Origin of the sequence: Stieleria maiorica, assembly GCF_008035925.1 — a bacterium.
In the GTDB taxonomy this organism is placed as follows: Bacteria; Planctomycetota; Planctomycetia; order Pirellulales; family Pirellulaceae; genus Stieleria; species Stieleria maiorica.
Genome location: NZ_CP036264.1, coordinates 8982135 through 9039805, shown reverse-complemented (window position 1 = coordinate 9039805; position 57671 = coordinate 8982135). Strand labels below are relative to the sequence as shown.

The 57671-nt window shown below is 59.7% G+C and carries 34 protein-coding genes (2 of these 34 cut by a window edge); 15 read left to right on the top strand and 19 right to left on the bottom strand.

Annotated features, from left to right (window positions below; genetic code table 11):
* Both Mal15_RS30635 and Mal15_RS30630 read left to right on the top strand, forming a co-directional pair.
* Nucleotides 1-1769, top strand: the 3' portion of a protein-coding gene (locus Mal15_RS30635) for an FtsK/SpoIIIE domain-containing protein (protein ID WP_147871238.1). The gene continues 2149 nt to the left of window position 1, outside the view; only the last 1769 of its 3918 coding nucleotides appear in the window; its start codon lies beyond the left edge, outside the window; its stop codon occupies nucleotides 1767-1769.
* Nucleotides 1770-1963: 194 nt separating this feature from the next.
* The gene (locus tag Mal15_RS30630; protein ID WP_147871237.1) at nucleotides 1964-2296 is read left to right on the top strand and encodes a histidine triad nucleotide-binding protein; all 333 of its coding nucleotides are present in this window, start codon (nucleotides 1964-1966) and stop codon (nucleotides 2294-2296) included.
* 223 nt (nucleotides 2297-2519) lie between these two features.
* On the opposite strand, the gene Mal15_RS30625 is transcribed toward Mal15_RS30630, so the two are convergent.
* Entirely contained in the window at nucleotides 2520-3101 is a 582-nt protein-coding gene (locus Mal15_RS30625; protein ID WP_147871236.1) for a hypothetical protein, read from the bottom strand.
* A 100-nt stretch (nucleotides 3102-3201) separates the two neighbouring features.
* Between Mal15_RS30625 and thrC the strand changes: the two genes are divergently transcribed.
* The gene (thrC, locus tag Mal15_RS30620; protein ID WP_147871235.1) at nucleotides 3202-4569 is read left to right on the top strand and encodes a threonine synthase; all 1368 of its coding nucleotides are present in this window, start codon (nucleotides 3202-3204) and stop codon (nucleotides 4567-4569) included.
* Nucleotides 4570-4843: 274 nt separating this feature from the next.
* On the opposite strand, the gene Mal15_RS30615 is transcribed toward thrC, so the two are convergent.
* The 5 genes from Mal15_RS30615 to Mal15_RS30595 form a co-directional block, all read right to left on the bottom strand.
* Entirely contained in the window at nucleotides 4844-5305 is a 462-nt protein-coding gene (locus tag Mal15_RS30615) for a hypothetical protein (RefSeq protein WP_147871234.1), read from the bottom strand.
* Between the two features lie 244 nt (nucleotides 5306-5549).
* Nucleotides 5550-5918, bottom strand: coding sequence for a SpoIIAA family protein (locus tag Mal15_RS30610; protein ID WP_147871233.1), 369 nt, complete (start codon nucleotides 5916-5918; stop codon nucleotides 5550-5552).
* Between the two features lie 255 nt (nucleotides 5919-6173).
* Entirely contained in the window at nucleotides 6174-6695 is a 522-nt protein-coding gene (locus Mal15_RS30605) for a hypothetical protein (protein ID WP_147871232.1), read from the bottom strand.
* A 113-nt stretch (nucleotides 6696-6808) separates the two neighbouring features.
* On the bottom strand, nucleotides 6809-7432 hold the full coding sequence (locus tag Mal15_RS30600; RefSeq protein WP_147871231.1) for a DUF1559 family PulG-like putative transporter: 624 nt from the start codon (nucleotides 7430-7432) through the stop codon (nucleotides 6809-6811).
* 704 nt (nucleotides 7433-8136) lie between these two features.
* On the bottom strand, nucleotides 8137-9570 hold the full coding sequence (locus tag Mal15_RS30595; protein ID WP_147866711.1) for an IS4 family transposase: 1434 nt from the start codon (nucleotides 9568-9570) through the stop codon (nucleotides 8137-8139).
* 720 nt (nucleotides 9571-10290) lie between these two features.
* On the opposite strand from Mal15_RS30595, the gene Mal15_RS30590 reads away from it, so the two are divergent.
* Nucleotides 10291-11778: a sulfatase family protein gene (locus Mal15_RS30590; protein ID WP_147871230.1), complete on the top strand. Its 1488-nt coding sequence runs from the start codon at nucleotides 10291-10293 to the stop codon at nucleotides 11776-11778.
* A gap of 10 nt (nucleotides 11779-11788) precedes the next feature.
* On the opposite strand, the gene Mal15_RS30585 is transcribed toward Mal15_RS30590, so the two are convergent.
* Entirely contained in the window at nucleotides 11789-12385 is a 597-nt protein-coding gene (locus Mal15_RS30585) for a TetR/AcrR family transcriptional regulator (protein ID WP_167547152.1), read from the bottom strand.
* 302 nt (nucleotides 12386-12687) lie between these two features.
* Here Mal15_RS30585 and Mal15_RS30580 point away from each other — a divergent pair, with 302 nt between their 5' ends.
* Together Mal15_RS30580 and Mal15_RS30575 are read left to right on the top strand one after the other, a co-directional pair.
* The gene (locus tag Mal15_RS30580) at nucleotides 12688-14430 is read left to right on the top strand and encodes an efflux RND transporter periplasmic adaptor subunit (protein WP_147871228.1); all 1743 of its coding nucleotides are present in this window, start codon (nucleotides 12688-12690) and stop codon (nucleotides 14428-14430) included.
* Nucleotides 14427-17780, top strand: coding sequence for an efflux RND transporter permease subunit (locus Mal15_RS30575; protein ID WP_147871227.1), 3354 nt, complete (start codon nucleotides 14427-14429; stop codon nucleotides 17778-17780). The genes Mal15_RS30580 and Mal15_RS30575 overlap by 4 nt, the downstream gene beginning before the upstream one ends.
* Nucleotides 17781-17903: 123 nt before the next feature.
* On the opposite strand, the gene Mal15_RS30570 is transcribed toward Mal15_RS30575, so the two are convergent.
* Genes Mal15_RS30570 through Mal15_RS30555 form a run of 4 tightly spaced genes read right to left on the bottom strand, consistent with a single transcriptional unit; the run spans nucleotide 17904 to nucleotide 28059 of the window.
* The gene (locus Mal15_RS30570) at nucleotides 17904-23036 is read right to left on the bottom strand and encodes an esterase-like activity of phytase family protein (RefSeq protein ID WP_147871226.1); all 5133 of its coding nucleotides are present in this window, start codon (nucleotides 23034-23036) and stop codon (nucleotides 17904-17906) included.
* Between the two features lie 26 nt (nucleotides 23037-23062).
* On the bottom strand, nucleotides 23063-24295 hold the full coding sequence (locus Mal15_RS30565; RefSeq protein WP_233903126.1) for a hypothetical protein: 1233 nt from the start codon (nucleotides 24293-24295) through the stop codon (nucleotides 23063-23065).
* Nucleotides 24292-25659 (bottom strand): DUF1552 domain-containing protein, encoded by a 1368-nt coding sequence (locus tag Mal15_RS30560; RefSeq protein WP_147871224.1) that lies wholly within the window; start codon nucleotides 25657-25659, stop codon nucleotides 24292-24294. Before Mal15_RS30560 ends, Mal15_RS30565 begins: the two co-directional genes overlap by 4 nt.
* 9 nt (nucleotides 25660-25668) lie before the next feature.
* Nucleotides 25669-28059, bottom strand: a complete 2391-nt coding sequence (locus Mal15_RS30555; RefSeq protein WP_233903125.1) for a DUF1592 domain-containing protein — start codon at nucleotides 28057-28059, stop codon at nucleotides 25669-25671.
* A 40-nt stretch (nucleotides 28060-28099) separates the two neighbouring features.
* Between Mal15_RS30555 and Mal15_RS34305 the strand changes: the two genes are divergently transcribed.
* The 3 genes from Mal15_RS34305 to Mal15_RS30545 all read left to right on the top strand — a co-directional run bounded on the left by Mal15_RS34305 (nucleotide 28100) and on the right by Mal15_RS30545 (nucleotide 32849).
* Complete coding sequence (locus tag Mal15_RS34305; protein ID WP_167546535.1) at nucleotides 28100-28417, top strand: hypothetical protein; 318 nt, start codon at nucleotides 28100-28102, stop codon at nucleotides 28415-28417.
* 128 nt (nucleotides 28418-28545) lie between these two features.
* Nucleotides 28546-29976, top strand: coding sequence for an isoaspartyl peptidase/L-asparaginase (locus Mal15_RS30550; protein WP_233903124.1), 1431 nt, complete (start codon nucleotides 28546-28548; stop codon nucleotides 29974-29976).
* A 200-nt stretch (nucleotides 29977-30176) separates the two neighbouring features.
* Nucleotides 30177-32849, top strand: coding sequence for a spermidine synthase (locus Mal15_RS30545; RefSeq protein WP_147871222.1), 2673 nt, complete (start codon nucleotides 30177-30179; stop codon nucleotides 32847-32849).
* Between the two features lie 332 nt (nucleotides 32850-33181).
* Here the strand turns inward: Mal15_RS30545 and fusA are convergent, their stop codons facing one another.
* Complete coding sequence (gene fusA / locus Mal15_RS30540; RefSeq protein WP_147871221.1) at nucleotides 33182-35230, bottom strand: elongation factor G; 2049 nt, start codon at nucleotides 35228-35230, stop codon at nucleotides 33182-33184.
* 330 nt (nucleotides 35231-35560) lie between these two features.
* Nucleotides 35561-36529, bottom strand: a complete 969-nt coding sequence (locus Mal15_RS30535; RefSeq protein WP_147871220.1) for a 3-keto-disaccharide hydrolase — start codon at nucleotides 36527-36529, stop codon at nucleotides 35561-35563.
* Nucleotides 36530-36775: 246 nt separating this feature from the next.
* Between Mal15_RS30535 and hypF the strand changes: the two genes are divergently transcribed.
* The 4 genes from hypF to hypE all read left to right on the top strand — a co-directional run bounded on the left by hypF (nucleotide 36776) and on the right by hypE (nucleotide 41685).
* Nucleotides 36776-39124, top strand: a complete 2349-nt coding sequence (hypF, locus tag Mal15_RS30530) for a carbamoyltransferase HypF (RefSeq protein ID WP_167547151.1) — start codon at nucleotides 36776-36778, stop codon at nucleotides 39122-39124.
* 67 nt (nucleotides 39125-39191) lie between these two features.
* Nucleotides 39192-39434 (top strand): HypC/HybG/HupF family hydrogenase formation chaperone, encoded by a 243-nt coding sequence (locus Mal15_RS30525; RefSeq protein WP_147871218.1) that lies wholly within the window; start codon nucleotides 39192-39194, stop codon nucleotides 39432-39434.
* Complete coding sequence (hypD, locus tag Mal15_RS30520; protein ID WP_147871217.1) at nucleotides 39431-40573, top strand: hydrogenase formation protein HypD; 1143 nt, start codon at nucleotides 39431-39433, stop codon at nucleotides 40571-40573. The genes Mal15_RS30525 and hypD overlap by 4 nt, the downstream gene beginning before the upstream one ends.
* Nucleotides 40573-41685: a hydrogenase expression/formation protein HypE gene (gene hypE / locus Mal15_RS30515; protein ID WP_147871216.1), complete on the top strand. Its 1113-nt coding sequence runs from the start codon at nucleotides 40573-40575 to the stop codon at nucleotides 41683-41685. The genes hypD and hypE overlap by 1 nt, the downstream gene beginning before the upstream one ends.
* Before the next feature lie 240 nt (nucleotides 41686-41925).
* Here the strand turns inward: hypE and Mal15_RS30510 are convergent, their stop codons facing one another.
* The 3 genes from Mal15_RS30510 to Mal15_RS30500 form a co-directional block, all read right to left on the bottom strand.
* A complete protein-coding gene (locus tag Mal15_RS30510; protein ID WP_147871215.1) occupies nucleotides 41926-43323 on the bottom strand; it encodes a DUF1501 domain-containing protein in 1398 nt (465 codons plus the stop codon).
* Between the two features lie 2 nt (nucleotides 43324-43325).
* Entirely contained in the window at nucleotides 43326-46049 is a 2724-nt protein-coding gene (locus Mal15_RS30505) for a PSD1 and planctomycete cytochrome C domain-containing protein (protein WP_233903123.1), read from the bottom strand.
* A gap of 103 nt (nucleotides 46050-46152) precedes the next feature.
* A complete protein-coding gene (locus Mal15_RS30500) occupies nucleotides 46153-47022 on the bottom strand; it encodes an alpha/beta hydrolase (RefSeq protein WP_147871214.1) in 870 nt (289 codons plus the stop codon).
* 107 nt (nucleotides 47023-47129) lie between these two features.
* Between Mal15_RS30500 and Mal15_RS30495 the strand changes: the two genes are divergently transcribed.
* On the top strand, nucleotides 47130-50081 hold the full coding sequence (locus Mal15_RS30495; protein ID WP_147871213.1) for a PSD1 and planctomycete cytochrome C domain-containing protein: 2952 nt from the start codon (nucleotides 47130-47132) through the stop codon (nucleotides 50079-50081).
* A gap of 9 nt (nucleotides 50082-50090) precedes the next feature.
* On the top strand, nucleotides 50091-51566 hold the full coding sequence (locus Mal15_RS30490; RefSeq protein WP_147871212.1) for a DUF1501 domain-containing protein: 1476 nt from the start codon (nucleotides 50091-50093) through the stop codon (nucleotides 51564-51566).
* Nucleotides 51567-51740: 174 nt separating this feature from the next.
* Here Mal15_RS30490 and Mal15_RS30485 read toward each other — a convergent pair whose 3' ends face one another.
* From Mal15_RS30485 to Mal15_RS30475, 3 genes are all read right to left on the bottom strand, one after another.
* Nucleotides 51741-53885, bottom strand: coding sequence for a sodium:solute symporter family protein (locus tag Mal15_RS30485; RefSeq protein ID WP_147871211.1), 2145 nt, complete (start codon nucleotides 53883-53885; stop codon nucleotides 51741-51743).
* Nucleotides 53886-54342: 457 nt separating this feature from the next.
* The gene (locus tag Mal15_RS30480; RefSeq protein ID WP_147871210.1) at nucleotides 54343-56367 is read right to left on the bottom strand and encodes a protein kinase domain-containing protein; all 2025 of its coding nucleotides are present in this window, start codon (nucleotides 56365-56367) and stop codon (nucleotides 54343-54345) included.
* A gap of 542 nt (nucleotides 56368-56909) precedes the next feature.
* On the bottom strand, nucleotides 56910-57671 hold the end of the coding sequence (locus tag Mal15_RS30475; RefSeq protein WP_147871209.1) for a Gfo/Idh/MocA family protein. The gene runs 786 nt beyond the window's last position; 762 of the gene's 1548 nt are visible here — the last part of the coding sequence; its start codon lies beyond the right edge, outside the window; it ends in the stop codon at nucleotides 56910-56912.

The window sequence follows — 57671 nt, the reverse complement described above, 5'->3', positions numbered from 1 at the left end:
ACGTCGCCGCCGATCTGCGCGGCGAACTGACCGATCAGATCGGCACCGCCGCGACCATGTCGGCCCGAGTCGAGATCCCGCTGGAGTCGATCTTGCCGGCCCAAGGCGGCAAGGCGCGGACCGACGATGGAATCGACATCACCATCGGCAGCCAGGGTGGGCAGCGGACGCTCGGCCTGGAGCTGGGCGAAGGCGTCCGCCAGCACGTCTTGATCGCCGGTAAAACCGGTTCGGGAAAAAGCACCCTGCTGCACTCGATCATCACCTCGGGTGCGCATCACTACACGCCGGATCAATTGCAGTTCTACCTGCTGGACTTCAAAAAGGGCGTGGAGTTCAAAACGTACGCCGATAGCAGATTGCCACACGCCCGCGTGATCGGCATCGAGAGCGAACGGGAATTCGGCCGCAGCGTGTTGCAGCGACTGGACCAGGAACTGCAACAGCGCGGTGAACTGTTTCGATCGCAGTCGACACAAGAATTGTCGGACTATCGCGCGGTCAGCGGCAAACCGATGCCGAGGATCATTCTGGTGATCGATGAATTCCAAGAGCTGTTCATTCGGGACGACCGGGTCGCGGCGGACTGCTCGATGCTGTTGGACCGTTTGGTTCGCCAGGGCCGCTCGTTCGGAATCCACGTCGTCCTGAGCAGCCAATCGCTGGCGGGGGCCTATTCGTTGCCGCGTGCGACGCTGGGGCAGATGGCCGTTCGGATCGCGATGCAATGCAGCGAATCGGACGCCGCGTTGATCTTGTCCGATGACAACACCGCCGCACGGCTGATCACACGTCCCGGCGAAGCGATTTACAACGATGCGGGCGGATTGATTGAAGGCAATCAACCGTTCCAAGTCGCTTGGCTGAGCAGCGATCAACACCGCGAGTTTTTGACCAAGATCGCAACGCGGGACAAGGCGTTCACCGAAACGTTGCCCCCACCGGTCATCTTCGAAGGCAATCGCCCTTGCAAATGGTCGGCCCCGCTGGCCGCCGCTGCGATCGGCGACCGAGCCCGGGCGGGCGAAGAATTGCACGGGTTGTTGGGCGAAGCGGTCGAGATCGGTCCGCCGGTGGCGATCGAATTGTCTCGCAACGCGGGCCGCAACGCGGTCATGATTACGCCGCCGGAAGCTCGCGGGGGATTGCTCTCGTCGGTCCTTTCTGGATTCGCAAAATCCAACCGCGATCTGGAAGTGATTTACTTCAACGGTAACCGTTCCAACGAAACCCCGTCCTTGTATCCTTGGTTGCAACGCGGCGGGTTCAACGTTCGGCAGGTGAAGCCACGCGACAGCGCGCCGGAGATGGGCAAGCTGGCCGAGTTGGTGAAGGAACGCGGCGACGAGGCGGAGGGAGTTCACCCGATCATCGTCGTGATCGATCCGCTGGATCGGTTTCGCGACTTTCGCCATGAAGATGCCTTCAGTTTTTCGCTCGACGCGACGCAAGGCAGCATGTCGGGAGGCCAGGCACTGCGTGAAGTGCTCAAGGACGGGCCGCCGGCGAACGTCTATTGTGTTCTGGTGTGCGGCGGGGCGGAGATCTTGACCCGCTGGTTGCCGCGGCAATCACAACACGATGTCGAACTGCGCGTGCTGGGGCAATTGAACGCGTCCGATTCGTCGCTGTTGATCGATTCGCCGGTCGCCAGCGAACTGTCCGCAGCGACGATGCTGTTGTACGATGAACCGGCCGGTCGAATCAGCAAGTTTCGACAGCCCGACCAGGCTGATGCGATGGACGTCAAGGCTTGGCTGGAATCCTAGGTGTTGGTGTCTAGCCTTTAGGCGATTTCCCTGTCGCTGCAACGCAGCGACACGCGACCGCCCGGAAGGGCCGTCGTATCCAAAGCAGCGAAAGAGGGCGGCTAAAGCCTGCACACCAACACGTATGCCCGTGCTATGCGGGTCAGGCCTCAATTCCACGTTTTGTTCCCCGACCAAGTTTCATCGCGACGACCATGCCATCGATCTTTAGCAAAATCATCGACCGCGAAATCCCCGCCGACATCGTTTACGAAGATGACATCTGTTTGGCGTTTCGCGACATTAATCCCAAGGCGCCGGTGCATGTGTTGGTGATCCCCAAGAAAGAGATCGTGTCGTTGGCGGAATTGTCCGACGAAGACGAATCGATCGTCGGGCACTGTGTGGTCGCGCTCTCCAGGATCGCGGCACAGGAAGGATTGAAAGATGGCTACAACATGGTCGTCAATTGCGGCGAGGCGGGAGGCCAGGAGGTGCCGCATCTGCATTTTCACCTGTTGGGCGGAGCGAAGCAGACATTGGTGTAAGCGAATGCGCTGGTGTCTAGGCTTTATCCTTAAGCTCGGCAAGGGGCGTATGTGGTAGCGGAATTCGCCAAGAATTTCGGCTTTTCCCGTGTGGACTGCTTCGAGTCGAAAGCCTTGGCGGCTTCCGCTACGGGTTTAGGGACAACGCTTGGGTACGACGGCTCTTCCGGGCGGTTACAATGCAGCGAGGGGGAGTCGCCTAAAGGCTAAACACCAACGTGCGCTAGGATCGAACCACCGATTTTCCCTGGCCGTGCCACAGGGAATCCTTCGGCGTCAGCCCCGAGAGGGTTTGGGCGATGACGGCGGTGCGGCGCAGGGCGTCGTCAAGCGGTTCGGCCCACGGGCCGTGGTTGGCTCGCTGCCAGGCAGGCCGCACCAGCGCCATGGTTTTCTCGTCCCCGCCTTCCAGCGGATCGGCCGGCAAGCGGTCGTAGTACGATCGGAACATGGTGGTCGAGGCAAAGAAGGATCGCAGCCCGTGGCGGTCGGCCAGGGCGGCTTGCACGCGCAGGCAGGCGTGTTCGTGGAATTTCTTGGACGGATCAAAACTCTCCAGTCCCCAGTCCGGCCGGTGCACGCTATCGGGACCCTCGCACAGGGCGTGGCAGACCTCGTGCAAGATCATCTGCGCCAGCGAATCGTCTCGGTCCAGTGTTTCCGGGGTTCCGATCGTTAGGACGTCGCGTCCGTTCCAGGAGGCGTTGACTTGGTTGCTGCGTTCGACCCGCATGCCCATTCGGGCGGCGGCGTGGATCCAGACCAGGTCCAGCGGGTCGGAGTAGGTTTTGTCGATAATTCGCAACGGTGGACACTCAAATGGCGGGAATTAACGGGTGCCCTTTGCCAGATTTGGGCGATTTGGACATAATGCGGACTTCTCACGAATCTACCGGGAATCACTCATGTCGTCTGCTGTCGAGCCCAAGTCGGAACTGGAAAATCAGACCGTTTATTTTCGTTGCATCGCGGGTTGCTCCGCCAAGCATTCGATCTTTGACGTGATCTACACCTGCCCCTCGTGCGGCAGTTTGCTGGAAGTCCATCACGAGCGCGAGCCGCTGCGGAAACGGAACCCCTACCAGTGGCAGCAACTTTTCGATTCCCGTGCCAGCACGTCGACGTGGCCTTACGGCAGCGGCGTGTGGGGGATGCGGGAGTGGGTGATTCCGGCGCTGAAAGACGAAAACGTCGTCAGCATGTTCGAAGGCAATTCGAATTTATTCTGGGCCGAGCGATTGGGGCGGCAATTGGGCGTGCCGGATTTGTGGATCAAGCTGTGCGGCAACAGCCACACCGGAAGCTTCAAGGACCTGGGCATGACGGTCTTGGTCAGCGTCGTCAAGCAGATGATGGCCCAGGGCAGCCCCGTCAAAGCGGTCGCCTGTGCCAGCACCGGTGACACCAGCGCGGCCCTGGCCGCCTATGCCGCCTACGCGGGCATCCCCGCGGTCATTTTCCTGCCCGCGGGCAAGGTCAGCACGGCGCAGTTGATCCAGCCGGTCGCCAACGGCGCGCATGTTCTGGCGCTCGACACCGACTTTGACGGCTGCATGAAGATCGTCCAGGAGGTGACGCAGGACAATTCGATCTACCTGGCCAATTCGATGAACAGTCTGCGGATCGAAGGCCAAAAGACGGTGGGGATCGAAATCGTTCGGCAGTTCGATTGGGAAGTGCCCGATTGGATCGTGATCCCCGTCGGCAACCTGGGAAACATCAGCGCGCTCCACAAGGGATTCCGGCTGATGATGGACCTGGGGTTGGTCACCCGGATGCCCCGGTTGGTTGCCGCCCAAGCCGCCAAGGCCAATCCGTTTTATGAATCCTACAAGAAGGGGTTCAAAGAAAAGGTTCGAGTGACGGCCCAGGACACACTGGCCAACGCCATCCGGATCGGCGACCCGGTCAGCTACGCCAAAGCCGAACGGGCGATCAAGGAAACCGACGGGATCGTGGAACAGGCGACCGAAAACGAATTGGCCGCGGCGGCCGCTCACGCCGACCTGACCGGCATGTTCACCTGCCCCCACACCGGCGTCGCGCTGGCCGTGTTGAACAAGCTGATCAAAAAGGGCGTGATCAATTCCGACGACAAAACGGTCGTGATCAGCACCGCTCACGGGTTGAAGTTCACCGACTTCAAAGTCGCCTATCACGAATCACGGCTGGATGAAGTGACCAGCGAGTTCGCCAACCCGGCGGTCCACCTGCCGAACGACGCCGACGTGGTGAAAGCTGAGATCGAAAAACGGCTCACCAAAACAACCTGACGCAACGCTCGCCCCCGTATTCAAGTAAGTCGTAGTGGACGACGCGAGGAGTCCATGCACTTGGCGATCCGAACGGGCGAGTCGCCTCGCCCCTAAAACCATCTGCCCCGAAGGTTGGTGTCTAGCCTTTAGGCGATTCCCGATCGCTGCGATCGCAGCGACAGTGGGCGGCTAAAGCATGAACACCAGCGATTACTGCGTTCTCTTCGACGCAAGCCCGTGCCATTGGGGTCTGTCTCTTCTTGGCGAATCCGCTCGACGGTACTGGCCGATGTTAATTCGGTGAAAGCGCCGGTTTGGGCGTGTAGCGACGCAGTGCAGGCTGGGGCGAATACCCACGCAGCGCGGGCTGAGGCGCATAGCCGCGCAGCGCGGGACGGGGAACGTAACCGCGGAGGGCGGGCTGAGGTGCCCATCCATAAAGTGCCGGACGGGGAGCGTAGCCGCGAAGTGCCGGCCTGGGCGCGTAGCCGCGCAATGCCGGCCTGGGAACATAACCCCGCAGCGCCGGTTGCGGGACGTAGCCGTCCAGTGCGGGGCGAAACCGATTGGTCGTCGGTGCTTGCGGGGCCAGACGTTGTTGACGCCGCATTTCCAGCGCGTCGGCCCGTCGTTGTTGCATCCGGGCTTGATACTCCGCGAATTTTTGTGGATCCGCCTGTGCCCGTGCGCTCGAGCACAGGAAGCCGCTCGGGCAAACGATCATCAGCGTGATGACCAACCGGATCGATCTCATGGCTCAATTCCTCGTTCACAGAAGCCTAAAACCGTGGCTTGAAACTGCGGCCTGATCGGCGGGTGCGACGGTGGGAAGCCACGTCGGTGTCGCGAATTGCACCGGGCGGCAGGGAAGTAACTCATTATACCCGCCCGGGCAATGGAAGCGGTGGTGATTTCACGGATCTCAGGCTGTGTTTCATCCCCGGGTTCGCCTTGCCATCCGCTGGGCCGATTCGATTCTGGCTTCGGAGCCTGTCCCCCTAAGTACCGCCCACGATCCATGTTCTCGCGGCTTCAAATTCATCGAACGCGAATCTCTTGATCTCGGCATTGACAAAATGAGGCGCAATCTTAGCGGCAATCCCGCCGATCGGCGAATCCGTTGCGAACGCGATCCGTGCGACTTTTTGATGATGCTCTTTGACGAATTTTAAATGCGCCACTAACGAAGAGAACGAGTCCCATCCGGGAAAAGTTCGAACATGAATCATGATTCCGTTTAATGCGTCATGCTCTTCAATGTATGGATCAATCAACCGACTTGCTGTTTCAAAATCCTCTTTCGACAGTTCGCCATCAGGCTCCAGGATTGCGATCCCTTGATCTTCATCTAACTGGACGTTCAACATGTTTCAAACCTCGCATTTGGTGAGATTCATAGAGCGTTCGGAGGTCGCAGCGTCGGCACAATCGACCTGAATCCAAAGACATCCTACCCAACCAGGCCATTCGGCAACAAAGGGTTCTGACCCTTCAGCTTCGTCAGCTGGCGTTGACCAGGATCCTCCGCAACTGACCTTGGAGGTCGAGCAGGACATGAATCGGAAGGAGAGGTGGTCAATAAAGGCTTTGATTTCAGTTGACGCGTGAACGAGTGCACCGGTTCACGGCTTTGTTCGCTGGCCTACCTGTGGAGACGCGTTCTTGAATGAATGCTCATGCACTTGAATCCAAGTTTGATCTTCATTCTTACCACGAGTCACAGAGATTGATGTGATTTCGCCAGACTCGGCAACCACGAGGAAAGTGACGTGCGCGAGGTCAGAACGAAGATGGTGTGTGATCGTCACCCGGGCAGCACTGGTCTTGGTCTTTCCGGGGCCAAGCCAAAATCCAACCGGCAACTTTGTCTGATGCGGAAATTCCCGTCCGAGAATCTTCCAGTTTGGCGGCTCGAAACCAGAGTGCTTGACGTAGTACGCGACGACCTTCTCGATTGTGTCGTCAGTCGAACGGACATCAATGGATTCGTGCGGCCAAGCAGCTTTCTCGCCTTCAGGGCCTGCCTTAGACAAAAGCTTAGATTGTGGATAGATCCAAGCTGAATCCTCAGCGTGACCTGCATTGGTCGCAAGAGCAAAGCCAATCACGGAAAACAGGCCAACGGCGAAGAGTGGACGATTCATAAATAGCGATCCAATCTGTCCAGCGAATGAAATGCGTCACCGGGACGCGCAAATGAACTTCAATTGCGAAACAACCTGACTCGCGTACTCCGTGCACGCGACTGTACTGTCGTCTATTGCACCATGCCACGAGCGAAGACGATCGACTCGCCGTCAAGCGTTACCGTTCCGTGAATCCGATCTGCATCAACATACACCGCCATGTGACCAGCTGCTAGGATTTCGCGAAGCCCCGCTTCTGACAAGGAAAAGGGTTCCAGTGGGTGAACGCCATCAATAGCTGTCGCGACGAGCACGACATGGGTGGGATAGTCAGCGAGTTTTCCGAGCGGATTCCCGTCGGCATCCCACATCGAACCAGCTCCATTGTAAGTGCTAATGAAGTACCCGTCCTCGGTGTACCAATTCCAGAATCTCTCGCCGCTCGCGAGCGATTTTTCGTTTGACGGCGAATTCCATGGTTGGGAAATGTCGAGTGAGCTTGCAATTTCATGTTGCTCAATGTACGGCAAGATTGAGCCGACCCAAGAAAAGAGAGGACGACCGTTTGGATCCGTCACGTTTCGATCAGGAAGAAAACCATTCACGGTTTGATAGTTCAGCAGTGCCAGATGCAGCTGGCTCAATCGTCCTTGGGCACGCATCCTGGCCGCGGTCCGACGGGCATCTGGGACCAAAACTACCGCACCAATCAGCAACGGAGTGACGCATGTCGCAAGTAAGAGTTTCCATCGCATCGCAGGTCTTTCAATCGACGGAACGTGATGGATGACGCGTCCGCCGCGAGCGATCCTGCACTTCAATAAACACGACGCCGCGACTCGTCGTGCAGTACACCCAACATGGGTGTGATCTTGTGGGGTGAAGGTCCCCTGTACTTCATTCCGGTTCTTTCGAGAGATCAGTGTACCAAATCAATCACTAACGAAAGACAGTGCGAGGCGAGGGCAACTGCGGAAGGGTGACCGGCCGTGGGAAGAGCCACCCCAAATGGTGCCGCCCACGAATCAATCGCTCCCACATGGAATTGCTAGCAGTCTCGCGTTGGGGGGGCGCCGCACGTTGATGGCTGGCAATAGATCGGTGCGTCAATGACGAAGGCAGGGAGGAGAGAGTAAAACGCTGAGGCGCAGAGAGCGCAGAGGATGAGGCACTCAATTCCGTATCTCTGCGTCCTCTGCGCCTCTGCGATTCAAAACCATGTGCGAGTGGTGCCATCCAAGGCTGGCAATGATTTCGACGCGATGCGTTCAATTACGGATGCTGAATCGCGAATGATGTCAACCACTATTCAGGCGGCACCATGGACTTGCTGCAGTCGCGTGTTGCCCGCAAGTTTGATGGGTGGCACCAATTGCGCTGGTGGCACCAATTGCGCTGGGCCTTGAGCATTCCAAGAAATCCATCCCCGGTGGCTGACGCCCTCGTTGTTATACACAATTCATTCCCCTGATCTGGTTGCATTTGGACCAAAGCTTCGCCAACAACTACTGATGTCGTAGAGTCGTTCCATGCCGCGCATGACCGTATCGGTGCCAGGCTCGTCATGTCGTGGTCGGTCGATGTAGCCGCCAAGCCGAGCGATCATGCGGACGATCTCCTTCAACGTCGGTGGTTTCTTTGGCGGATCTTCCCCGGTGACGATCTTGTATACCGGCTGCCATTCGTCGGCTACGAATACTGCTTCACAGCTGACGTCTGGACATTCGCGACCGATCCGCACGCTGTAGAACGTTCGCCACGCCAAGATCATCGAAACAGCGAGACAACGCTCGAATCGTTCGATCTTTTCAAACCGCTTTGCTTCGATGCGAGTGCCTGATTTGAGAGTTCGGAAGAATACTTCGATCAACCAGCGAATGCAGTAGTAAGACAACACCAGCTCAATCTCTTCCTTGTTCGAAATCGGCATATTGGTCAGCAACAGCCAACTGATAGGCGTATCCCCTTCAGGCGGATCGATCTCGTGAGCCCAAATCGCGTTGACTTTCGTGGGCCGTAGGTGTCGATCGGGCCGATAGGGGTTCTTCAGTGTCAGCGTCGTTGCACGCACCTCGAGTTCGCATTGGCGTGCCTCTCGCGGTTGATTGCGTGCTCGTTTGTCACAGGCTAACTTGGGTTGGTGCGAACGAATCGTTATCGCTTTGGTGTAGCGTACTTTGCTCGCGGCGAGTTTTTCATGCAGATTTCCTGATGGCCGACCGTGCTGATCAACGATCGAACGGTCATAGCAACTGCGAATAATCCACCAAAAGTTCTTTGGAGAATCGGAATTACACTCGATGACTTCAAAGATGTCCGCTTCGCTGTCAGCCACGCAGACAACTTGCGTTTCGGGGTGCTCGCTAGCGATTAACTGTGCTTCGCGGTGGTTTTCAAGCCATCGCAGAGACTCCTTCTCTTCAATCGGCACTTTCTTTCGATCATCGGCTTTTGACGGACCTTCCTCGCGAGTCCAAAGTTCCGCTGCAACGGTTCCTAAGGGCGTGCCGGTGGGAGTGAACGCCATCAGCGGGTGAAGCAACTCGCCGTAGCGTGAACTGCCATCTAGCGGACCGGCCCCTTCTACTTGCGTGTTAGGTTTCGTCAAATCCAGTTCCGTCGTATCGTGAGCCAAGATGACAACTTCTTGCTCAGCAAGACGCTTATAGCAGGCATCTATATGGGGCGCTAAAATGTCCTCAAAGCAGATCGCATCGTTATCAAAAAGTCGGTAGGCTGCCGTTGTTTCGTTGTGTCCTGCGCCGACTGCAGCAGGAATGCTCTTGCTCGGCAAACCAGCCATGGCGGAGAGCACTTCGGCAAGTCGTTCATTTCGTCTCTTGTCGCCAAGATCCACCGTTTCTAATTCGTCAATCACCCATTGGCTCACCATCGCAAACACTCCGTTGCTACCTGTCGTGCACCTGAACTCCCTGTGAGCAACAGTTTGAGCGATTTCGCGAATCAATACATCATCAAAAATTTGTGTATAACAACGAGGGCTGACGCCACCGGCAGACACTCTGCCGACCCTCCGGGCCTAAGACACATCACGCCGCCAGCCAAATGGGATCCATCGACCCTACTGGAATCGGCAGCCACCCCAAATGGTGCCATCCACGAATCAATCGCTCCCACATGGAATTGCTAGCAGTCTCGCGTGGGGGGCGCCGCACGTTGATGGCTGGCAATAGATCGGTGCGTCAATGACGAAGGCAGGGAGGAGAGAGTAAAACGCTGAGGCGCAGAGAGCGCAGAGGATGAGGCACTCAATTCCGTGTCTCTGCGTCCTCTGCGCCTCTGCGATTCAAAACCATGTGCGAGTGGTGCCATCCAAGGCTGGCAATGATTTCGATGCGATGCGTTCAATTACGGATGCTGAATCGCGAATGATGTCAACCACTATTCAGGCGGCACCATGGACTTGCTGCAGTCGCGTGTTGCCCGCAAGTTTGATGGGTGGCACCAATTGCGCGCCAATTGCGTTGGGTTCGCGCTGCCATCGGTGGGCACTGATCGTCCTTGTGGGGTGGAGCGGCCGGGGAGGTGAAAATGCGTTCTAATGAGGGGCCATTTTGGCGTCTGGAATCTTCCACCCACGGAACGTCTTGTCATGACTGATCGAACTCGGATCCTTCTGCTTTCCATTTGGGCGGGACTGCTGGCCGGCCCGCCGGTCGTGCCTTCGGCGGGCGCCGACGAGCGGCGGAATGTGTTGATCATTCAGACCGACGAACACAACTTTCGGACGCTGGGGTGCTATCGCCGGACGCTGCCGGACGAGCAAGCATTCGTCTGGGGGAAAGACGCGGTCGTCGAGACACCGGCGATCGATTCCATCGCACAGCGCGGCGCGATCTGCACGTCGTTCTACGCCACCAGCCCCGTTTGCACGCCTTCACGCGCGGCGTTCTTCACCGGGCTTTACCCCCACCAAACCGGCGCCCACACCAACAACCAACCACTGCACAGCGACATCGTCACCTTTGCCGAAGTGCTTCGGCGCGAGGGATACGCGACCGGATACGCCGGCAAATGGCACTTGGACGGACCGGGCAAACCCCAGTGGGCTCCGGAACGCCGATTCGGATTCGCCGATAATCGGTTCATGTTCAATCGAGGGCACTGGAAGAATTTTCAGCTCACCGATGCCGGCCCCCGCGTCGGTGCGCGCGACAAGAACGGCGCCCCCAGCTATGGGGTCGCTGATGCCGACGAGCAGACCTTTGCTACCGATTGGTTGGCCGATCGGGCGATGGACTTTATCCGCGAGCATGCCGACCAGCCGTTCTGCTATCACCTTAGCCTGCCCGATCCTCACGGTCCGAACACGGTGCGCGCGCCCTACGATACGATGTACGCCGACATGGCGATTCGGCCGCCGATGTCATTTTCGATGTCGAAAGAAAACCCGGCCTGGGCCGCCGTCGGGGGAAAGAACTCGGCGGTCAAATTCAATCCGGCGTTGATGACACTGTACTTCGGGATGGTCCGCTGTATCGATGACAACGTCGGTCAAATCTTGGACACGCTGGCCGAGCTGAAGCTGACCGACAAGACGATCATTGTGTTCACATCCGACCACGGGGACCTTTGTTTCGAACACGGTCGGTTGAACAAGGGCAATCCGTACGAAGCGAGTGCGAAGATTCCGATGATCATCGCGGCGCCGGGTTTGATTCCGGAGGGGACGCGAGTCGACCAGGCGCTCGGCACCGTCGACTTTGCGCCGACGTTGTTGTCGCTGCTCGGCAAAAACACCGCGCATCCAATGGCCGGCCGCGACGCGTCGCCGTTGCTGACCGCACGGCAAGGCGAACAGTGGGACGACGTTGCGATCATTCAATCCTCCGGTTCCAGCCCGTCGTGGTTTGCGGTGATCACCGACCGCTACAAACTGGTCCTGTCGATGTCGGAACGCCCGTGGCTGTTTGACCTGGAAAATGATCCGGACGAATTGAAGAACTCCATCGGCTTGGACCAGAACCGCGACGTCGTTCGTCGTCTGGCAACTCGCCTGCGTGATTACGCACGATCGCAAGAGGCGGGGTTTCTGAATGCGAAATTGAAAGGGCAGATCGAATCACTGCTCGACAAATAACTCGGTCGCGTCAGTTTTCATAGCCCTTGAGGAACATGGTCACGGTTTTGTTGACAAAGATCGACTGCTTAATGGTGGTGGAGCTTTTTTCGACGCCGAACAGAGCAGGCCAAAACGCGTAGGCCATTAGCATGCCGACGAACTGGTCGGCGGCGAGTTCCGGGCGCGGGACTCGCAATCGCCCGTCGCGGTGGGCGGCCCGCATCCAGTCGGCCAACATCGTGTTGATGTGCTGTGTTTGCTCGGAGATCAGCGCACTGTATTCGGGCACCATCATCAGCCGCGACAGCACGACGCGGGCGAGGTCGCGATAACTTTCATCTTTCAGGGTGTCGATGATCTCGTTGGCGATGCGTTTGAGTTGCCGCGGCAGCGGTTGTTCCGCGTCGTACTCTCCCCCCGTCAGCACGTCGGACCGGTCCATCATCTCGCGGACGATCGCTTCGAACATCCCCTCTTTGCTGCCAAAGTGGTTGTAAACCGTGCGCTTCGACGCACCGGCGGCATCGGCGATCTGGTCCATCGTGGTGTTGTCGTATCCATACTTGCGGAATTCGGCGACCGCCGCGGCAAGGATGTCGGCGCGTTTTCGATCGGTGTGCTTCATGGGGCTGGGTGGAATGTGTCGTTTCGCGGAGCGACGCGGGGCGTCTTGTGGCCGACGCCCCGGAAGGGCCATCGTACTCCAGAGAAGCGGTCGCCCGATGCGAGGCAGTCCCGCAGGGCTGCGCTACTGCGGTACCTGACGCGCTTTTTCCAATTTACACTCACGGGTTTACTTTCTCAACGCCGAAAAGTAAACTCGATGGTGTAATTGATGATTCAGCGGGGCGAGAACTGCGCCCTGCCGCATCGCCGCTGCCCGGGCGGGAATTGCCTCCCCCGGGATGTTCGAACGGATCACGCGTTATGTTTCACAGCAAACCTACGGCCGTCTTGCTCGCGACCTCCGTCCTCTTGTTGTCGGGCTGTTCAAAGCGGCAGAGCGATCTGCCGCCCAAGGCGCCGCGACCGGTCACGGTGATGGATCTTATGAAGATCGTCCCGGAAGACTCGTTCACCGTTTCCGGTTCGGCGACGTCTTGGAAAACCGAACAGATGGGTTTTGAAGTCGGCGGGCGGGTGCAGTGGGTACTCGAACCGGGAAAGAACATCGACGGGCGGACGATGGATGCCGACGGCACGGTGATTCAAGACGGAACTCCGCTGGCGGCTCTGGACCCGACGCAGTACGAAGTGGCTGTCGATTCGGCACGCGCGTCCCTGGAAGCGGCCCAGTTGGACGCGGAGATCATCGCCCAGCGGATCCGAGATTCGATCCCCGCGGACATCCGTTCGGCGGAGGCGGATTTGAAGTTGGCCCGATCGGAGTACGACCGAGTGCAGTTGCTGCGACAATCCAATGCGGCATCGCAAGCAGATTTCGAGGACGCACAAAACCGCGTCGCGACCGAAGAGGCGCGACTGGATCGCTTGAAGGCTTCCAAGAGCCAAGCGGAGGTGGAGCTGAAAGCAGCCGAAGCACGCGTCAAATCGGCTCAGCAAGCTCTGCGCGATGCCGAGCGAGATCTGGAGAACACGGTCCTGTACGCGTCCTACCCCGGGCAGATCTCCGAAGTCCAAGTGGTCCCGGGAAGCGTGGTGTCGGCCGGGTCGCCGGTGTTGACACTGCAGATGATCAATCCGATCAAAGTGGCGATCGAGGTTTCGGCAAAACAATCCCGCGACCTGGAGCGGCGTCGTCAACTACCGGTCTCCTTCACCTTACCCGACGGCAGCCGAACCGAACGTAACGCGATGGTTTACAACGTCGATCCCAGCGCCGATCCGTCGACAAGAACGTTCTCGGTTTCGCTATTGATCATGAACGAACAGTACCGTGCACCGTTGACGCACTTGGCGGGCGGCGAGACGTTCGCACGCACCCAGGACATTTGGCCGCTGAAGTTGAACAAGATCATCGGCGCCCCGGACAACATTCTGGTCGTCGAGGAAAACTCGATCGAACGGGACGCCGGCGGCGACTACGTTTGGGTCGCAACCAATGCCCGTTTCGGAGAACGTCTGCAGGAGGTCACGACGGTCCGAAAACACTACTTGACCGTTCTGGATGCGAGGTTGCCGTTTCTGGGCAATTGGGTTTTTCGTCCGGTGCTGTTCCAGCAAAACAACGATAACGACGGGGAGAAAATCGACCGCGAGTCGTTGATCACTGGAAAGCTTGAGTATCCCGACGACGATCGCGCGAACTGGGATGGCAAGTCGGTGGTGGTCGATGGTGGGGCACATTGGGTGCTGCGTCCCGGGGATCTGGTCAGCGCGAGCGTGTCCGATCGCCGCCGCGAGGAAGGCTACTTTGTGCCCGTCGAAGCGATCTATCAGGAATCGGATCGCACGTACGTCTTCTTGGTTGAAAACGATCGAGCGAAACGGACCGAGGTGATCGCCGAGCTTCCGGAGACGTTGAGTTCCGGTTCGTTGATTCAGATTCGTTCCCTGGCCGGCGATGAGTTCGCTCCGGGGGCTCGAATGATTGTCAAGGGCGTGCACTTTCTGATGGACGGCGAGCCGGTCAAGGTGATCACCAGTGAGCTGCCCGAACATGTTTCACCCGAACAAGAGCCTGTCTCCGGCAAGGAGGTGTCCCAATGAACCTGCCGGCGCTGGCGGTCAAATACCGCCCGATCGTGATTTCCGCGACCCTGTTGTGCATGGCATGGGGCGCGATCACCTACTTCACCATTCCACGGCGAGAGGATCCGGAGTTTACGATCCGTGTCTGTGTGGTTTCCACGACATGGGCCGGGGCGCCGGCGGAGAAGGTCGAGGAATTGATCACCGACAAGCTTGAACAACAGCTGGTCAGCATTGAAGAGGTGGATCACATCCGATCGACCACGTTGACCGGCCAATCGACGATCTTCGTGGAGCTGGACGATCGAGTCCCGCCTGCGGAAATCCAAGCGGTCTGGGACAAGGTGCGGACGCGTGTCGAGGCAACGGAGATGCCGGACGAGTCGATCGAACCGGTTGTCAACGACGAATTCGGTGACACCGCGGTTCTGGTGCTCGCGATCCATCAGGTTCCCACGCACGGGCGCGATCACGTTCGGCCTCAAGACGCCTACACGCTGCGACAGCTGGAACGATTCGCCGAGGACGTTCAGGACGAGTTGCGGTTGCTGCCGGGGATTGCCAAAGTCGACATGTTCGGTGCCCGCGAGGAGGCCATTTTCATTGAAACGGACCTGCCCAACTGGTCCCAGTTGAATCTCACCACCCGGCAGTTGGAGGATTTGGCGAAGGAGCGAAACATCATCCAACCGGGCGGTGACATCGATACGTCGGCGGGCCACTTTTCGGTCAAGCCTGCCGGCGAGTTCAATGCGGTCAATGAAATCAGCCAAATCGCCAGCGTGGTGCGTTCGGACGAGGGCGGGAACAGTGTGTACCTGTCGGATCTGGGGTTGAGCGTCCGTCGCGGTTATGAAGATCCCCCGCAATACCTCTGTCGCTATGGCGATACCCAGGAAACGTCGCCGGCGGTCACGCTGGGGATCACGATGAAGTCGGGTTCGAACATCATCGACATCTGCGATTCGGCCAAGCGACGGGTTTATGAATTGACGGAGTTGGAAAAACGGCTTCCGCCGGACATCGCGGTGACACCGGTCAGCGATCAATCGGAAAACGTTTCGGCAAAGATCGGCGAAGTGGTATTGAATGTGGTCGAGGCGGTTCTGATCGTCGTGGTCGTCGTTTTCTTGGTCGTCGGCTTTCGCACCTCGTTCGTGATGGCCGCGAACATTCCGATCGTGGTGTTGATGTCGATCGGGTTTATTTCTGTCTTCGGCGTCCAGCTGGAACAGATTTCTTTGGCCGCCCTGATCATTTCGCTGGGTCTGTTGGTCGACAACGCGGTGCAGGTTTGCGATCAAGCGCGGACGAACCAGATGGCGGGGATGAAACCCTTTCCGGCCGCGGTCGAAGGCGCCAACACGCTGGCGATTCCGATGCTGGTGGGAACGCTGACGACGATGGCGGCGTTTGTGCCGATGCTGGTCGCGCTTGAAGGTGGCGGCAAGGAATACATCTACAGCCTGCCCGTGACGGTCTCAACGACACTCGCGCTCAGTTGGGTTCTGGCGATGACATTGTGCGTGATTTTGGCGGGTACGTTTATCCGCACGCGGCAGGATGATCGCCCCGCATCACCGCTGGTGCGAGCGGCGGCGAATGTCACCGGGCGGGTCACGCGATTGCTGGGACGACAGTCGAGTGTGTCCAATGAGCAGGGAAGTCACAAAGAGGGCTTGCTGTTTCGGATCTACGAACGCACCGGTCGGCTGGCATTGCGATGGAAATGGTTGACGCTGCTGGCAACCCTTGTGGCGCTCGGACTGGTCCTGACATTGCCGGTCAGTTCTGAATTCTTTCCCGATGCCAATCGTGATCAATTCGCCGTCAAGATCCATTTGCCCGAGTCGGCGACGATCGCGCAGACGGACGCCGTCGCAAAGCAGGTCGAACAGATTTTGCAACGACTGAGCCCCGTTGCTTCCGGCGAGCCCGTTTATGGAGGCCACGAGGAAAAACTGCGTGCGATGCGAACCCTGGTCGGTGGAGGCGGATCCAGATGGCACCTCGCCTGGACGCCTGAGCCGCCGGCACGGAACTATGCGGAAATCCTGGTGCGGACGACCGACGGTCGCTACACGTCAGACTTTTCTCATCGCTTGCGGACGGTCTGTGAGCGTGGCGATGCGGAGTTGGGCATCGAACCGATTGCCGGGGCGCGGATCGTTCCGGTCAAGTTGGCTCTCGGACCGCCCGCCGACCCGTTGGTGTTTCGCGTGATCGGCAGCGGGTATGCCGACCCGGCTCTGCTGCGTCAAGCGGCCAATCGGCTGAAGCGAATCGTCAACGCACAACCAGAAACCTGGAACGTGCACGATTCCTGGGGCGTGGAGGGGTACCAGATTCAAGTGGACGTCGACAAGGATCGGGCCACGCTGGCGGGTGTGACCAACGCCCAAGTCGCCAAGACACTCAATTCGTATTACTCGGGACTGAGGCTGACGACGTTTCGCGAGGGTGATCATCAGGTCCCGATCTACTTCAAGTTGCGTCCCGAGGAACGCCGCTCGATTCGGGGGCTTCAGGAGTCGTATGTGGAAGGCGACAACGGCAAGATCCCGCTGTCGTCGCTGGCCGGATTTCAATTTTCGTGGGAACCGGCCAGGATCGAGCGTCGTGACATGAATCGCGTGATCAAGGTGTCGGCGCAGATGGAGCCGGGGGTCACCGGAAATGATGTCGTCAATCGTGTGTTGCAGTTGGAGGACTTCCAACGGCTGGAAGCATCGTTGCCGGTCGGTTTTCGGATCGAAACCGGCGGTTCGTACGAAGAAAGTCAGGAAGCGGGCGGGCAGATGATGATTTCGTTCGGCATTTCATTCTTGCTGATCGTGATGTGTCTGGTCATCCAGTACAACGGATGGTCCAAGCCGTTGATCATTCTGGCAACACTGCCGATGGCGTTGGCCGGTGCTTGGCTGGGTCTGTTTCTGTCAGACAATTCACTGGGGTTCATGCCGCAGCTAGGTATTCTGGCTTTGTTCGGCATCGTCTTGAACACCGCGATCATCTTCATCGAGTTTGCGGATCTATTGATTGCAGAGAAGGTCCGGGCATCCGACTCAGCGGGCCCGATCGCGGGCATCGATCGAGACGTCTTCCATCAAAGTCTGCTTCAGGCCGGAAAGCAACGGATGCTGCCGATCTTTTTAACCACGGCAACGACCGTCGGCGGTCTACTGCCACTGGCTTTGAGCGGAGGCCCGTTGTGGGCCGGACTTGCCTGGTGCATGATCGCCGGCTTGCTGCTGACGACGGTGTTGACGCTGTATGTGGTTCCCACGTTGTATGCCATTTTGGTGGAAACCTTGCGCGTCAAGCCGGTCGCCGTGGATGCATCACTGGACAGTGCCACGATGGTTTAGGAAGATCGCGAATCGCGGTACGAACGTAGCGACCTTCGCCAGTAGGTGAACCGCCGGCGTTGTCCACGCTCGCACCGAGCGTGGCTACGTCAACGTGGGTTTCCCAGGCTCTGGCGAGCGTAGCTACTTCAGCGCGCCGTTCATGTCCACTTTGCCCCACAGGTTCGGGCTGAGCATGATTTCGCCGGGAATGTCGTCCACTAGCATTGTCGCCGGATTGGCCCAGTAGGAACGCAATTGTGTCTCGCGTCCTTCGGCATCACCGAAGGTCACGCCAAAGTCGGCGCGTAGTCGGCCCTGTGGATTCAAGCCCAGGTCGCTTAGCGGGATTCTTGCGTCGACGCGGTAGCCTCCCGACGATGTCTTGACGTCGATCTGGACATCATCGAGCTGTCGCACGTCGTTGACCGTTTCGCCGCGCCAGGGCGAAGTGAACTCGACCGGGTTGTCGCCCTCGCCACGGTGGTGGTACAGCACGGCGATCGCGCGGCCGTCGTGTGGGGCGATCGTCAGTCGCTGGTCGCCGGCGACCGGTCCACGACGCCGCGGGTCGGCATCGGGATCGACGCCGATTTGCAGATCCACCGTATCGCCGGTGGCAAACAGTGTGGTCCAGTCGCGGCCGTTGTTGATCCAGGGCGAGGGATCCTGGACATGATAAATCAGATGCAGGTGATCGCCGTCGATCGAGGCCTTCAGTGTTGCCTTGAATTTTCCGTTCTGGTCCCAGCTGATTTCGCCGGGCAGGCGGAAGACCTTTTCGGACTGTGACTGGGCGACCGATCGCAGCATGGCGCGCTCGGCCGCGGCAATCTGGGCTTGGGAAACCGGCAGGGAGCTGCCGCTTAACCGTTTTGTTTCGGCCAGACCGTGAAGCTGGTAGATGCGATAGGGTCCGTGGCCGATCTGCACGAAATAAGAGTCGTCTTTCGCCGAACGATCGAAAACCCCTCCGAAAATCTCGCCGCCCAAACGGTAGGCGTTCTGCGCGTAACTCACCCGGACATCGGTAAAGCATTCGTCGAGATAAACCCCATCGGAAGTGAGCAGGAAACATCGTCCGTGGTTTCCGTTCAGGAAGAAGACGTCCGCTTGGTCATCCAGCGGTGCCATGCCGAGGATGCCCATCGTTCCTTGCAGTACGCCGGATTGTGGCAGCGGCGCCTGGTGCGAGCCGTGAACGTCGCTCCACCTATTCGGATAAGTCCACAGTTGTTTTCCGTCGTCCGCATAGGCGTTCAATTCCGGTTCGGAGTTAAAGATGAAACGGCCGAAACGGTCACGCGCTGTGGAGACGTTTTCGCGATGGTAGCCAGAGCTTAGCGAGACGTCGGTTGAGCCGGTTTCCAGTGCTTCGCTGAGCGAGGGGTAATCCGGGATACCGTTGGCCAGCATCCCGCGCGGTGCGATTTCCACGATCTTCACCTGCCCGTCGACCGAAGCGGGGACTCGGAAGGTCAGGGAGTCCTGGCGAAATCCCCAGGGGCCACCGCCGTAGCGAACGCCCTCCTTCGTAAAGCTGAACTCGTCTACCTGAGTCTGGCCGTCTCCATTGCGGTCCACCCAAAATACGCCGCCGACGCGGGCCGCCCACGGTTTCCCGTCTGTTCCGTGCCCCGGGCGTTCTTGTCGACGTTTGTCAGGCCAGTGGGCGTAGAAGGCGTCGATGTAGGCTTGCGGCGGGTCCCACTCACATCCGTAGGAAAACTGATGCGTGCTGGCTGTCGCGGCGATGGGGCGGGTGGTCCCGTCGTCCAGCAGTTCCAGAATCAGAGCAATCTTGCCTCGCGTACTGAGAAACGTTCGCCCGGCTTCGCGAAAGAACCAGTATCCCATCGGGTGATAGCGTCGGAAGTGCCCTTCATCAATCGCCATGACGTGCGTCGGCTTCGCCGTGTCGGTGGCGATATCGACATCCCAGAGGCAACCGAGACCGATCCAGCGATTCGGGTTTTCCGGATCAAAACCGGAACCGACGCCGCCGTAATGTGGCATGCCAAATTTTTCGTAGACGACGGACTGTTTCTGTAGATCCCAGGCCAGAATACGTTTGGGATTCCAACGCTTTTCGGTGACCCAAAGCTTTCCATCGGGGCCGATGGCCAGTCCGGCGGGGTTGACCATGCGCTGGGGATCATAGGTTCCTTTGTACGGACCGCCCGGTTCCCCAAACGCTGCGAGCCGCTGCCCCGAGGCGGAGACGTGGTGCACTTGATGCGTGTGATGGTCGCTGATCCAGAAGTCGCCGTCGGGCGCGACGGCCAGGCCCGCGATGTCGATTTCCTTGGCGTCGAAAACCTGCTTTTGATCACTCAGCGAAACGATGCCGGAATCCGTCGCGGCAAAGATCTTTCCGTTGCCCGCGGCGAGATGACGGACGCCCGGCAGCGGCACGGTGTTCAGCCGCTTCCCTGTCGCTGTGTCGTAAACCCACACACACTGATTGTCCCGAGAGCCGACGTAGAGTTGGTCGTCCAGAATCGCCAGCCCCGCCAGATTAAAACTTTTCAGGTCGCGATGGCTGGTCTGCGGCCCAACCTGGACGCTATCGACAATCAGAGCGCGTTGTCCGTCCGGGAAGGAGACTACTTTTCCACTGGCGATCTCATAGCGGACCACGGATAGATCCCAGGATGCTTTCCAGGAATCTGAACTCCAGTCGATGCCGTTTTTACCGCCCCAGCGAAAGCCGTCTTGGGCACAATAGAGATAATGTTGATCGGCTGCGATGGCATTGTGACCGATGCCGAAACCATGCTGATGTTCATATCCCTGCACAAAATTTCCATCGGCATCAAGCGCCATCAGCGCCCAGCCGCCTTCGGTCACCGGAGCGGCGAAGAAGACATTCTTGCCATTGCTCGCCGCGTGGTGGAGCAATCCGTGGTTCGGGCCCCAGGGACGCCGGTCGATCGGTTCCATTCCGCCGGCAAAGTGCTTGCGAAACTCCGGTTGAATCCCCGGATGTGCGATGCCTCGCCAACGATAGTTACCTGGCGAGACGAGCTGTCCGGCTTCGTTCAGACCGTCCCAGACGACGCCGTGGTTACCGGCGGAAAACGACTGGCCGGAGATCAGGTTGCGAACGCGGTCCCCGTTCTCGTTTTCGATCACAATGCTCGCCTTGCCGTCGACGGGCTGCTGGAAATCAATTCGGATCTGTTCACGGCGCTCCGCGATGACTTCGCGATAGTTGTCCAGGTCGAACGGCGCCCAGTGCGCCGGATTCTTTGAAAACGGAGCATGGATGGGTTGTTTGTCGACAAAGCCGATCCGCTCGCGGCGGTGGGGCGTTTCCACCGCTACGGCCAGACGCAGGTTTGATGCATCGCCGTTGGGGAGCCGGACGATCCGGTCTTCGGTCCAAAACGCTTCGCCGTCACTAGCCACACCGAGCGTTACTTTCGCGGCTACATCGTCGGGAACGCGTACGCCGAGCATCCGATCGGAAATCGCCACCGCGATGGGGATTTCTCCCGGGCGGTGCAGGTCATAAAACGCTTCCTCGGGAAACTCCGCCACCGCTTTCGCATTTCGCTTGGACGCTACCGCAGGGGGCGCGGTCGACGCGTCTGAGCGAAGTCGAAGTTTTACCAGGCGTTGCTTTCCGGATTCGAATACGACCATGCGATCACCGGACAGGGCCACTTGCATCGGCGCGTCCAAACCCTCGTACTGGGCGATCACGGAGTCGCGAGACAGTGATTCGAATAATTGCACGCGTCCGCCCGTGGTATCGCTGACCGCAAAGCGGACTCCGTCACCATGAATGAACAGCGATTCGCCAAAACCTTGCAATCGGCGAACCAGTTCCCATGTTTCGCCGGATGGTCGCAACACCGCAATGGTACCGCGATCGGCTGCCAGCAGATGACCGTCCTGCCACGCCAAACTGGTGCAGTTACGCAGTCCCGGCAGACGCACCGGCGTCGGATTGCCGTCGACATGGCCTGATTCGGCGAGGGAAAAATCTAGCGTGTGGCCATCGGGTTGCGTCACGAGCAGGCGACGTTGTCCCTTGCTGTTGGTGTAAACGGTCGATCCGGGATTGCCGTTGCCCAGCGTGACACCGCGCATCCCTTTCCATTCAAAACGCGACCAGCCGTTGGTGTCAAAGACAGAACCACACGTGCTTTGAACGGATCCGTAATGTGTCTTGATGAAACAAACCGTCCTACCGTCCAAGACGATGGGCTGCGTCAACTGTTGGGGTTCCACATCGCCGATGGAAAACGGCGTTTCCGGACCGTCATCCCAACGCAGACTGCCGTGCGGTGTCCAAATGTTGCCGGCCGAATCGAGCGCCAAAGCGGCGACATCGGCGAGCGCACCGATCCGGCGTACGGGGACGAAGCGGGATTCATCGCCCTGCCAATGAAGCAACTGAACGACCCCTTTCAGTCCCGAAATCGCGAACAGGTCAGGTGTCACCTGGACCAGCCCCGTGCCGTGATTGATGTCCGCGCTGGCCGGCAGGTATCCGATGAACGACCCCGACGCGCCGCCGAGTACGACACCGGGATCGGGTTCGAATCGCTCATTGAAACGGTGAATCGTTCCGTGCCAGCCGTGCGCATGCCAGAACCGTCCGATCTTCTGAGGACGTGTGCCGCGGAACGGCTTGGGGAAACCGGCTACCGGAGTGCCGTCACGCCAAGCACGGACATTGTCACGGAAGAATACGAACACCGTTCCGTCGTCGGCGCTGACAAACAGATGCTGGGGGGATTCGTCCAGTGTGGCGATGGAAGTTCTTGCACCACTCAACGGGTCCAGCCAAAGCAACTCGCGGTCGGCGACAATCGCAACACGTCCTTGGAAAGACCCCGGAGACAGCACATCTGCGCGACCTTCGATTCGCTCCACCTTGCTACCGGGGACGGCGTCGAGCGGCAGGCGGTAGAGGTTTTTTCCGAGCAACAAAACCAAGTGCTCTTCGGCCAAGGTCAACTGGTCACGGAACTGGTGGTTGGCATCGGGAAGCTCATACGAAGCGAGCAACCGCCCGTCGAGGGCGTAACGATTCAGCCTTGTCGAACCGCCACGTTCCCAAAGCGTGTTCTCCGTGTCCAACAGCGGTCCCATTCCGGCGGCGGGTTTGTCAGAAAACACGACCAGGGAATCGTCCGAGCCGCCCGAATTGGCGAGGACACCGTCGAAGCGAAGTTCGGCCGCGATCGCGGATCCAAAGAACAGTGTCCAGAAGAATAGCGTGCAGATACCAAGAGTGACGCTGTGATAGCCAAAAGGAATCATGACAAGAACGTTTGAAGAACGGGGGCTCATTCGCGACCGAAGAACCGTTCTTCGGCCGGCAGCGCCACGAATGGCCAACTGGCTGGGAAAAACCGCACGATCTCACCCGGGCGGTAGCCTTCCAGCAGCAGGCCGCATTGCAGTTGGATCTGCACGCCGCAGCAACCTTGCACGACCGGGACCCGATCGATTTTCAGAATGTTGCCGCCCTTGCGGTCGTTGAGTGGTTCGTAGGTCATCAGCGACCAGCGAGCGACTGCCAGCGTCCCTTTGGGTTTCAAGTCATCTTTGGCACCGCCGGAGGTCGGCCAACCCAGCGGCTCGGGGACGATCTCATGGAAACTCTCCAGCAGGCTCATGTCCAGACCATCGAAAAACGTGACGGTGACCGTCGATGCCTGGTCATCCACCGCGTCGACCCATCCCGGGATGCCGCGCTGGCGGATGTGGTCGCGATGCCGCCGTCGCTGGCGATCGCCGGCCAGATCCCGGCTTTCCTGATCCAGCCAAATGTGAAACACCCGGCCCGGCCCGTACAGCGTGGCCCAGGTCAGGTTCATTTGCACTTCCTGACCGGCGTGAATGTCGGACAACGTGCCGAATCCATTGCCCCGGTATACCACCGTGCTCTCCAGCAGATCGAATTGTTTCGCATCGCCATCGCTTTGGCCGTCGACTCGCAACGTTGCCGTCAGCTTCATCGACTCACGATCGACGTCGTCCACGCGCCAAACTTGATTCCGCCGCGTGTGGTAACTGAAGTCATCCTCGATCCGGATGCATTGTCGAAACTCTGATTCCGGTGAAATTCGATCGTGCCATCGCGCCAGCGGCGGGCGATCGTCGTCCGGGGCGATCGGGTAACACCAGGTGTGAAGATGCGTACCCAGAGGAATGTCTTGCAGTGCCGCCGGCTGGCCGTTGTACTGGATCGAACCGTACGGCAACATCGTCAGCAATAACGGCAGGTCCTTGACGCCGGCGCCCTGCGAGTCGTCTCGGTCGACGCGAAGGTGCAACTCGCGTTCGACGTGATCGGCCCAGATCAGTTCACCCTTGATGGCGTGCGCCGAGCCCTCGGGTGGAAACTCGCCTTTGACCGGTTGGTACCAGGGCAGGTTTTGGTCCTGGTTTTCGTCGGTGCGGAATCGCTCAGCCGCATCGTCTGCCGCCGGATCGTCTGCAGCCGCTGTGGTCGCAAACCCAGTCGCCGCCGCCAGAACCAGGAACAGAAACAGGAAACTTCGCATCGGCATCATGCCACGATCTCCGAGATCGTCCCCAGGCTATCTTGGAACCGATCCGCTTGGACGCCCACGCGGTGCAGCATCGTCAGGAACAGATTGCTCAGGTGCGCGTTGCTGTCGACCGGTCGGCCGCAGATCTTGTAGTGAGCACCGGCGTCGGCGACGTTGTATTGGCCGATGATCGGCAGATTGAAATCGAGATGCCGGCCGTGCTTCCAGCCGAGTTTGCGACCACCGGCCAGGATCGTGGGCAGGTTGGCGTTGCCGTGGCTGTGGCCGTAGGACATGCCGCTGCCCCACAGCACCTGCGTGGTGTCCAACAGGTTTCCGTCGTCTTCCTGGTGAGCTTTCAACTGGTCCAGGAAATAACTCAGTTGCTCGACCAGAAAGGTGTCCGTCTGGGTGAGCCGCCGCAGCTGTTCCGGGTCACCGTTGTGGTGCGACAGGCCGTGCCGGGTCTGGGAAATGCCGATGTCGGGGATCGCGCCGCCATTGGATTCGCTGCAAATCATGCAGGTGATGACGCGTGTCATGTCGGTGCGGAGCGCGAGCACCATTAGGTCAAAGAAGATGCGATGGTATTCCCGGACTCGGCTGATATCCAGCTTTGCGGAGAACCGGTTTTCCGTCCCGCGCGGCAATTCGGGGCGGGGAACGTCCAGCCAGGCATCGGCCCGCTCGGTGCGGATTTCCACCTGACGCACCGCGGTCAGATACTCGTCGAGTTTATTGCGATCGGCCGAGCCCATTTTCTGGTTTGTTCGACGGGCGTCGTCCATGACCGCATCAAGAATACTGCCGCGTCGGTTCAGGCGACGGCGAACGACATCTTTGCCACCTTGTTCGCCGACAAACATGCGCTGGAAAACCGTTTTAACGTTGCGATCGGCGGGCAGCTGCACACCGTCGCGCGACCAGGCGAGTGAATGCCCTTCGATCGCAAGTTCGAGCGACGGGAATCGCGTGGAAACCCCTTGGACTTCGGCCATCAGCTGATCGACCGAGACGGTGTTGCGAAACGAGCCGCCGGAGGAAGGAACGTCGGCCCCGGTCAGCCACACCTTGTCGCAATTGTGATGTTTTCCCAGCACCATGGGATGGTGCAGGCCGCTGATCGGCGTGATGTCTTGACGATGTCGCTCCAACGAAGCCAGCGGCGCGGTGAACTGGTAATCCGTGCCGGCATTCTGGATTTGCCACGTCAACGTGTTGACGCCGTTGGGGATGTACAGAAACACGCTGCGTTTGGGTTGCGTCGGAGTCGGCAGCTCTGCTCCGTCGGCCATGCAGTCCAGCAAGGGCAACGCGATGCTGGCGCCGATTCCTCGCAGCACGTGCCGGCGGTCGAGACGCCAGTTTCTCTTCAGGATATTCATGGAGTCTCGCTATCGTTTTTGAAACAGGTCGGACAGGACGAACGCTTCGAGGATCGCGCGGACGCTGTAGTTGTTTTCACGGCTGATTGCGGCGATCGCATCCAATCCCTCGTGGTCGTCAATCGTCATCGTCCGTCGCATGCCGTAGATTGCCAGTTTTTCGATAAAGGTCCGGTTGAACGCGTCGAGGTCCGCCATCAACAATTGTTGGAATTCCTTGGCGTCTGCGAAGCTACGGCCGTCGGGCAGCTGGCCACTGGCATCGACCGGCGGGTCGTCGCCGGTCCCTTCGACCTTTTCATGTGTGCGCCACTGTCCGATTGCATTGTAGTGGTCGAAGGCTAATCCGAGCGGGTCGATCTTGCGGTGGCACGAGGCGCAATTCGGATGATGCTTGTGCGCTTCCAGTTTCATCCGCAAGGTCGCTTTGGGGGCGTCGGTCGGAGTCGGTTCGATGGGATCGACGTTCGCCGGTGGAGGCGGGGGGTCCTTGCCGAGAAACACTTCGGAGACCCACGCGCCACGATGCACGGGGCGGTGACGTGTTCCATCGGACGTCAGCGAAAGCACCGAGGCGTGCGTCAGCAGACCGCCACGATGGTGTTCCGGCCGCAACGCGACGCGCTGGAAGTGGTCTTCGGTCACTTCGGGAATCCCGTAAAAACGGGCCAGACGCGGATTGACCATCGTCCAGTCGGAGTCGATGAATTCACGCAAGGTCAGCCCTTGCTGTAACACTTCGGCAAAGAACGCCCGACTCTCGCCGATCATGCTTTGCTCCAGGTGATCGTCGTAGTTCGGGTACAGGTTCTTGTCCGGCGGGAACATCCCCACCTTGCGCAGGTTTAACCATTGGGATGAAAACGAACGCATGAATCGTTCCGAACGGGGGTCGGCGAGCATGCGATCGAACTGTTGCTGCAGGACGCTCCGGTCGCGCAGTTGCCCGTTTTCGGCAAGCGAAAACAGTTCGTCATCGGGCATGGTGCTCCACAGCAGGTACGACAGTCGCGTTGCCAGTTCCCAATCGTTCAATTCACGCCGATCCGATTCTTCGTCTCCCTCGGCGATGAACAGGAAACTTTTTGAACAGAGGATTGCCACCATGCCTGTTTTGACGGCATTGCGAAACGACTCACCCGCGTCGAGTTCCCCTTTGACGATCCGAAGATAGATCTGCAATTCATCCGCTTTCAGCGGTCGCCGGAAGGCACGTCCAGCCAACCTGGCCAGACTGTCACCAGCCGCCGTCAGCGATTCTTCGGTTGCCATGTATTCCTCGCGACGCCGTTGTTCCTGGTCGGTGACGATCGGACCGCGAATGGAAAGTGAATCGATGATCAGGATCGGGTACCGCGGGCTGCCATCCTGGTTGGTGATCTTCATCTGCCAGGGGGCGCGGCGATGCCCGGTGGTGATGAATGGGATCCGGCTGCCGGCGTTGGTTCGCGGATGATTCGGAACCTTGTTCTGATTCATCACGTGGATGGTCGGCGGGCGTCCCGGCGGATTCGGAAAGTGGGCGCGAAACGTTACGGTGACGGGAGCGTCTTCGGACGCGATGATGTCCTGCTGGAACAGCACGCGGTCCAGTTCGGGTTCGATCACCGCCATCCGGGGCGCGATCCCGTTGACCGGCTTCAAACCGCAGACGGTGTAGCTGATTTCGTAAACGCCGGGACCGGGAAACCTTCGCTCGGGGCCGCGCCAGGGATTGGAATACCGATAAATCTGGCCCGACGTCGTCAGTGGAAACCGGACCTTGTCCAGCAAGCCGTCGGCGTGGAGCCGTTGGAAATGAGGGGCATTCTGCTTGACCTCCGCCGCCCGCTTGCCGGCTTCGACGTAGGCGATCGGCTGCTCCGGATAGGCTTCGTCCAGGATCACTTCGGCCGCAATGATGTATTTTTCGATGTGCGAGGGCGAGAGTGTCAGCACCGAACCGATCCGTTCGAATCCGTGCCACTGCGGATCTTCGAAAAGCCCCCCGGGATCGCTTGCATCGTACTCGACGCCGATCAAATCGCGGATCGTGTACACGTACTCTTCCCGCGTCAGCCGCCGATACGACACCCGGTCGCGTTTCGCCATCCGCGCCGATTCGCCTTCCTTGATCCGTGCCGCGATCCATTCGATGATCTCCGCACGCTGATCCGCCGTCGGTTGTGGCGATGCGTCCTCCGGAGGCATCTCGCCCGACTGGATCCGCTCCATCACCTCGACCCATTGCGGCGTGTCTTCAAAGCCGACTTTCGGCGAGAGGTTGTCGACGCGGAAATCCCCATTTGCGGCGTCTTCGTCGTGACACGTGATACAGTGCGTCTCGATAAAGGATTCGACCTTGGCGTCAAGTCTCTCGGCAGACGCGGACGTGGCGAGCAAACCGCATGAGACAAGCAAAGCCGCGGCGGTTGGCTTGATGTTAAGAAAAGGAGGGCTCATGAGTGACACCGAAGACAATGATTTCGCCATTGAATGTGTGAACGCCCTCGCTGACGTGATGTACATCGGACGAACGAAAAAACGTCGAACAAAAATGCTCGATTCAACCCCTGTACCGAGATGCGTCCGCACCGCGCGCTTGGAAAAAGAACCAAGCGAACGTGACCCGCCTTGCAGATTCGGTATGGCACTGCCGCACCAGCATAAGAGTTTTCCAACACGGCTGCCAGCATCCACTGTACAAATCATTCGTGGCGATCGGTCCGCGCGGTTTGGCCGGCCCGAACTGTTCCAGTCGACCTGGACCTGTCCGTGATGACGCACTGATTCTGTCCCGGTTGGCAAGAAACGCCGGTCGTTGGGGCGTGGTCGTTTCACTCACCACGTGGCGAATCGATTAAAATCCAGCCATGATTCCCCCGGCCCCCATTCACGGTCGTACTGATGATCCGAACAATCAGCGTTGTCATGGTTGTCTTGATGGTTAGCACCTGCATCGAGTCTCCGACGACCAATCCCGCCCATGCCCAAACCGCAGGTCCGACGCGTTGGGCGATCGCGATCCACGGCGGTGCGGGCGGTGATCCATCCAAGTGGAACGATGAAAAACGCAGCGCGCGACGTGAGGGGCTGGAGGCAGCGCTCACGATCGGTCGCGACCTGCTGGCCGGCGGCGGATCCGCACTCGACGCCGTCGAAGCCGTGATCCGGTCGATGGAAGACAACGCCAGTTTTAATGCGGGCCGCGGCGCGGTGCTGACGAAGGAAGGCAACGCCGAGCTGGATGCATCGATCATGGACGGACGAACACGAGCTTGTGGGGCGATCGCGGGTGTCACCACGATCAAGAATCCGATCTCGACGGCGCGACTGGTGATGACCGAAACCAAACATGTGCTCTTGGCCGGCCCCGGCGCCGATGCGTTCGCGGCATCGCAAAACGTTCCCTTGGTCGATCCGAAGTACTTTCTAAGCCGCCGCCCCGGGCGATCGAATTCGTCGACCGATACCGGCCAGGATCCCCATTTCGGCACCGTCGGTTGTGTGGCGCTCGACTCGGCCGGAAACCTGGCCGCGGGAACCAGCACCGGAGGGACGGCGAAAAAGTTGCCTGGACGTGTCGGCGATTCACCGATCGTCGGCGCCGGAACGTTTGCGGACAATGCGTCCTGTGCCGTCTCGGGGACCGGCGTGGGCGAAGAGTACATCCGCAACGCGGTGGCGTATGACATCTCCGCACAGATGTTGTACGCCGGCCTGTCGCTCGAGTCGGCAGTCACCGAGGTCATGACCGAGCGGCTCAAACCCGGCATTGGAGGTTTGATCTGTGTTTCCCACGACGGCCAGATCGTGATGCAGCACAACACGCCGGGGATGAGCTGCGGTGCGGCTGATAGCGGCGGACGATTCGAAACACAGCTTGTTCTCGACAACGGCGGCCGACCGGAATCGAACGACGCGGCTGACGATCTGCCAGTTGCCGGCCACACCGACGATGCGGACGAAACGGCGATTCGTCGATTGATCGACCGACAAGCGGACGCCTGGAACGCCGGCGACATCGACCGGTTCATGGACGCCTATTGGAAAAATGAGCGGTTGACGTTCGTCTCCGGCGGAAACGTCACTCGGGGCTGGGATTCCACCCGGGACCGCTACCGGCAACGCTATCCGGACCAGGAAGCGATGGGCAGCGTCGCATTTTCGGATCTGGAGTTCCTGCGATTAGACGACGACGCGTTTCAAGTGCTCGGCGTCTGGACGCTCAAACGCGACGATGAAGACTTGGGCGGGCGATTCACATTGGTCTTTCGCCGACAACCCGAAGGCTGGCGGATCGTGCATGACCACACATCGGTGCAGAATCCGCAGTAGTGCCTTGCCAATCCTACAGAATTGGGAGCAACAGGCCGTTTAGCCGCCTGCGATCGCGGCGAAGCAGCGCCGGCCCGGAAGGGCCATCGTACCCCAAGAAAAGCATCGCCCTAAGCTGACGGACCCTCAACGCTAGACGCTATCGCGCATGCCCGTCCGATGAATCCCTCCCCACTCATTTTCACTGATCAATCCGCTCGATGCTTCGCTATGCCCTGACGATTTTCACCAGCGCGTTTTTGCTGTTTCAGGTCCAGCCGATCATCGGTCGCTACATTCTGCCTTGGTTCGGCGGAGGCCCGTCGATTTGGACAAGCTGTCTGCTGTTTTTTCAATCGGTGTTGCTGGGCGGTTATCTTTATTCGCATCTGCTTTCGTCAAAGCTGAAGGTCCGCACCCAGGCGATCGTTCACTTGGCGGTGTTGGCGGCTTCCGTATTGCTGTTGCCGATCGCACCGGATGATTCATGGAAGCCCGGGATCGACCAATCGCCGCTTGCGCGGATTTTGTTGGTGCTGGTAGCGACCGTGGGCGGACCGTATTTCGTGCTGGCATCGACGGGCCCGTTGATGCAAAGGTGGTTCAGCCAGACGTCGCCGGGCCGCTCGCCGTATCGTTTGTACGCGTTGTCAAACATCGGGTCGCTGTTGGCATTGCTAAGCTATCCGTTTGCAATCGAGCCCCGGTTCACGCTGGGCCAACAAGTTGTCTCGTGGACCTCGCTGTACGTCGTGTTTGCGTGCGCCGCGGCGTGGTGCGCTGTCCAGATGCTAATAAGTGATCCGGCCGCACGCGTTCCCGACCGAGCGGGTGGACAGGGCGATTCAATCACCGCCGCGGCCTCAACCGAGAAGCCCGGCGTGTTGCTTGTGTTGCTGTGGCTCTGTCTGTCGGCATCCGGATCGTCGATGCTGCTCGCGACGACGAATCAGCTGTGCATTGATGTCGCCGCCGTCCCTTTTCTATGGATCTTGCCGCTCAGTTTGTATTTGATTTCCTTCATCATTTGCTTTGATCACCCGAAGTGGTATGACCGCCGGGTGTTTGGGCTGTTGCTGATGGCATGCGCGCCGCTCGCGTGCTGGGCGATCGTTTCGGGCGCGGACGTCGCATTGGTCGAGCAAGTGGCGATCTTTTCGGCCGTCCAATTCGCCTGTTGTATGGTTTGCCACGGCGAACTCGTTCACTCGCGTCCCGATCCACGACACTTGACGCTGTTCTATCTGGTGATCGCCGCCGGGGGTGCACTGGGCGGATTTTTGGTGGCCGTCGTGGCGACGAGTTTTTTCACGGGGTATTGGGAATTCCAGATCAGCCTTGTCGCCTGTTGCGCGGTCGCATTGATCGCCGCGTGCCGACATCGAATCTGGGACGAGGCACCGTCGGCGACGTTTTGGTTTTGGGCCGGGGGAGCGATGGCAACGTGCATTGCGGCTGTGACGCTGATTTGGCATCCGCATCACGAGTCCCTGCGTCCAATCGATCAAGTCGCGATGTTCGGCGGACTGGGCGTGTCGATTCTGCTGGGGCTGACCGCGATCGGAACTCGAACTGAAAAATCGATTTCGGCATGGGAGTGGTATCCATGGGTTGCCGTGCCGATCGTTTGGATGGTCGGTTGGGGAGCGTGGCGATCTCCGGAGGTCATGACAATCGGCCGAAGCAGCCAATTTGCGTTCGCCTCCGTCCTAGCCTGGGTCGTCGCTTTCGTGGCGTTGTCGATGCTGGGACGACGGAGTGAACGAAGCCAGTGCTTGCTAACGCGTGCCCTGATCCTTGCGTATGCGATTCTGTTACTCACGCTGGCGTATCAACGAGACGTGCTGACGTCGACGCAAGTCATCACGGTGGCGTTAATCGGGCTGGGGGGCGTGGTTGTCCAGTGGGGAGTCAAAAGGCTTTGGTCGCCGGGGCGAGATTCGTTGCGCGAGAGGTTGCTCGGCGGTGGGCTTTCGGGCATGTGCTACTGGGGGCCGGTGGCCGCGTTGGTGGCGATCATGGGGTACGAGTTATGGCAGGTTGCCCAAACAAGGTCGCGCGGCGAGGTCCACCGGTCGCGGAACTTTTACGGCGTTTTAAGCGTTGACTACCGTCCAGCCTGGGAAGACGACGGGGTCGCGATACCCGCCCGGTACCGATTGGAACATGGCCAGATCCTTCACGGCGTTCAATACGACGATGACGACTGGAGACGGCTGCCGACGACTTACTACGGAAAAGAAAGCGGCATCGGTCGGGCAATCCAGGCGGTCCGTGGCGGCAAGGTGCAGGGGCAGCCCATCCGGGTCGGTGTCGTCGGACTGGGAACCGGCACGATCGCAGCGTATGGCGAAGCGAACGACACGTTTCGGTTTTACGAGATCAATCCTGCGGTCCAGGAACTGTCCGGACGGTTTTTTACTTACCTGCAGGGTTCCGCGGCGAGCACGGAAGTGCGGCTGGGAGATGCGAGAATCGTGATGGAACGCGAGCTTCAAAACGACCGACGCCAACGATTGGATGTCTTGGCGATCGATGCTTTTAGCAGCGACGCGATCCCGGTGCACTTGCTAACCGCGGAGTGTGGAGAAATCTATCGGGCGCACCTTGCCGAAGACGGCATTTTGGCGATCCACATTTCGAATCGATTTCTCGAACTGGGACCGGTGGTTCGCGGTTTGGCCGACACGCTTGATTGGCAATCCGTTCGCATCAGCAACGACAAAGACACGTCGGCAGGCGTGTTCGCGTCGACCTGGGTGCTGCTGACGGGTTTCTCGCAGGTCGCCGATCAATTGAGGTCAAGTCCGTCGTATGAACCGTGGCGCGACGAGGAAACGGTCCTGCTATGGACCGATGATTATTCCGGCCTGTGGGAATTGCTGTCGTGGTGAGAGTTCGTGTGAGTGGCGACGTTCTGCGCGGCCCAGGCGGAGCCTCCGGTTGCACGCACTGCAGGTGTGGCTGGAGCCACACCTGCAGTGCGTTCCAAGGCAATGATTCGGGTAAACGGTAGTGGACGACGCGAGGAGTCCTCGCTGCGCGCCGTCCGAATGGACTCGTCGCCTCGTCCACTACCCAAAACCAAGCTCTAGCTGGACAACGCCACATTGGACAAAAAACATCGTAAATCGCCGGTCAAACGTAGCTACCTTCGCCAGAAGGTGGATCCCTGAGATTTTCCACGCTCTGGCGAGCTTAGCCACGTCAACGCGGCGCTGTCCAGCTAGTCGTCGTCTTGGCTGGGGCGATAGGCGGCGATGACTTCTTGTTGGACATTGGGTGGCGCGGGTTCTTCGTGGCTGTGCTCCACGGTGAACGACCCGGATCCGGCGGCGATGCTTTTGAGCTGGTTGGCGTACGATTGCAACTCGCTCAGCGGCGCGACGGCCTTGACCGTGCAGCGGTCGTCCTCCATTTGCGTGTCGGTGACGCGTCCACGTCGGACCGACAGGTCACTGGTGACATCGCCCAGGTACTGACCGGGCACGTGGACCTCGACGTTCCCGTAGGGTTCCAGCAGGACTGGGTGAGCCTTCAGGACCGCATCGATAAATGCCTTCCGCCCCGCGGTGATGAACGCGATTTCCTTGCTGTCCACTTCGTGGTGTTTGCCGTCGTAGACTTCGACGCGAACGCCGGTCATCGGGTACCCGGCCACGGCCCCGTCGTCGAGCACTTGGCGGACGCCTTTTTCGATCGAAGACATAAACTGTTTCGGGATGGAACCGCCGACCGTTTTGTTTTCGAACTCGAATCCCGTCGGGTGATCGTCCGGCAGGGGAGCGACTCGCAAGTAGACCTCGCCGAACTGACCGGCTCCGCCGGTCTGTTTCTTGTGGCGATGATGGCCCTCGGCCGGCAACGTGATCGTTTCCTTGTAAGCGACCTTGGGCTGCGACGTCAGCAGTTCGATTCCGTACTGATTGGCCAGCTTTTCCAAGACGATCCTGAGGTGCAGTTCGCCCAGGCCACGCAGGACGGTTTGCTTGGTTGCGGCGACGCGTTCGAGTTTCAAGCAGGGGTCTTCGTCTTGCAGCTTGTGCATCGCCGCGGAAAATTTTGTTTCGTCGGTGTGGCTTTTCAATTCGACGGCCAATCCGTACATCGGCTTTGGCAATTCCAAGGGCAGCAACAGCGGCGGGTCTTCGGGCGTCGCCCCGTCGTGCAGGACCCCGTCGAAGTGGATTTCGTCGACCTTGGAAATCGCGCCGATCTCGCCCGGTCCGATCGCCTCGGTTTCTTTGTGGTCCTTTCCCTGCAGCCGCATCACGTGACTGATGCGAAGCGGTTTGCGTCCGTCATCGATGAACAGTTCGGATTTTTGACGCACAATGCCTTGGTGCACTCGAAAGATCCCCAGCTTTCCGACGTGTTTGTCGGTGGCGACTTGAAAGACGTGTGCGATCGTGGGTTTGTCGGCATCGAATTCGGTCTTCAGCGGCTGGCCGCCCTTGATAAAGGGCCGCGGATTCCCTTCCAACGGACTGGGCAATAGCGATGCGGTGACGTGCAGCAAGTGCTCGATCCCCGCACCGGTTTTCGCCGACGCGTAAACGATCGGGACCAGGTGGCCTTCGCGGAGCGCACGCTCAAACGCGTCGTGCAACTCGCTGGGGTCGAGCTGGTTGGCACCGGCGTCCAGATAGGTCTCGGTCAAGTGCTCGTCGACTTCCACCACCTGTTCGACGATTTGGGTGTGCGCCGCTTCGGCCGAACTGAATGCGGTCACGTCATGGGCGTCCGTCTCGAAAACCTCGACCACCCCCGACATGTCCGGCTTGGGCATGTTGATCGGCAAGCAGACGTCGCCGAAGACCGAGCGAATCTGTCGGGTCAGTTTTTCCAGATCGGCCTCTTCGACGTCGATCTTGTTGACCAAAATCATCCGCGGCAGATTCCGCTCGGTCGCCACCCGCATCAGTCGACGCGTCTCGCTTTCGACCCCCTTGGCCGCATCGATCACAATCACAACCGTTTCGACCGCCGGGAAACAGGCGATCGCGTGGCCGATGAAATCGGACATCCCCGGGGTGTCGATCAAATTGACGTGATGCTGTTCGTGAAAGAAGTGAACGATGCTGGGGGCGAGTGAATGCTGGTACTGATGCTCCTCGTCCGTGAAATCGCTGACCGTGTTGCCCTCTTCGACCGTGCCGAGTCGCTTGATCTCGCCGGCGGCAAACAACAGACGTTCACACAACGTGGTCTTTCCAGATCCGGTCTGGCCACAGAAACAAAGATTCCGAATCAATTCTGGCGGAGGGACGGCCATCGAGAAGCTCCTTGTCAATCGGTTTGGCCGAACACGACTCGATGCGCCGGCCGATGCGGTCAATCTAGCGTACATTTGGTGCGCCGAAGTAGCCCTTAGCGACAAGTTCGATGGCCGCGCGGCGAAGTCTCGGTGAACCAGGGCGCGACGAATGTGCGACCTCAACACCTGGGCGGCTGAAGCGCGCAAAATGGCACGGTCTGTGCAGTGACGCGCGCCTGTTCACTTGTCTAGGGCAGTCGCTTCCTTGTCAAAGTCGTGCGGCTTTTAGCCTCGGAAAGAACTGGATCTGAAAACCACACGACCTCTGACAGACAAACATTTCCGCGTCTACTTTTTCACGACCCAAATATTGCGGTAGTAGACCGGGTTGCCGTGGCCTTGCAGGTACAAGCTGTCCGGACCGGGGCCTTCTTGGTGGCGGCCTGGGGTGTGCTGTGGCAACTCCAGGTCGTCATGAATGACCACCCCGTTGTGCTTGACCGTCACGCGTGCGTTGGCGGTCTTGTTGCCTTCGTCGTCGTAGCGTGCTGCGGTGAAATCGATGTCATAGGTTTGCCACTGCAGCGGCGGCAGGCACATGTTGACCCTGGGTTCGGCGATCTTGTAAATCCCACCGCACTCGTTGCTTTTACCGGCCAACCCGAATGAATCAAGGACCTGGATTTCGTAGCGGCTTTGAACGTAAACACCGCTGTTTCCGCGTCCTTGGCCGCGCCCGCTGGGTTTGTACGGGGTGCGAAACTCCAGGTGCATCGTGTGGTCGCCGAACTTCTGTTTGCTAAACGTGTCGGCCAGCAGCAGCCCCTCGTCGACTTGGGCTCCTTCGAACGCGTCGCCGTTGCTGCCGTCAAAGAGTACCAATGCTCCCTCGGGCGGTTGAGCACCTAGCGTGGGGCTCTTGCGCACGATTCGATCGATCCGCACAATCTTCTTGCCACTTGCGTTGGTCACGTGCAGTTGGCCGCCGGAGACCGCGATGAGGAAGTCTTCGTGCGCAAAGGTAACAGCGTCGCCGTCAAGCTCTCCGTCGGCTTTGAAGAAGATGTTTTTGTGGCTTTGATCGTCCCCGGGCAGCCCCCCCTGGTAGGCAACCAGATGAAACCTGTTGTTGCCGAGCGCGATGATTTGTGCCGCGTATGTGCGGCCTTTGTCGCCGGCCTGCCCCTGGTATTCGCCTTGGAGTTGAAACGAGGCCGGGGCGGCGTCGGGGGTGATGTAGACGTCTTGCTCGTCTTCTTTCGCGATTGAAGCCGTCGCTAACGCGAACAGAAATGACAAACTGAGTGCATATTTCATCGGGGAGCTCAAAAATATCGGGGTGTTTGTACTGAGAACCGTCTGGAAAGTTTATCGTGTCACCCGACCTGCCGTCGGCATTTCCGATGGCAATCATAGGGGCGGAACAGAATTTGCAACGGATGCTTTCTCGGCGAAACTTCTTGCTAGTGCTTTGTTCCGATTGAAACACAGCGCTAGGTGACTGAGCACTGCGTCCGGCGAATTCTCGCCACGGCAGCAACACCGCCCGATCGATAAATCTTTGTGAGCCATCTCCTGAAACGAATCCGCATTCGCCTGACCGGGCGCATCCAGGGTGTCGGATTCCGTCCGTTTGTCTGGAACCGCGCGAGCAGCGAGGGGCTGACCGGCTGGGTGCGAAACGACTCGCGCGGTGTCACGATCGAGGCCCAGGGGACGCAACACCAATTGGATCGGTTTGTGCGTGGGCTCCAACGCGAAATGCCTCCCTTGGCGGGGATCGACTCTTTGAACAGCTCGGACGTGCCGACGATTGACGAGTCAGGTTTCACCATCGATGCCAGTACCACTGGGCAGCATGAGAGCACGCCCGTGATCGCTGATGTCTCGGTGTGCGATCAGTGCCTGGCGGAAATGGAGGACCAACGCGACCGCCGCTTTCGTTACCCATTCATCAACTGCACCAATTGCGGACCGCGTTTCACCATCGTCCATGACATCCCGTACGACCGACCGGCGACGACGATGAAGTCGTTTCAGATGTGTGCACGATGTCGCGACGAATACAACGATCCGCGGGACCGACGCTTTCACGCCCAACCCATCGCCTGCCCGGACTGTGGACCACAGATCTGGTTCGCTTCTTCGCCCCCGCCTGCCATTGCGGCCGACCGCCCGACGACGGCAGACTGCGATCCGACTGACGTGGTAGACGTGTTCGCAACCGCGATCCGCGGAGGACAGATCATCGCGGTCAAAGGGATCGGCGGCTTTCACTTGGCATGCGATGCGAAGAATGTCGATGCGATCCGAACGCTTCGGGGGCGGAAAGGCCGAATCGACAAACCTTTCGCGATCATGGTCGTCGACGTCCAGGACGCGGAAGCCTTCGCAGAAATCAATCACGGTGAACGACGCTTGCTCGAGAGCCCCGAGCGGCCGATCGTGCTGCTTGCCAAACGGAATGCCGGTAGGATTGTTGCCGGGTTCTCCGACATGCTCGATGCAGTCGCGCCGGGAAACCACCGTGTCGGCGTGATGCTGCCCTATTCGCCGCTGCACCAGTTGCTGGTCCAAGCGTGTGCTCCGTTGGTGATGACGTCTGGCAACCTCTCCGATGAACCGATCGCCCGAACCAATAAAGAAGCGATTCGGCGTCTCGGTCCGCTGGTCGACGGTTTCCTGTTGCATGACCGCGACATCCACGTCGTGTGTGACGACTCCGTGGTCAGGCGGCAGGGCACGTCGGTTGTGCCGATCCGACGCTCACGCGGCTTCGCTCCGATGCCGATCGATCTGGGGCACGGGGGGCGAAGTGTGGTGGCGATCGGGGGCGAAATCAAATCAACGTTTTGTGTCACTCAAGCAAACTATGCCTACATCAGTCAGCACATCGGCGATATCAGCAACCTGGAGACGTTGCGTGCGCTCAAGCGAAACGTGAATCACTACCTGGACCTGTTCCGTGTCGACCCCCAAGCCGTTGCCGCCGATCTGCATCCCTCGTATCTGTCGACACAGTTTGCCGATGAATTGGCGCGAGCACTTCAGGTGCCGCTCGTTCGTGTCCAACACCACCATGCACACGCCGTGTCCTTGATGGCCGAACAGCGACTTGCCGCAACGCAGCCCATCATCGCGTGCTGTTTCGACGGTACCGGATACGGCACCGACGGAGCCATCTGGGGCGGCGAATTCTTGATCGCCAACGACAAGCGTTTCGAACGTGCGGCCCACTTGCAGTACTTTCCGCTGCCGGGCGGCGATGCGTCGATCAAACGACCGTATCGCACGGCGCTCGCCTTGCTGAATACCCATGGTCTGCCCTGGGATGATCGGCTGCCCTGTGCCGCGCACCCGCCTGCCGACGTGCGGCGTCTGCTAAAACGGCAACTCGATTCGAACCTGCACTGTTTTCCCACCAGCAGCGTCGGACGGCTGTTCGACGCCGTCGCTTCCTTGATCGGAATCCGGAACGAAGTCAGTTTTGAAGCGCAAGCGGCCATCGAACTCGAGTCGTTGGCGATCCAGGTCGTCGGCGAAGTGGACGCCGACGCTTACATCTTTCCGATCGACCAATCTGCTGGTCAAAAGCCGATTCAAATCGAAACCCGCGATCTGATCGAGTCGATTTGCCGCGACGTCATCGACTCGGTCGACCGTGGACGGATCGCGGCGCAATTCCACCACGCCGTCGCCGGGATGATCGTCCGCGTCGCCGCTGTGATCCGCGATCGAACCGGAATCGACGTCGTCGGCTTGACCGGTGGCGTGTTTCAGAACGCATTGCTAACGAGCCTCGCGACGGAGCGGCTGCGTCAATCCGGATTCAACGTCCTGAGCCACACCCTCGTTCCGCCCAACGACGGAGGGCTCTCGCTGGGGCAAGCGATGGTGGCCAGGAACCAATAGCGGGTCGGCACAACCTAAAACCCGCTATGCTGAACAAGACAACCTACCACAACCACGGTTTGAAACGATGTGCCTGGCAGTTCCCGGAAAGGTCGAATCGATTTTCGAAGCCGACGAGATGACGATGGGCACCGTCAATTTCGGCGGCGTCGTCAAAGAGGTCTGCTTGGTATTGTTGCCGGAGATCCAGGTGGGCGACTACGCGGTCGTCCACGCCGGGTTTGCGATCAGCCGAATCGACGAAGCATCGGCGGAGGAAACCTTGCGGACCTTCCAGGCCCTGGAGCATCCGACCGACCCACGCTCATGAAACACTTGACCGAATACCGTGACGGCGAAACCGCGAAGCGGCTGGCCGGCGAGATCGCGCGACAGGTGACTCGCCCCTGGGCGATCATGGAGGTTTGCGGCGGGCAAACCCATTCGATCATCCGCAACGGCATCGATCAGATCCTGCCCGATCAGATCGAGATGATTCACGGTCCCGGTTGTCCCGTCTGTGTGACACCGCTGGAAGTGATCGACAAAGCCCTGGCGATAGCCGCCCGGCCCGACGTCATCTTTTGCTCCTTCGGTGACATGCTGCGGGTTCCCGGATCCGAAGGCGACTTGTTCAAAGTCAAGGCGGCCGGTGGGGACGTGCGGGTCGTCTACTGTCCGCTGGATGCCGTCAAGATTGCTCGCGAGAACCCGGACCGTGAAGTGGTGTTGTTGGCGATCGGATTCGAAACGACGGCGCCGGCCAACGCGATGGCGGTCAAGGTGGCTCACGATCAACACGTCGATAATTTCTCCGCGCTCGTTTCCCATGTGCTGGTCCCGCCCGCGATCCGGGCGATCATGGAATCGCCGGGCAACCGTGTCGCCGGGTTCCTGGCCGCCGGGCATGTCTGCGCCGTGACCGGGTATTCGCACTATCGGCCACTGTGCGATCAATACCAGGTTCCGATCGTGATCACCGGCTTCGAGCCGCTGGATGTGCTTGACGGCATCCGCCGGTGCATCATCCAGCTCGAATCGGGGACGGCGGAGCTCGAAAACGCGTATCCCAGAGTTGTCACCGAACAGGGCAATGTTGCCGCACAAGTCCTCTTGGAGGAAGTGTTCGAGACGATCGACCGCAATTGGCGTGGAATCGGCGCGATCGCCCAAAGCGGCTGGCGACTTCGCGACGCCTACCGTTCGTTTGACGCCGAAATCAAGTTTGACGTGTCTGCGATCGCAACACGCGAGTCGACGTTGTGCCGCGCCGGCGACGTCCTGAAAGGAGCGATCAAACCGAATCAATGTGAAGCATTTGGAAAGCAATGCACGCCGCGAACGCCCTTGGGCGCGACGATGGTGTCCGGCGAAGGGGCCTGCGCGGCCTACTACAACTACGGTCGCCTGGTCCCGTTGGAAGCCCCCGACGTTCAAGCAGCCAGCGCCAAAGTGGCCGAGCAAGCGTGATGGCCGACGACAGCACTTCGAATACCCCGCGCGATCACGGGGACAAGACAATTGAATTCAGCGGACTCGTCTGCCCGGTTCCGCTGCAGGATTACCCCAACATCATTCTGGGGCATGGCGGCGGAGGAAAACTGTCGGCCGATTTGGTCCAGCACGTGTTTCTGCCGGCGTTTCAGAACGACCATCTGGCCGTGCTCGGAGACTCGGCGGTGTTCCAACTCGCGGGAGTTCAGCTCGCCGGCCAGCGACTGGCGATGTCGACGGATTCTTATGTCGTCCGGCCGCTGTTTTTTCCGGGCGGATCGATCGGTGATCTGGTGGTCAATGGGACCGTCAATGACTTGGCGATGAGCGGCGCCACGCCGTTGTATTTGACCGCGGCATTCATCCTCGAAGAAGGCTTTCCGATCGCCCAGCTCAAACGCATCGCCGACGCGATGGGAGCCGCCGCACGCCGAGCCGGTGTGGCGATCATCAGCGGCGATACCAAAGTGGTCGAGCGGGGACACGGCGACGGATGTTACATCAACACCGCCGGCGTCGGTATTGTCCCCGACGGCATCGACATCGCTCCCAACCACACGCGACCCGGCGATGTCGTGATCCTTAGCGGTACCCTGGGCGACCATGGGATGGCGATCATGAGCGTTCGCGAGGGGCTGGAATTCGACGCGGAAATTCGATCCGATTCGGCTCCGCTAGCCGACATGGTCGCCGGGATCATCCAGGTCTGCCCCGACGTGCACACGCTGCGTGATCCGACCCGCGGAGGGTTGTCCGCATCCCTGAACGAAATCGCCGCGGCCAGCGGGTGCGGGATCGTGATCGACGAGACACGCTTGCCGATTCATCCGACCGTCCAATCGGCCTGCGAAATCCTGGGGTTCGACCCGCTGTTGGTGGCCAACGAAGGAAAGCTGGTGTGCATGGTGCCGGCGGAATCTGCCGACGCGGTTTTAAACGCGATCCGATCGGACAAACACGGATCGGGCGCGGCCATCATCGGACGCGTCGTCGCAGACCATCCCGGCGTCGTCGTCGCCAAAACCGCGATCGGGGCCTCCCGCGTGGTCGTCGCGCCCATCGGCGAACAGTTGCCGCGGATCTGTTGATCATCCCAGTACAGGATCCCGGAAAAATGGAAACAGTTTTACCCGGCCCAATAAACTGGTATGACGGTCGTCCGCATCGCCGAACTGCAGGGCTGGCAAGGTCCGGGGCGCCGGGGAAGTACCAGAGGCAAGACGATGGGGGCAAGACAATTCCCAGCAGAAATTGTTTTGCCCCCATAGTTTTGCCACGTCTTCTTCGCAGTGGTATCTTTTCCTGCCCACTCTTTTTCTGTCATCCCACTAGCCCAACAACTCCTTGATCAACTGACCTCCGAATTGGGAGAGTTGTTTGTGGCGGCCGGCGTGGAAGTAGGTCAGCCGGTTGTCGTCCAGCCCCAGCAGGTGTAGCAGTGTGACGTGCACGTCGCGAATGTGGTGCACGCACTCGACCGCGTTGGCCCCGATCTCGTCGGTCGCCCCGATCGTCTGCCCGGCGTTCGTGCCGCCGCCGGCGAACCACATCGTCATCGCCTTGGCGTTATGATCGCGGCCGTAGGACTGTCCGCCGCCGCGGAGCCCGTTGTCGGGGGTGCGGCCGAATTCGCCGCACCAAATCACCAGCGTGTCCTTCAACATGTCGCGTTGTTTTAAATCGCGAAGCAACGCGGCGATGGGTTTGTCGACGGACCGAATCAGTGCACCATGCGCCTTTTCGATGTAGTCGTGGCTGTCCCAGTTACCGGCATAGGCTTGCACAAAACGTACGCCGCTTTCGGCCAACCGCCGCGCCAACAGGCACTTTCGCGCAAACGCATCCGTCGCCGGCTCGCCCACGCCGTAGGCATCCAGCGTCGATTGGGACTCGCCCTCCAAGTCCAATACGCCGGGCACCTCGGTCTGCATCCGGTACGCGAGTTCGTAACTGGAGATGCGCGCGTCCAGCTCGCTACGACCGGGGCGCGATTCAAGATGCCGGCGATTGAGTTGCCCCAACAGGTCCAGGTTTTTGCGTTGTTGCCGGGGCGAAACAGCGTCTGGAGGATTCAGATTTAGGATCGGGCTGCCCGTGGGGCGTAACGGCGTGCCTTGGAAATCCGCCGGCAGAAAGCCGTTGGACCAGTTTCCCACGCCACCCTGCGGATAACTCGACCGCGGCAAGACGACAAATCCGGGCAGGTTCTCGTTCATCGTGCCAAGACCGTACGTCACCCAGGCGCCCATTGCGGGATCGCCGCCGAATTGGTTGCCGGTATTCAGCTGATAGCAGGCCGTCGGATGGTTGACCGATTCGACTTGCGCTCCGCGGTAGAAACAAATCTCATCGACCATCTCGCGCAGGTGTTCCCACTCGGTGCAGATGTCCGCGCCACTCTCGCCGGCTTTGGTGAACTGGAACGGGCTTTTGACGAAATAGCGTTTCCCCGACGACATCGCACTTTCCATCTCGCCGCTACGCGTGAACGCCTTGAGGTGCTGTTTGGTCAACTCCGGTTTGGGATCAAAGGTGTCCAGATGTGACGGACCGCCTTCCATCATCAAAAAGATACAACGTTTGGCTTTTGCCGGATGGTGCGTCCTGCCGTCCTGTTCGGCCTGCAACAACGACGTCAACGCGACCGAACCGAGACCGGCACCAAGACCATACAGAGCCTCTCGCCGCGTCGGCATCGCGAATCGATGGGGGTGTTTACCACTCATGTTCAATCCAGGTAGGCGAATTCGTTCAGGTTGAAAATCACCAGGCAGACGTGAGCCAGTCCGCGGGTTTTCGCGTCGACATCGGCGGGTTGAAGATCGGGCTGGTAATTCGTGTAGGCCGGCATGGACTCGATGAAGTCGTACGGTTGTCCGGTCTTTTCGGCCATCACCGTTCGCTGGATCTGGTCCGGCCAAGCCTTGGCAGGATACGACCACGACGCTTCATCGGCGATCGCGTCGTTCCATCGATCCAGGCAAAGCGAACGCTCATCGGCAGTCGGCAATCGTCCCAATGCCAGTTGAAACGCGCGGTCGATCGTCGCGTCATCACGGACCTGCTGATCGATCAAGCGTTTGGCAAAGCTGATCGAGCGGTCAAAGACTTCTTCGGAATTGAGCAGCGTCAACGCTTGCGGCGCGACCGTCGACGTCTCGCGGAGTTCGCAGGACTTGTCCGGCCCCGGTTGGTTGAACGTTTCCAGAAACGGATCCCGCAGCCCACGGATCTTTTCAGCATACAGACTACGTCGGTTACGCTGCTCCGGTGTCGGATCGGGTTCATAAACCGACGCCGTTCCGCCCATGATCTGTCGCGGCTGAAAGGCGACTTCCAGGTTGACGTCCGGACGAGCCGGGATCCCGCCGACGCTGCGATTCAGTTCTCCACTGGCCGCCAGCATCGCGTCACGGATCTCTTCCGCGGTCAATCGACGTGGCAAGAACGAGGCGTACAGATCCAGTTTGGGGTCGGCGGCGGCTTGCCGTTCCGGTTGCGGATGACGGCTGCTGCGACGGTAGGCCTGGGAGGTGACGATCAATTCGTTCAATTCTTTGACACTCCAGCGGTGGTCGACAAACCAGCGTGCCAAATAGTCCAACAGTTCCGGGGGCGTCGGCAAGGCTCCCGTGCCACCAAAGTTGTTCGGATTGCCGGCCAGCCCCTTGCCGAAATGCCAGGACCAGATGCGATTGACCATCACCCGAGCGGTCAACGGGTTTTCCGGGGCGGCGATCCACTCGGCCAACGCCAAGCGACGCTTGCCCTTACCGCCCGGAAAGGATGGCGGTTGCATCTGCCCGAGCGAGACCGCAGCGCTAAGCGGCCCGGGCTGGACCGGGTCGGTGGGTGAATACACGTTGCCGCCAGCCAAAATCGCATCGGATTCCATTTGTCCCTTGCCCCAGGGGGCATCGGGCAAGGTGATCCGGCTGCCGACATTGTTGCGCTGGATCGTTTTGCCCGTGTAGACGGAAAAGGCGATCGGACGGGTGCGATCGAGTTCCCAAGTGTGACGGGCGATGTTCTTGGACATCCGGGCCAAGGAGGCTTCGTCACCGGGATCCAACCCGTTGTCGCCGACCTTCGCTTCACCGGTTTCCTGCTTCCGCGCTTTGGCGACCTTTTGGTTCAGCTCCTTCCTCTGCTCCTGGTACGCAGACACCTTGGCGTGGACCCAAGCGTCGGAGGCTTCAAACCCGGTCGTATTCTCGGGGTCTAAAAACGGCACGTCTCGCTCGGCAAATTGGGTCGTCGAGAAAACTGCCATCATGCTGTAGTAGTCGCGTGTCGGTACGGGATCGAATTTGTGATCGTGGCACTTGGCACATTGCAGCGCGTGACCGAGAAAGGTTTGACCGACCGAATCGGTGATGTCGTCCAGCCATTGCTGGCGTGTTTCCTTGAACACACTCATGCCGGTCTGTTCCCACGGTCCCATCCGCAAGAAACCTGTCGCGATCAAATTCTCGGGGTCGTCGGCATCGATTTCATCTCCGGCGACCTGCTGTTTGATGAAAACGTCGTACGGCTTGTCGTCATTAAAAGCGCGGACGACATAGTCACGGTAGCGCCACGCGTTGGGACGACTGTAATCGTTCGCGAATCCGGCGGTGTCGGCGTATCGTACGACGTCCAGCCAACGGAGTCCGAAATGCTCGCCATAGTGCGGTGATGCCATCAAGTCGATCGCCAACTCGTGCACGGCGGCATCTGGATCGTTTCCATAAGCAACCGCAAACCGCCGGACGTCCTCCGGTTCCGGGGGCAGCCCCGTCAATCCGAAACTCATTCGGCGGATCAGTTCATCGGCTTCGGCCGGTGGCGCCGGTGCCAGATCGGACGCCGCCAATTGTTTGTCGATGAACCAGTCCACCGGGTGCGATCCATCGGGAACCTCGGTGTGCTTCAGCGGCCGGTACGCCCACAGTTTCTCGGGTTCATAGCGGCGATTCTGCCAGTCCTCCGAGAGTGCCTTGGACGTCGTCACCTGCTCGCCCTGAGCGTACATCGATCGGATCATGGCGACGCGTTCTTCGTCGGGCCACGGTGCGCCCGCGTTGATCCAATCACGAATCCACCACGTCTGTGCTTCGGTCAGTTTGTCTGCCTCTTTGGGAGGCATTTCATAGCCTTCCTCCGATCGGCTGGCGGTGCGGTACAGATAACTCTGTTGGCCGTTGCCGGGAACCAGGACTTCGTCTTCGAACCAATCCCCGCCGGCGGCCATCGTTTCGCGTGTCCGCAGATCCAGCCCGCCTTGGATGTCGTCGGGTTCGCCCCCGTGGCAGGCCAAGCATTTCTCCGCGATCAGCGGTTTGACTTTCAACGCGAACAGCTTTTCCCCTTCGGTGACCTCGTCGCCGCCGGCGACAGAGGGCATGAAGCAGGCGTGAATCAAGACGATGGCGACAACGGTCCGGATGGTTATCTTTGCTCGTTTGGTCATCGAGAGTGGGGGGCGGAGGGACATTGAGACGCAAAATGTGCCTCCCCATTCTACCCCAAATCCGTCGCTCGCTGACGCTTCCCGCTGGCAGATGCTTGCGTCTTTATAGACGCTGACGAAAAAACGCGACCATGTCGTCGAGCGAATTCCTGTCCTTGGGCGACACGCCGTGTCCGCCGGTTTCGTAGACGATGATCTCGGCGTCAATGCCGGCAGCGGTCATCGCGCGGTGCATGTCGCGCGATTGAAACCACGGCACGGTGGAATCATTTCGGGAGTGCAAGAACAGAATCGGCGGATCGCCGGGATCGACGTGCGTGATCGCCGAGGCGGCCAGCCACTCGGGGTCCTGTGGCGAAAATGCGGTGCCGATCCACTCACCGTTGGTCCGGATCTTCGTCTGGGAATTCGGCTGGATCTCCAGCTGTTCCTGCCTGGTGAAACGCCCGACAAAATCGAACACGCCGGCGAAACAGACCGCCGCTTTTATCTGGCTTTCGGGATCATCCGACGTGCCCGTGACCGCCAGCAGCGCCGCGAGTGTGCCGCCGGCTGAACGGCCCGTGGCGCCGATCCGGTCGGCATCGATTGCGTAGCGGTCGGCGACGCTGCGAATGTACCGGACCGATGCCTTGACGTCGGCCAAGGTGTCGCGATGCCGGTGACCGGGGCTGCCGCGATAAGAAATCAACGCCGCGGCAAAACCATTCCTGGCCAAATGTTCGGCAAACGGTTTGAAACGCTGTCCGTCCTGGGGGCGAAAGCCGCCGCCTTGGATTGTGATCACACAGGGCGCCGGATCGGTGGTCGGCTTGGGAAGGTACAGATCTAGCGTGAGTGCGGGAACGGCCTTGCTGAAACTCAGTCGCTGCACGATTCGAACGTCCTCGGCGGCCGCAAGATGCCCAAGCGATCCGCCGACCAACGTGGCGAACAGGATCAGGAGTAGACGACTGGGAGGCGTGTATCGCATACGAATCTTTGTCTGGAATTGCTGCGAGTGTGGAACAAACCACGGCGACCGCGGTTCAGCTATACTAACCGATCCCCTCCAAGCCAATCGCCCACCACCCGCTCGGCATGATGCGTTTTCTCGTCATCGTCATCGTCATCGTCTTCCTTGGTATCGCGCTGGGTCAATCGGACGCAGCGGACAATCCGGTCGATTGGTCGGGCGATTGGACCCGGTCGCGTTCCGGCGGTGTCTCCCAGTGGTTCGAAATCCACGGAACGGGCGGGCGAAACAACCCGCTCCGTCGACAACTGAATTCCCCCTTTGACGGTGATCAACTGTACGTGCGGTTTGAGCTGCGTTACGACGCATCCAGCATCGACACGCCAAAAAACGGAAACGGTGAATTCTTGGTGCTGTGGTTGGATGAGCAGGACGGGGGCGATACGGCCGGGCACAACGGCGGCGTCCCGAACATCGGTCTGCATGTCGACGGCGACGCCAACGCGTTCATGGCACGCTACACCTCGTCGTCCCAGCACTTCAGTGATATCCAACTGCAAGGCGATCGTGTCTACACCGTACTCGCCAAAATCGCCCGGTCACAATCCGGCAGCGGTCAGCCCTACGACCGATTGAGCGTCTGGATCGACCCGGAAATCACCGACGCGGAATCACCCGCGATCACGGTTGCTTCAAACAAAGCGATTCAGTCGATTCGTTGGATCGGATTCGCCACGGGGATGAAGACCGAGCCCGACGACCGAATCTCGGTGTCGGATCTGTCGCTGGCAACCGGTTGGGCCGAAGCGTTCGGACTGCCCGCACCGACCGCCCCGGTCGCAAAGCCGCCGCCGTCGCCAGTGCCGACGGCGACCGCAACAGTCAGTTTTTCCAAGGATGTCTTTCCGGTTTTGCGTCAGCGTTGTTTCCAGTGCCACAGCGGTGAAGACCCGGAGTCCGGCTTGCGGCTGGACTGCTACGACGACCTTTTGAATCAATTGTCGCCCCGTGATGCGGATGCGAGTCATTTGATCGCGTTGGTCGAATCATCCGACCCGACCGAACAGATGCCGCCGCCAGATGACGACTCTGGGCGGCTTACCAGCGACGAGATTCGCGTGCTGCGGACCTGGATCGACGAAGGCGTCAGCTGGGACCATCAATTGCTGCCGACGCCGACGCTGGATTCCGATCACTGGGCATTTGAAGACCCTCGTCGCCCGCCGATCCCCACCGGGATTGCGGCCGATCGATTGCGAACGCCCGTCGATGCGTTCATCGCACAAAACCAACGGGAACTCGGCACGACGCCTGCCGACACCGCATCCTGGCCCACGCTTCAACAACGCATCGCATTGGACCTGACGGGGCTGCCGGCATCAGCCTTCCCCGGACTGGAGCAAGCGACCAGTCACGAAGCACTTGATCGCTGGATCGACCAACTGTTGTGCTCCCCTGCCTATGCCCAGCGTTGGGGGCGACATTGGTTGGACCTGGCTCGTTGGGCCGAGAGCAACGGTCATCAACACAACCGGCCGCGGCCGCACGCATGGCGATACCGCGATTATGTGATCGAGAGTTTTCAGAATGACAAACCGTATGACCAGTTCATCCGCGAGCAAATCGCCGGCGACGAATTGCCAGCGGATTCACGGTGTTTGGAAGCGACCGGTTTCCTGGCCGCGGCACGTTACAGCGGCAATGAGTTGGACAAAGAGATACAACGTCACGACATCCTGGTCGACGTCGTCAACACCACCGCCAAAACATTTCTGGGGATCACACTGGAGTGTGCGCAGTGCCACACGCACAAGTTTGACCCGCTGACGATCCGTGACTACTACCGACTGCAAGCCTTTTTTACCTCCGGGCAACCCGGCAACCTGTTGCTCGGCGGTGCCCCCGATCAAGCGTCCTCATGGATCAACACGCGTTGGCAGTTGTTCGATTCGGTTCACACGCGATTGGTCGACCGAAAACGCAGCGCCGGCGTCCCCGAACCGGTCTTGGTGATCCCCAAGTCCGTCGTGGCGGGGATGAACGCCCAGGAGCGGAAGGCGTTCAAGGCGCTCGATGCCGCGATCGCATCGATCCCACAGGTTTGGGGCTGGAGCGACGCCGATTCGGGAGCAATCGTCGCGCCGCACGAGATGCGATGGCCGTTGACGCGAGACTTGGAGTCGGTCGCTGATTGGACGACCTATTTGCGGTTGCGCGGCGATCCGAAGTCGGCCGGTCCGGAGGTCCGCGCGGGTTGGCCGGCGGTTTTCGGACCGACACCTGATCACGTCGATTCGCGAACCGATCTGGCCGACTGGATCGCATCGCCAGACAATCCGTTGACCGCGAGGGTTTGGGTCAACCGAATCTGGCAGTGGCATTTCGGCACCGGTCTGGTCGCCACCTCAGGCGACTTCGGGACGCAAGGGACCGCCCCGACGCATCCCGAATTATTGGACTGGTTGGCCGATGAGCTGGTCGCCAGCGGTTGGAGCACGCGGCACATCCATCGGTTGATTTTGGGCTCGAAGACCTATCGGCAATCCGCGGCGATTTCACCATCAAACCAAGAAGCCGACCCTGAATGTCACTCCCTTTGGCGCTGGATCCCACGACGCTTGGAATCCGAGGCGATTCGCGATTGCGTTTTATCCGTCGCGGACAGTCTGGATGAAACGTCGGGTGGGCCGAGCGTCCGCGAAGGCCTTTCCAATCCCAGCCATCGTCGCAGCGTCTATTTGCAACAAGAACGCGACCGGATCGCAGAATCATTGACGCTGTTTGACAGTCCGGCCGCGGTGGCGACGTGCTCGCGGCGACGCGTTTCAACCGTCTCGTTGCAGTCGCTGTACTTGATGAACAGTGATTTCATGCAATCGATGAGTCAATGTTTTGCGGAGCGTGTCCGGAATACCGCCGCTAACGACGAACACGCCGCAGTTGCCTTTCGTCTGGCGACCGGCCGGCAGCCGACCGGTGAAGAAGAGGACCGAATGCGGCACTACTTGCGAGACCATTCGCTTGAATCGCTGTGTTTGGTGATCTTTAACTTGAGCGAATTCCTGTATGTCAATTAGAGAAAACGCATGTCACGACACGACTGGATCAACCGCAGACGGTTTCTCTACGGCGGCGGACTCGGTGCCGGTGCGATAGCGTTTGATCTGTTGAATCACCGCGAAACGGAAGGGGCACTGGCGACTCACCACGCCGCGACGGCGTCGAGTGTGATCTTCCTGTTCATGTCCGGCGGTCCCAGCCAAGTCGATACCTTTGACCCCAAACCGGAACTCGAACGTCTCGCCGGCAAGGACGTGCCCGAAAGCATCGCCCGCACGGTCCCCAAAATCAAACGGGCCGGGCTGAAGAACCTGATGGGATCGCCGTGGACCTTCGACCGGTACGGTGAAAGTGGAATCCCCGTTTCAACCTTGCTTCCCAATACGGCCCGGCACATCGACGATCTGTGCGTGATCCGATCGATGCAACACAACAATCCGGTCCACGGTCCGGGCGAGTGCGTCGCTTTGACAGGAACCGCCGCTGGAGACCGCCCCAGTATCGGCAGTTGGTCGTTGTACGGATTGGGAACGGCCAACGAGAGTTTGCCGGCGTTTGTCGGCATGAATTTGCACAGCGATGGAATGCAGTTTCCGCAAGCGGCCGGTTGGGGATCCGGCTTTTTACCCTCGGGGCTTCAAGGCACGATTGTCGATCCGGTCAAAGGGATCCGGCACGTCGAGATGCCGCCGCAGACCAGCGTTGGGCAGCGACGCGATCAACTGGAATTGATCCGCTGGTTCAACAGGCGGCATCTGGAACGATTCGGTGGCCAGCACGCTACCGGCCAAGATGCTGCGGGACAGAACGCTGAGGGACAGAACGCTGCAGGACAGAACGCTGCGGGACAGAACGCTGCGGGACAGAGCGAATTACGGGCGCGGCTGGAATCCTATGAAACCGCGTTTCAAATGCAGACGTCCGCACCGGAACTGTTTGACATCGCCGATGAAACACAGCAGACGCAAACGCTTTATGGGATCGACCAACCGCAAGCGAAAACCGTCGGCCGGGCGTGCCTGCTGGCCCGCCGGATGGTGCAACGCGGCGTGCGTTTTGTGCAAGTCCGCGTCGGGGGCTGGGACGCTCATGGCAACATCCAAGGCAACCACACCAAGATGGCCGCCCGGACGGATGTCCCGATTGCGGGACTGCTGGCGGATCTGAAACAGCGCGGCCTGCTGCAATCGACGTTGGTGGTTTGGGCCGGCGAGTTCGGCCGGACACCGACGATGGAGGGCCGGGGCAAGGGTCGTGATCATTCACCCGCCGGCTATTCGATTTGGATGGCCGGCGGCGGGGTACAAGGCGGCCAGATCATCGGCGCGACCGATCCGCTGGGTTACGTGGCGACCGAGCGACCGGTGTCGCCACACGATTTCCACGCCACCCTTCTGCACGCCTTGGGGATCGATGCCAATCGTTTGACTTACAACCACCACGGCCGCGATGAAGTGCCGACGGTCTTCGGCGGCCAAGCGGTTCGAGAGGTGTTCGGGTAGCGGAACTCGCCAAGAGTTTCGGGTGGGCGTGGCGAGGCCGCACGAGGAGCAACGAGCAGACGTGACGGCTCGAACGAATTATGGGATGGTCAGTACGACGTCCTTTCGAGGTCGTCGCAGCGAGTCCGAAGGACGACGGCCCGGAAGGGCCATCGTACTGAAAGAAGCGGACGCCTACCCTGCGGCGCCGATGCCGGCCAACCAGACGAGCAGGGCGATCACGGCGAAGCAAACCGCGACCGAGATGGCGAATCCGACGACGTCGGACGTCCGCGGGCGCAGGGCTTCGATGTCCGTGCCGGGGAACAGCCGACGGTCTTCGAAGCGTTTCGGATCGCTGTACGACACTTCCAGATTCCGCCGGTCGGTTTCCGGGTCCGGATCCACCTCCGTTTTCATCTTGGCGTAGTAGCGATCCAGGACCGACGCACTGGTTCGCGGCGTGAGATAGCTGGCGATGATCAGAACCAAAAACGGCAACAACACCCGTGTCGGTAACCTCAACGTTTCCAGCGTCGCTTTGGAGACATTTGCCAGATCGATTCCGATGTAATGGTAAAGTAAGAAATCGAGTTTCAGTTGTCCTTCGCCCCGCAACTGTCCGATGCGTCGCTGTGTCAGAATCGAAGTCGCCCCCTCGCGCACCGTGCTGATCATCTCCAACGAATCTTCACCGACCGGTTTGACACCGCCGGTCCAAAAGATCGACTTGTCGCCGGAGACCAGGATCACTTCGATCTGATCCCCGACTTGGCAACGCGGCGGTTCGGCGCCGATTTTGTCGCGCATCGCCTGGTCATCCTTGGCTTGCTCCATCGCTTCGACCCAGGCTTCATGTCGGGCGACGTCGGCGGGCGTGGCAGCGCGCATGATGGACTTGGTGATGCGGTTGGTGGTTGTCGTCCACTGCGGGTCCGATCGCATGTCCGGCGAGAGCATCGGAATGACGACGGGTAAAATGAAAAAGAACAGTGCAGAGAACACGATCGTGATCCACACCGCGGTGCGATTGGCGCGGCGCCAAAACATGCCGATCCAGAACGGGGCGGCGAACAGAATCGGCAATTCGATCGCAAATGTGAACTGGGCAAACACGTCGGCCATGGTGATCGCCACGACCGACGCGCCCAGGATGATCGCCAACCCGGTCAATCGCGCCACTTTGACACTTTGGCGGTCCGTCGCCGTCGGGTTCACAAAGGCAGCGTACAGGTTTCGGGTGATCAATGCCGAGCTGACGATCATGTACGTGTCGGCCGAGCTCATCATCGCGGCCATCAAACACGCCAGCATCAAACCGACCAGTCCCAGATTCAGCGGGCCGAGGATCTCGCGGGCGGCGATCCCCCAAACCAAGTCCGGGTCGACCGCCAATTCCGGCCGACTGGCCAACAGCGCCAACGCGATCAATGCCGTGATCGCCCAGCCGACCGTGCACAGCCGCTTCAAAAAGTTGCCGACGACCAATCCGATCCGGGCTTCGTTTTCGCTTTTGGCCGAACCGCCGCCGGTCGCGATAAAGTGCGGCTGGACGACGATCCCGACCAAGGCCAACAACGTCAGGGCGACGATGTACTGAAGCGGAAACTCGCCCGCACTCGGACCGGTAAACAGGCTGAAATAGTCCGGGGAAACACGCTCGTGCATGATCTTGAATCCGTCCATGAACCCCTGGGTCGACGGATCCCCAAATTCCTCGACCAACGCCCAAAGCCCATAGGGAATCAGCAAGACGCTCAGCAGGATGATGAAAATCCCCTGAATCAAGTCGGTCCAGTAGGCTGCCGTCAGCCCGCCCAGGACGCCGTAGACGATCACGATGCCCGCCAAACCCGGAATCAAGACGTACTTCAGGTCCAACCCCGCGATTTGATCGATGCCCATCAACGGCTCGGCGAATTTGGCGATCGCCGACAACATCGTCGATAGATAGAACATGTAGAACACGATCGCAAACACGGCGTAGGCGGCCCCCAGCGCTTTGGACTCGTAACGTTCGACGAACCAGTCCCCGAGCGTCAAATGCCTCATCCGCCGGTACCACACCGCGGTGATCCAATACACCGGCGTGACGAACAGCCACATCAGCGCCGACCACACGCCGCTCAGCCCGCTGGTCCACCCCGTCCGGCCGACCTGGATCGGTTCGTGTGCCCCGGTTCCGGCGCCGAAGGCGGCAAAGGTTTGCAGCAGTTTGCCGAAACCACGTCCACCCATGAAATAATCTTCTTGCCCTTTGACACGTCCCATCGCCCACAAGCCGATGGCGATCATCACGATGAAGTAAACGGCAACAACGACGTAATCGATCCAGGTCATCAGCTCTACTCGGGTGGGCGCAGTCCAAATCCGTCAGGGGCGGGCAAGACGCGATGCCGGTCGGGCCAACCGTGACGGAACGTTCGGAGGGGCCCACAGAATACACGCTTCTGCTGGGCTACGTGCGAAGACAAGAGGCACATCAGGAACGCCTTTGGCAGTTTCGCTGTTTGCCCCAGACAAACACTGAGCAATAGCGTTCGGGGGCCCGTTTTTTAAGCCGTTGAGAAAGCTGGGGTAAGAAGATTACGGAGGTAAGAAGATGATGAAATGCATCATCCTTCGTTATTGCCAATTTTCTTACCTCCAAAATATTCCTACCTCTCCACCCAACTGCCGACCGTGCGCTGTCAATCAGGTGGACGGATGGCAGAATGATTCGGGGCAGAATCATGGGAAGACGCGTAGGCTGGCGGCAGACGGCTCATCCCGCGAAATAGCCGATATTCCACCATCCTCAATGCATCACGTCGAACCGCTTGCCGCCCAACAGGCTGAATTCGGGGCCTTGGATCACGGCCCGGTGTGACAGGGCTTCGCTTAATGTTTCCATCCCGGCTGGCGAGACCGCCGTCGAATTTAATCCGACCGCTTGCAGGTTCTCCAGCGAGTGCAAATGCACCAACCCTTCGTCGTTGACTTTGCATGACGCAAGATCCACGCGGACCAAGTCGGTTAGTGATCGCAGATGCTCAAGCCCCGCATCGGTGACCTTGGTTTTGGCAAGGTACAGCGATTGCAACTTCGGCTGCCGGCGAACGATTTCTGCCAATGCTTCATCGCCGATGGGTGTGTTTTCCAGCGACAATGAAACCAGTGACGGCAGGAAACGCAGTCGCGAAAGATCCGCTGTGGTCACTTTCGTTCCCGACAGGTCCAGTTCCGTTCGGTCATGATTGAGCGTTCCTCCGAGTCTTGCGAAGACGGCGATCGTCAGGTCATCTTCGTTGATCGTCTCGGCGGGGGCGGGCGGTGAGGCGGGAGCCGGTGCAACGATTTCCGACGTAGTGGTTTCCGGGGCGGTGGTTTCCGGCGTGAATGCTTCTTCCGCCACCGATTCCATTGCCGACTCCGCGTCGGCGTCCGATGGGGTTGAAGCGAGGTTCACGTCGGGGGCTTCTGCCACATCCGGTTCGGGCTGGACTGCGACCGGCAGTGCTTCGGGCAGCGATGACTGGAGTGCACGATCGTCGGCTGAAGCGGCCTGTCCAGGATCCTGGCGAGCACCGGTTGGTGTAACGCGACGATCCGCCGAATGCGGTGTGTCTTTAGTCGCCGGTTCCACCATGCTGCTCCGTTTTTCCGTTTGGGCCTCCGGACCTCGCGAAACGAACACCACGGCGATGGCTGCGAGTGTGACCATCACGACCGAGACGATCACGCGACGGATCGCGCGATGGCGACCGGGTTTCTGTTTCCGCCAGGACCCTGTCCTGCCGACGACTGACATGGGCTGTTGCGCCGCGGCGGTTGCCCCGTCGCCCGCGGCCGCCGTTGTGGAATCGAATCGGGGATCGATCGCGGTCTCGGTCACGTCAGCATTGAGCTGCGTGATCGATGTATCCGGCGGCGCCGCGTGGGGCGAATGAGCGATGGCGCGATGGAGTGCACGCACCATTTGCCGGCACGACTCGAAACGCTCGTTCGTCTCCATCCGCGTCGCCCGCTGGAGCACGCGTTGTTCGGCCGGGCCGACTTTGGAAAAGTTGAGTTCACCGGTGACGTGACAGTGCAGCGCGGTCGCTTGATCGGTCGCCCGAATCGCGTGGTCGCCGGTGCGAAGGTAGTAGTACGTCAACGCCAGGGAATACTGGTCGCTGGCGCCGCCGGAGGCGTTGCCGGAAATGCTTTCCGGTGAAATGAAGGCGGGTGAACCGATCATCCCGGTCGAGCGAATCGATTCGGCATAACACGGCCGGGCGACTCCGAAATCGCACAGCACCGCGGCATCGCCGACCAGCAAGATGTTGTCGGGTTTGATGTCACGATGGGCGATTGATACCCGTCGCCCGTCGCCGAGGTCGTGTCGCGGTGAGTTGAGAAAGTCCAATCCCCGGGCCGCGTCTTCCGCGTAGTCGAGCAGCTCGGGCAAGGGGATCCCTGGCCGGCCGTGCGAGCGGTGGTCTTGCAGCACGTCGTCCAGGCTTTTCTCGCCAGCCACCATCGCGATGACCAGCGTGGCCGGCTCGCTGGACGTCAGGCGAAACCGATTCGCACGGCCGTCGCGGATCGGTTTTCCGGATCGATCCAGCAACCAGAATCCCGTGATCGGCAGCAAGTTGGGGTGCCGGATGTTCTTGATCGCCGAGATCGACTCGAATTCTTTGGCCCCTCCGGCCTGGTACAAATCCAGGAACTTGAGCGCGACCCTGGTTTCGCCCGGTCCGTCCGCCGACCAGACGACTCCGAACGAGCCTTCGCCGAGCTTTTCGGCCAAGAAATAGCCCGGAATCGGCTCGCTGCCTTGTTCGAGAATGACCATATCGCCGGGCCTGCAATCGTCGGTTTTGGGAGAACGAGCGTCCAAAGACGCTCCCGTACGATTGACCAAGCGGACCGGGGGGCGTGGCTGTTACAGAAAATCTGCCACGCGGGTGACTACCTCGTTCCCAGGCTCCGCCTGGGAATGGGATTCTCCCCAGGCTCCGCCTGGGCTGCGCAAACTCGTTCGATTCGTTCACGTCTTCGATTCCGCTGAACCCGCTTGGGATCAGCCGTTTGGCGCCAGCCTACGGGCCTCCATCGACGCTGGTGCCCGAACACTTGGGGTACCCGAACGCTTGCGCGAATCGGATGATGTCACTCGTGTTTCTCCGCCCGGTGGCTGCTGTGAGTCGACGATCCACCGCAGGGTGATCTCGCTTGAATTCTGAACCACCGCAGAATCCAGATTCTGCATATCCCAGGCTCCGTCTCAGGTTGCATGCGATGCGTGTGGCGGGAGCCACACCCGCAGTGCGTTCCAAGGCGGAGCCTTGGAACGAGGCGCAACGAGGCAGATCCGGCGTCTTTCCGACCCGTCGATCAGACCTTGTCGGGATCCGGGACGACGAATCCGTCGCGATACTCACGCGTCAACATCGCATTGGCGGCGTCGTTGTCGGCGAATCGCTCGGTGACGGGGTCAAATTTCAGTACCGGTCCGAGCGACAACTGTTCGACTTCGGGTTTGACACCGTTGTCGCGGAGATGTCGCAGGGTTCGCTGCAGGGTTGCCGAGTCATCGTCGGAGGACCCGAAGGCTTCGACGGCGCCGGCGATGTCATCGGGGCTGACTCGGTTTTCCTGGCCGACGTAGTAGGAAATATTGCCCAGGTGCGCGATCGATGCGGACAGGTGTCCGCACATCGCATCGGCATTCAACTTGGAACCATCTCGCGAGACCACGGCATCGATGAAGTTGCTCATGTGCAACTCGTTGAGCTCACCGTCTTCTTTGGTGTCGTGTTTGAAATCACGCACGGGTTTCTTGTTCAGGTCAAAGATTCGCCCGTTCTCATAATTCGGACCTTGGATCGCGTAGCCTTCGCTGCCGTAGAAGACGACTCCGATCTTGTTGCCCCGGTTGCTGCCGAACAATTCGTTGATTTCATCGTCCGCGCTGTTGTCGACGCTCAATCCACGTGTTTCGAACACGATGGTCTTGTCGCCGTAATCGTAGATCGACACTTGCGTGTTGGCGGTGTCGCCGGCGTCGACATAGCTGGGGTCTTTCCGTTCGGCTTGATAGCCCAGACGTCCGGCGTAGGTCAGGATCGAGTTGGGGTGGCGTTCCAGCCCCAGGCC

Excerpts from the sequence above, each read along its gene's own strand:
- Mal15_RS30630 (WP_147871237.1), top strand. The coding sequence starts at position 1,964 with ATGCCATCGATCTTTAGCAAAATCATCGACCGCGAAATCCCCGCCGAC.
- thrC (WP_147871235.1), top strand. The coding sequence starts at position 3,202 with ATGTCGTCTGCTGTCGAGCCCAAGTCGGAACTGGAAAATCAGACCGTT.
- Mal15_RS30615 (WP_147871234.1), bottom strand. The coding sequence starts at position 5,305 with ATGAGATCGATCCGGTTGGTCATCACGCTGATGATCGTTTGCCCGAGC.
- Mal15_RS30610 (WP_147871233.1), bottom strand. The coding sequence starts at position 5,918 with ATGTTGAACGTCCAGTTAGATGAAGATCAAGGGATCGCAATCCTGGAG.
- Mal15_RS30605 (WP_147871232.1), bottom strand. The coding sequence starts at position 6,695 with ATGAATCGTCCACTCTTCGCCGTTGGCCTGTTTTCCGTGATTGGCTTT.
- Mal15_RS30600 (WP_147871231.1), bottom strand. The coding sequence starts at position 7,432 with ATGCGATGGAAACTCTTACTTGCGACATGCGTCACTCCGTTGCTGATT.
- Mal15_RS30595 (WP_147866711.1), bottom strand. The coding sequence starts at position 9,570 with ATGGTGAGCCAATGGGTGATTGACGAATTAGAAACGGTGGATCTTGGC.
- Mal15_RS30590 (WP_147871230.1), top strand. The coding sequence starts at position 10,291 with ATGACTGATCGAACTCGGATCCTTCTGCTTTCCATTTGGGCGGGACTG.
- Mal15_RS30585 (WP_167547152.1), bottom strand. The coding sequence starts at position 12,385 with ATGAAGCACACCGATCGAAAACGCGCCGACATCCTTGCCGCGGCGGTC.
- Mal15_RS30580 (WP_147871228.1), top strand. The coding sequence starts at position 12,688 with ATGTTTCACAGCAAACCTACGGCCGTCTTGCTCGCGACCTCCGTCCTC.
- Mal15_RS30575 (WP_147871227.1), top strand. The coding sequence starts at position 14,427 with ATGAACCTGCCGGCGCTGGCGGTCAAATACCGCCCGATCGTGATTTCC.
- Mal15_RS30570 (WP_147871226.1), bottom strand. The coding sequence starts at position 23,036 with ATGATTCCTTTTGGCTATCACAGCGTCACTCTTGGTATCTGCACGCTA.
- Mal15_RS30565 (WP_233903126.1), bottom strand. The coding sequence starts at position 24,295 with ATGATGCCGATGCGAAGTTTCCTGTTTCTGTTCCTGGTTCTGGCGGCG.
- Mal15_RS30560 (WP_147871224.1), bottom strand. The coding sequence starts at position 25,659 with ATGAATATCCTGAAGAGAAACTGGCGTCTCGACCGCCGGCACGTGCTG.
- Mal15_RS34305 (WP_167546535.1), top strand. The coding sequence starts at position 28,100 with ATGAGTGACACCGAAGACAATGATTTCGCCATTGAATGTGTGAACGCC.
- Mal15_RS30550 (WP_233903124.1), top strand. The coding sequence starts at position 28,546 with ATGATCCGAACAATCAGCGTTGTCATGGTTGTCTTGATGGTTAGCACC.
- Mal15_RS30545 (WP_147871222.1), top strand. The coding sequence starts at position 30,177 with ATGCTTCGCTATGCCCTGACGATTTTCACCAGCGCGTTTTTGCTGTTT.
- fusA (WP_147871221.1), bottom strand. The coding sequence starts at position 35,230 with ATGGCCGTCCCTCCGCCAGAATTGATTCGGAATCTTTGTTTCTGTGGC.
- Mal15_RS30535 (WP_147871220.1), bottom strand. The coding sequence starts at position 36,529 with ATGAAATATGCACTCAGTTTGTCATTTCTGTTCGCGTTAGCGACGGCT.
- Mal15_RS30525 (WP_147871218.1), top strand. The coding sequence starts at position 39,192 with ATGTGCCTGGCAGTTCCCGGAAAGGTCGAATCGATTTTCGAAGCCGAC.
- hypD (WP_147871217.1), top strand. The coding sequence starts at position 39,431 with ATGAAACACTTGACCGAATACCGTGACGGCGAAACCGCGAAGCGGCTG.
- hypE (WP_147871216.1), top strand. The coding sequence starts at position 40,573 with ATGGCCGACGACAGCACTTCGAATACCCCGCGCGATCACGGGGACAAG.
- Mal15_RS30510 (WP_147871215.1), bottom strand. The coding sequence starts at position 43,323 with ATGAGTGGTAAACACCCCCATCGATTCGCGATGCCGACGCGGCGAGAG.
- Mal15_RS30505 (WP_233903123.1), bottom strand. The coding sequence starts at position 46,049 with ATGACCAAACGAGCAAAGATAACCATCCGGACCGTTGTCGCCATCGTC.
- Mal15_RS30500 (WP_147871214.1), bottom strand. The coding sequence starts at position 47,022 with ATGCGATACACGCCTCCCAGTCGTCTACTCCTGATCCTGTTCGCCACG.
- Mal15_RS30495 (WP_147871213.1), top strand. The coding sequence starts at position 47,130 with ATGATGCGTTTTCTCGTCATCGTCATCGTCATCGTCTTCCTTGGTATC.
- Mal15_RS30490 (WP_147871212.1), top strand. The coding sequence starts at position 50,091 with ATGTCACGACACGACTGGATCAACCGCAGACGGTTTCTCTACGGCGGC.
- Mal15_RS30485 (WP_147871211.1), bottom strand. The coding sequence starts at position 53,885 with ATGACCTGGATCGATTACGTCGTTGTTGCCGTTTACTTCATCGTGATG.
- Mal15_RS30480 (WP_147871210.1), bottom strand. The coding sequence starts at position 56,367 with ATGGTCATTCTCGAACAAGGCAGCGAGCCGATTCCGGGCTATTTCTTG.